43 protein-coding genes and 1 pseudogene (1 of these 44 running past the window's edge) are annotated in these 57,671 nt (G+C 67.1%); 31 read left to right on the top strand and 13 right to left on the bottom strand.

The features are described from left to right. From pqqB to U5771_RS27675, 5 genes are all read left to right on the top strand, one after another. Positions 1 to 795, top strand: the 3' portion of a protein-coding gene (gene pqqB, locus U5771_RS27695) for a pyrroloquinoline quinone biosynthesis protein PqqB (RefSeq protein ID WP_322026926.1). It extends 129 nt beyond the left edge of the window; the window shows 795 of its 924 coding nt (coding positions 130-924); the start codon falls outside the window, past its left edge; the stop codon is at positions 793 to 795. Positions 796 to 797: 2 nt separating this feature from the next. Beyond that, a complete protein-coding gene (gene pqqC, locus U5771_RS27690; protein ID WP_322026925.1) occupies positions 798 to 1,517 on the top strand; it encodes a pyrroloquinoline-quinone synthase PqqC in 720 nt (239 codons plus the stop codon). Continuing rightward, positions 1,514 to 1,795, top strand: a complete 282-nt coding sequence (gene pqqD / locus U5771_RS27685) for a pyrroloquinoline quinone biosynthesis peptide chaperone PqqD (RefSeq protein ID WP_012372245.1) — start codon at positions 1,514 to 1,516, stop codon at positions 1,793 to 1,795. The genes pqqC and pqqD overlap by 4 nt, the downstream gene beginning before the upstream one ends. A gap of 1 nt (position 1,796) precedes the next feature. Continuing rightward, a complete protein-coding gene (gene pqqE / locus U5771_RS27680) occupies positions 1,797 to 2,921 on the top strand; it encodes a pyrroloquinoline quinone biosynthesis protein PqqE (protein WP_322026924.1) in 1,125 nt (374 codons plus the stop codon). A 1,230-nt stretch (positions 2,922 to 4,151) separates the two neighbouring features. Continuing rightward, positions 4,152 to 5,096, top strand: a complete 945-nt coding sequence (locus tag U5771_RS27675; protein WP_322026923.1) for a helix-turn-helix domain-containing protein — start codon at positions 4,152 to 4,154, stop codon at positions 5,094 to 5,096. A gap of 310 nt (positions 5,097 to 5,406) precedes the next feature. Here U5771_RS27675 and U5771_RS27670 read toward each other — a convergent pair whose 3' ends face one another. Then, a complete protein-coding gene (locus U5771_RS27670) occupies positions 5,407 to 5,556 on the bottom strand; it encodes a hypothetical protein (protein WP_322026922.1) in 150 nt (49 codons plus the stop codon). Positions 5,557 to 5,941: 385 nt separating this feature from the next. On the opposite strand from U5771_RS27670, the gene U5771_RS27665 reads away from it, so the two are divergent. The 13 genes from U5771_RS27665 to U5771_RS27605 all read left to right on the top strand — a co-directional run bounded on the left by U5771_RS27665 (position 5,942) and on the right by U5771_RS27605 (position 19,516). Next, complete coding sequence (locus tag U5771_RS27665; protein ID WP_322026921.1) at positions 5,942 to 7,018, top strand: sugar transferase; 1,077 nt, start codon at positions 5,942 to 5,944, stop codon at positions 7,016 to 7,018. A 202-nt stretch (positions 7,019 to 7,220) separates the two neighbouring features. Continuing rightward, the gene (locus U5771_RS27660; RefSeq protein ID WP_322026920.1) at positions 7,221 to 8,396 is read left to right on the top strand and encodes a polysaccharide biosynthesis/export family protein; all 1,176 of its coding nucleotides are present in this window, start codon (positions 7,221 to 7,223) and stop codon (positions 8,394 to 8,396) included. After that, entirely contained in the window at positions 8,393 to 8,827 is a 435-nt protein-coding gene (locus tag U5771_RS27655) for a low molecular weight protein-tyrosine-phosphatase (RefSeq protein WP_322026919.1), read from the top strand. Before U5771_RS27660 ends, U5771_RS27655 begins: the two co-directional genes overlap by 4 nt. A 52-nt stretch (positions 8,828 to 8,879) precedes the next feature. Continuing rightward, entirely contained in the window at positions 8,880 to 11,117 is a 2,238-nt protein-coding gene (locus tag U5771_RS27650; RefSeq protein WP_322026918.1) for a polysaccharide biosynthesis tyrosine autokinase, read from the top strand. 66 nt (positions 11,118 to 11,183) lie between these two features. Next, entirely contained in the window at positions 11,184 to 12,416 is a 1,233-nt protein-coding gene (locus tag U5771_RS27645; protein ID WP_322026917.1) for a lipopolysaccharide biosynthesis protein, read from the top strand. A 28-nt stretch (positions 12,417 to 12,444) separates the two neighbouring features. Continuing rightward, on the top strand, positions 12,445 to 13,644 hold the full coding sequence (locus tag U5771_RS27640) for a capsular biosynthesis protein (RefSeq protein WP_322026916.1): 1,200 nt from the start codon (positions 12,445 to 12,447) through the stop codon (positions 13,642 to 13,644). Between the two features lies 1 nt (position 13,645). Next, the gene (locus U5771_RS27635) at positions 13,646 to 14,176 is read left to right on the top strand and encodes a serine acetyltransferase (RefSeq protein WP_322026915.1); all 531 of its coding nucleotides are present in this window, start codon (positions 13,646 to 13,648) and stop codon (positions 14,174 to 14,176) included. Continuing rightward, a complete protein-coding gene (locus U5771_RS27630) occupies positions 14,173 to 15,153 on the top strand; it encodes a glycosyltransferase (protein WP_322026914.1) in 981 nt (326 codons plus the stop codon). The genes U5771_RS27635 and U5771_RS27630 overlap by 4 nt, the downstream gene beginning before the upstream one ends. Before the next feature lie 54 nt (positions 15,154 to 15,207). After that, entirely contained in the window at positions 15,208 to 16,290 is a 1,083-nt protein-coding gene (locus tag U5771_RS27625; RefSeq protein WP_322026913.1) for a glycosyltransferase, read from the top strand. 102 nt (positions 16,291 to 16,392) lie between these two features. Continuing rightward, the gene (gene kdsA, locus U5771_RS27620) at positions 16,393 to 17,238 is read left to right on the top strand and encodes a 3-deoxy-8-phosphooctulonate synthase (RefSeq protein WP_322026912.1); all 846 of its coding nucleotides are present in this window, start codon (positions 16,393 to 16,395) and stop codon (positions 17,236 to 17,238) included. Next, positions 17,235 to 17,786: an HAD-IIIA family hydrolase gene (locus U5771_RS27615; RefSeq protein ID WP_322026911.1), complete on the top strand. Its 552-nt coding sequence runs from the start codon at positions 17,235 to 17,237 to the stop codon at positions 17,784 to 17,786. Before kdsA ends, U5771_RS27615 begins: the two co-directional genes overlap by 4 nt. Further along, the gene (gene kdsB, locus U5771_RS27610) at positions 17,770 to 18,603 is read left to right on the top strand and encodes a 3-deoxy-manno-octulosonate cytidylyltransferase (RefSeq protein ID WP_322026910.1); all 834 of its coding nucleotides are present in this window, start codon (positions 17,770 to 17,772) and stop codon (positions 18,601 to 18,603) included. Before U5771_RS27615 ends, kdsB begins: the two co-directional genes overlap by 17 nt. Further along, entirely contained in the window at positions 18,581 to 19,516 is a 936-nt protein-coding gene (locus U5771_RS27605; RefSeq protein ID WP_322026909.1) for a KpsF/GutQ family sugar-phosphate isomerase, read from the top strand. The genes kdsB and U5771_RS27605 overlap by 23 nt, the downstream gene beginning before the upstream one ends. A 61-nt stretch (positions 19,517 to 19,577) precedes the next feature. On the opposite strand, the gene U5771_RS27600 is transcribed toward U5771_RS27605, so the two are convergent. The 4 genes from U5771_RS27600 to galU form a co-directional block, all read right to left on the bottom strand. After that, positions 19,578 to 20,714: a sialidase family protein gene (locus U5771_RS27600; RefSeq protein WP_415859439.1), complete on the bottom strand. Its 1,137-nt coding sequence runs from the start codon at positions 20,712 to 20,714 to the stop codon at positions 19,578 to 19,580. A gap of 62 nt (positions 20,715 to 20,776) precedes the next feature. Further along, the gene (locus U5771_RS27595) at positions 20,777 to 21,970 is read right to left on the bottom strand and encodes a hypothetical protein (RefSeq protein ID WP_322026907.1); all 1,194 of its coding nucleotides are present in this window, start codon (positions 21,968 to 21,970) and stop codon (positions 20,777 to 20,779) included. Positions 21,971 to 22,308: 338 nt separating this feature from the next. Further along, positions 22,309 to 22,914 (bottom strand): phosphatase PAP2 family protein, encoded by a 606-nt coding sequence (locus tag U5771_RS27590; RefSeq protein WP_322026944.1) that lies wholly within the window; start codon positions 22,912 to 22,914, stop codon positions 22,309 to 22,311. 25 nt (positions 22,915 to 22,939) lie between these two features. Next, the gene (galU, locus tag U5771_RS27585; RefSeq protein ID WP_322026906.1) at positions 22,940 to 23,824 is read right to left on the bottom strand and encodes a UTP--glucose-1-phosphate uridylyltransferase GalU; all 885 of its coding nucleotides are present in this window, start codon (positions 23,822 to 23,824) and stop codon (positions 22,940 to 22,942) included. A 366-nt stretch (positions 23,825 to 24,190) separates the two neighbouring features. Between galU and U5771_RS27580 the strand changes: the two genes are divergently transcribed. Continuing rightward, positions 24,191 to 24,424 (top strand): flagellar transcriptional regulator FlhD, encoded by a 234-nt coding sequence (locus U5771_RS27580; RefSeq protein ID WP_322026905.1) that lies wholly within the window; start codon positions 24,191 to 24,193, stop codon positions 24,422 to 24,424. A 117-nt stretch (positions 24,425 to 24,541) separates the two neighbouring features. Further along, on the top strand, positions 24,542 to 24,850 hold the full coding sequence (locus U5771_RS27575; RefSeq protein ID WP_322026943.1) for an H-NS histone family protein: 309 nt from the start codon (positions 24,542 to 24,544) through the stop codon (positions 24,848 to 24,850). Positions 24,851 to 24,955: 105 nt separating this feature from the next. On the opposite strand, the pseudogene U5771_RS27570 reads toward U5771_RS27575, so the two are convergent. Then, positions 24,956 to 25,353 (bottom strand): annotated as a pseudogene (locus U5771_RS27570) (DNA topoisomerase IB); the annotation flags it as partial. 367 nt (positions 25,354 to 25,720) lie between these two features. On the opposite strand from U5771_RS27570, the gene U5771_RS27565 reads away from it, so the two are divergent. The 4 genes from U5771_RS27565 (at position 25,721) to yjfF (ending at position 30,499) form a co-directional block, all read left to right on the top strand. Continuing rightward, on the top strand, positions 25,721 to 26,683 hold the full coding sequence (locus U5771_RS27565) for an ABC transporter substrate-binding protein (RefSeq protein WP_322026904.1): 963 nt from the start codon (positions 25,721 to 25,723) through the stop codon (positions 26,681 to 26,683). 158 nt (positions 26,684 to 26,841) lie between these two features. Continuing rightward, complete coding sequence (locus U5771_RS27560; RefSeq protein WP_322026903.1) at positions 26,842 to 28,356, top strand: sugar ABC transporter ATP-binding protein; 1,515 nt, start codon at positions 26,842 to 26,844, stop codon at positions 28,354 to 28,356. Then, on the top strand, positions 28,353 to 29,393 hold the full coding sequence (locus U5771_RS27555) for an ABC transporter permease (protein ID WP_322026902.1): 1,041 nt from the start codon (positions 28,353 to 28,355) through the stop codon (positions 29,391 to 29,393). The genes U5771_RS27560 and U5771_RS27555 overlap by 4 nt, the downstream gene beginning before the upstream one ends. Further along, positions 29,390 to 30,499, top strand: a complete 1,110-nt coding sequence (gene yjfF / locus U5771_RS27550) for a galactofuranose ABC transporter, permease protein YjfF (RefSeq protein ID WP_322026901.1) — start codon at positions 29,390 to 29,392, stop codon at positions 30,497 to 30,499. Before U5771_RS27555 ends, yjfF begins: the two co-directional genes overlap by 4 nt. A 147-nt stretch (positions 30,500 to 30,646) precedes the next feature. Here the strand turns inward: yjfF and U5771_RS27545 are convergent, their stop codons facing one another. Together U5771_RS27545 and U5771_RS27540 are read right to left on the bottom strand one after the other, a co-directional pair. Continuing rightward, positions 30,647 to 32,989 (bottom strand): sensor histidine kinase, encoded by a 2,343-nt coding sequence (locus U5771_RS27545; protein WP_322026942.1) that lies wholly within the window; start codon positions 32,987 to 32,989, stop codon positions 30,647 to 30,649. After that, complete coding sequence (locus U5771_RS27540) at positions 32,982 to 33,815, bottom strand: response regulator (protein WP_322026941.1); 834 nt, start codon at positions 33,813 to 33,815, stop codon at positions 32,982 to 32,984. Before U5771_RS27540 ends, U5771_RS27545 begins: the two co-directional genes overlap by 8 nt. Before the next feature lie 1,476 nt (positions 33,816 to 35,291). Here U5771_RS27540 and U5771_RS27535 point away from each other — a divergent pair. The 5 genes from U5771_RS27535 (at position 35,292) to U5771_RS27505 (ending at position 45,367) form a co-directional block, all read left to right on the top strand. After that, a complete protein-coding gene (locus U5771_RS27535) occupies positions 35,292 to 40,436 on the top strand; it encodes a YadA-like family protein (RefSeq protein ID WP_415859438.1) in 5,145 nt (1,714 codons plus the stop codon). Between the two features lie 125 nt (positions 40,437 to 40,561). Continuing rightward, complete coding sequence (locus U5771_RS27520; protein ID WP_322026900.1) at positions 40,562 to 41,218, top strand: OmpA family protein; 657 nt, start codon at positions 40,562 to 40,564, stop codon at positions 41,216 to 41,218. 319 nt (positions 41,219 to 41,537) lie between these two features. After that, positions 41,538 to 42,452 (top strand): LysR substrate-binding domain-containing protein, encoded by a 915-nt coding sequence (locus U5771_RS27515; RefSeq protein ID WP_322026899.1) that lies wholly within the window; start codon positions 41,538 to 41,540, stop codon positions 42,450 to 42,452. A gap of 183 nt (positions 42,453 to 42,635) precedes the next feature. Further along, on the top strand, positions 42,636 to 43,910 hold the full coding sequence (locus U5771_RS27510) for a dicarboxylate/amino acid:cation symporter (RefSeq protein WP_322026898.1): 1,275 nt from the start codon (positions 42,636 to 42,638) through the stop codon (positions 43,908 to 43,910). Beyond that, positions 43,907 to 45,367 (top strand): amino acid racemase, encoded by a 1,461-nt coding sequence (locus tag U5771_RS27505; RefSeq protein ID WP_415859437.1) that lies wholly within the window; start codon positions 43,907 to 43,909, stop codon positions 45,365 to 45,367. The genes U5771_RS27510 and U5771_RS27505 overlap by 4 nt, the downstream gene beginning before the upstream one ends. Before the next feature lie 84 nt (positions 45,368 to 45,451). Here U5771_RS27505 and U5771_RS27500 read toward each other — a convergent pair whose 3' ends face one another. The 3 genes from U5771_RS27500 to U5771_RS27490 form a co-directional block, all read right to left on the bottom strand. Continuing rightward, complete coding sequence (locus U5771_RS27500) at positions 45,452 to 46,417, bottom strand: D-alanyl-D-alanine carboxypeptidase family protein (RefSeq protein ID WP_322026897.1); 966 nt, start codon at positions 46,415 to 46,417, stop codon at positions 45,452 to 45,454. 183 nt (positions 46,418 to 46,600) lie between these two features. After that, positions 46,601 to 47,344, bottom strand: coding sequence for an SDR family oxidoreductase (locus tag U5771_RS27495; RefSeq protein ID WP_322026896.1), 744 nt, complete (start codon positions 47,342 to 47,344; stop codon positions 46,601 to 46,603). Between the two features lie 11 nt (positions 47,345 to 47,355). After that, positions 47,356 to 47,901, bottom strand: coding sequence for a DoxX family protein (locus U5771_RS27490; RefSeq protein WP_322026895.1), 546 nt, complete (start codon positions 47,899 to 47,901; stop codon positions 47,356 to 47,358). On the opposite strand from U5771_RS27490, the gene U5771_RS27485 reads away from it, so the two are divergent. Together U5771_RS27485 and uvrA are read left to right on the top strand one after the other, a co-directional pair. After that, on the top strand, positions 47,860 to 48,255 hold the full coding sequence (locus U5771_RS27485) for a helix-turn-helix domain-containing protein (protein ID WP_322026894.1): 396 nt from the start codon (positions 47,860 to 47,862) through the stop codon (positions 48,253 to 48,255). The genes U5771_RS27490 and U5771_RS27485 overlap by 42 nt on opposite strands. 182 nt (positions 48,256 to 48,437) lie before the next feature. Next, positions 48,438 to 54,332: an excinuclease ABC subunit UvrA gene (gene uvrA, locus U5771_RS27480; RefSeq protein ID WP_322026893.1), complete on the top strand. Its 5,895-nt coding sequence runs from the start codon at positions 48,438 to 48,440 to the stop codon at positions 54,330 to 54,332. A gap of 238 nt (positions 54,333 to 54,570) precedes the next feature. Here the strand turns inward: uvrA and U5771_RS27475 are convergent, their stop codons facing one another. After that, a complete protein-coding gene (locus U5771_RS27475) occupies positions 54,571 to 55,512 on the bottom strand; it encodes an amino acid ABC transporter substrate-binding protein (RefSeq protein WP_322026892.1) in 942 nt (313 codons plus the stop codon). 13 nt (positions 55,513 to 55,525) lie between these two features. After that, complete coding sequence (locus tag U5771_RS27470; RefSeq protein WP_322026891.1) at positions 55,526 to 56,833, bottom strand: dicarboxylate/amino acid:cation symporter; 1,308 nt, start codon at positions 56,831 to 56,833, stop codon at positions 55,526 to 55,528. Positions 56,834 to 57,671 lie beyond the last annotated feature (838 nt).

Below are 57,671 nucleotides of genomic sequence, written 5' to 3'. Positions count from 1 at the left end.
GTCAGCGGCGACGGCATCGACTGGGTGCTGGTGAATGCGTCGCCGGACATCCTCGCGCAGCTGCGCGCCGCCCCTGACCTGCAGCCGGCCCGCGCGATCCGCGACAGCGCGATCGTCGCCGTCGTGCTGTGCGACGCGCAGATCGATCACGTGACGGGCCTGCTGATGCTGCGCGAACGCACGGCGCCGCTGCCGCTGTACGCGAGCGCGCCGGTGCTCGACGACCTGTCGACCGGGCTGCCGCTCGTGCCGCTGCTCGGCCACTACTGCGGTGTCGACGTCCACCCGATCGCGCCGGGCCAGCCGTTCGCGATAGCGGGCGCCGGCGGCCTGCGCTTCACCGCCGTGCCGGTCGACAGCAAGCCGCCGCCTTATTCGCCGCGCCGGGAGGCGAGCGTGCCGGGCGACAACATCGCACTCCTGATCGAAGATACGGAGACCGGCCGGCAGGCGTTCTACGCGCCGGGGCTCGCCGACGTCGACGACGGCGCGCGCGCCGCGATGCGCGACGCCGATCTCGTGCTGGTGGACGGCACCTTCTGGACCGGCACGGAGATGATCGACCTCGGCCTGTCGTCGAAGCATGCGGCCGAGATGGGGCATCTCGCGCAGTGCGGCGACGCGGCGCGGCCGGGGATGATCGACCGGCTTCGGCTGTTGCCGGCGCAGACGCGCAAGGTCCTCACGCACATCAACAACACGAATCCGATTCTCGACCCCGGTTCCGCGCAGTGCGCGCAGTTGCGCGAGCACGGCATCGAGGTCGCCCACGACGGCATGCAATTCGAGGTTTGACCATGAACGCACCGATTCCCGCCGCGGCGCTGCACGCGACGCCCTGGAGCGCGCAGGAGTTCGAGGCGCGCCTGCGCGCGCTCGAATCGCGCTATCACATCCATCATCCGTTCAACCGGCGCCTGAATGCCGGCGCGTGCTCGCCGGCACAGATCCGCGGCTGGGTCGCGAACCGCTTCTACTACCAGGTCAGCATTCCGCTGAAGGACGCGGCGATCCTGTCCAATTGCCCGGACCGCGACACGCGCCGGCTGTGGGTCGAGCGGATTCTCGACCACGACGGTCACGGCGGCCAGGAAGGCGGGATCGAGGCGTGGGCGCGGCTCGGCGAAGCGGTCGGGATCGAGCGCGCGGCGCTGTGGTCGCTCGCGCACGTGCTGCCCGGCGTGCGCTTCGCAGTCGACGCCTACGTCAATTTCGCGCGGCACGCGCCGTGGCAGGAAGCCGTGTGCTCGTCGCTGACCGAGATGTTCGCGCCGCAGATCCACCTCGACCGGCTCGCGGGCTGGCCGTCCCACTATCCGTGGATCGAGGCGGACGGGCTGCAGTATTTCCGCGGCCGCGTGCCGCTCGCGCAGCGCGACGTCGAGCACGGGCTCGCGGTGACGCTGAGCCATTTCACGACCCCGGACGCGCAACGGCGCGCGCTCGACATCCTGTCGTTCAAGCTGGATGTGCTGTGGTCGATTCTCGATGCGATTGAAAAGGCGTATCCGGCATGAACTCCAACGACGTCGTCAGCGGCGTGCCGCTGCGCCCCTCGCTGAGGGGCATGTACCGCCTGCAGTGGGAGGCGGCCCAGGATGCGTACGTGCTCCTGTATCCGGAAGGCATGGTCCGGCTCAACCCGAGCGCGGGCGAGATCCTCGCGCGCTGCGACGGCACGCGCGAGCTCGACGACATCATCGACGAACTCGAGCGGCTGTTCAGCACGTCGGATCTCGCATCGGACGTCTATCGCTTCCTCGATCATGCGCGACTGCGCGGCTGGCTCGACTGACATGGACCTGACACCGCCTCCGAACCGGCCGTCCGCGCCGCTGTGGCTGCTCGCCGAGCTCACCTATCGCTGCCCGCTGCACTGCGCGTTCTGCTACAACCCCGTCGACTTCGCGACGCACGGCGCGGAGCTCGATACCGACGCGTGGCGCACGGTGATCAGCGACGCGCGCGCGCTCGGCGCCGCGCAGATCGGCTTCTCCGGCGGCGAGCCGCTGCAGCGCGGCGATCTGGAGGTGCTGGTCGAGCATGCGCGGTCGCTGGGTTTCTATACCAACCTGATCACGTCGGGCGTGGGCCTGAATGCCGCGCGCATCGACCGCCTCAAGGCGGCCGGGCTCGATCATATCCAGCTGTCGCTGCAGGATTCGACGCGCGAGCTGAACGACTTCCTGACCAGCACGCGCACCTTCGATCTCAAGCGCGGCGTCGGGCGGCTGATCAAGTCGCACGGCTATCCGATGGTGCTGAACTGCGTGCTGCATCGCTACAACCTGCCGCACGTCGGCCAGATCATCGAGATGGCGCTCGACCTCGGCGCGGATTTCCTCGAGCTCGCGAATACCCAGTATTACGGCTGGGCGATGCTGAATCGCGACCAGCTGATGCCGACCGCCGAACAGCTGCGCGAAGCGGAGGAAACGGTCAACCGCTACCGGAAGCTCGTCGGCGAACGGTGCAAGATCCTGTTCGTCGTGCCCGACTACTTCGAGCAGCGGCCCAAGGCCTGCATGAACGGCTGGGGCTCGGTGTTTCTCGGCGTCGCACCGGACGGCACCGCGCTGCCGTGCCACGCCGCGCGCGGGTTGCCCGGCCTCGTATTGCCCAACGTGCGCGACCGGTCGCTGAAGGAGATCTGGTACGACAGCGCCGCGTTCAACGCGTTTCGCGGCGACGGCTGGATGCGCGACCCGTGCCGCACCTGCGACGAGCGCCATACGGATCATGGCGGGTGCCGCTGCCAGGCGTACCTGCTGGCCGGCGATCCGGCGCTGGCCGATCCGGTCTGCGCGAAGTCACCGCATCACGGCCGGGTCGAACAGGCCGTGCAGTTCGCGCGGCGGGCCGGGCGGCAGGACGAGCGTCCGCTGATCTTTCGCAGTGCTGCCAATTCGATTGCGCGCTGAGCCGCGCACGCAGACGCACGAACGCGTCAAATTCAAACGCGCGTTTGATGCATGCGCGGCGCATCGGCGCGCCGCGCATGTCAGCCCGCGACCGGTCTCCCCATCCGACCGAAACACCACGGTCATGAAAACGATTCGATCCGGATGTGCTCCCGCTCCCGCTCCCGCTCCCGCTCCCGCTTCCGCTTCCGCTTGAGCGCACGCCGGACGAGATCTCTTGTGACGCATGCCTGCCGACACGTTCGATATATGACAAGGGATTCGGCTCGCATGCGCGTCCCGAGTAATCTCGGGTAATTCTGATAATTCCATGTATTAATTCATGGATAGAAGCGTTTCGATGACAACGTTTGCGCGGCGCTATATCGGAAGATTCGACGATGACACCGGTATTTCATCATCGATACGAGACGACATATAGTCGTAATTTTCATTAATGTTGATGAAAATTTTCGCGTCGGACGTGTGCGCGAAATCGAAGCGTGTACGATGCAAACGCGGCATCACCGATTCGCGTTCGGCGATCTCCGGACCGACCTCGCTCAATTCCGTCGACTGACGCCCGCATCACGTTCAAGCCCGGTGCATCCGGCTTCGACGTAAATATTCCGCCGGAATGCACGATTGATCGGGGTGGGGCCCGGTTCCGGGCCCGGCGGCACGCCAGCGCGTGTTACCGCGCTCCGTATCCGACCGGCTTTACTCGAACCTGAGCGGCTCCGACCATGCACGATTGAAACGATTCCGGACAGTGTCCGCACATTGTCATCGCGATACTGTCCTTTCATCCGTTCCGGCAGTGCCAGCTGGAACCGATGACTCATTCAAACCGATTCCGGCTTTTCTTCATTCATCAGGAGAGAAGTCTGACCGAGCTATCCCGATTTAAATTTCGGCGCGTTGATGCACGTCAATTGTTCGCGAAATTGGATGAATGCATTCCCGCTGGATGCGAAGAATCTGAATAAATAGTGCCATACCACGGGCTTGATTGATTCCGACAACAACACGGCGAAAACAGACAGTGGCAAATCGGCGGGCGAGGGTCGCCCCTATGATGCGGCGCAGAAAACAACAAATGTAAGAAATTGTTAAAGGGCCGCAAAGATGCAAACAGTGTCGAATCATTCATCGACGGGGTTAAGCGTGAATCGTGGTAGAAGCGCCGGCGACGGGCATCAACGAGCAAGCGTAATCGTACTGTTGCTCGAGGGTTTCTCCATCATGCAGATGGGGAAGCTGGCTGCCGTTTTCGAACTCGCCAATCAGCTTGGACGCGGCGATGGCGCATTCGTCGACCGTTACGAATTGCGGCTGTATTCCATGCATGGCGGCCCGGTCCGTTCGTCGTCGGGTGTCGGCATCTGGACGGAGGCGGCTCGCACGCTCGAAGCCAGCACCGTGCACGCGATGTTCGTGTTGAGCGGTCAAGGCGGGATCGATGCGCTCGACGAGCAGTTGATCGCATGGCTCCAGCATGCGCATCAACGTGCGCGCGTCGTTCGCGGCAGCCAGGGCGGCCGCAAATTGCTGACGCAGATTCATCTCGCGCAGAAGGAAGTCGAGCAGGCCGCGCCGGCCGCGGACGGCGGCGGCGCGTCGTCCGTCGGACGCGATGACGGCGAGCCTGCCGGCGACGAGGACGATGGACCGTTCTCGGATGCGTTGTCGATCGTGCGGGTCGACATGGGCTACGAAATCGCGCAGGAAATCGTGATGTGCATGGTGTCCGGCGCGAACCGCAAGCTGACCGACGTGCTGTTCGGCGCACGGGTCGCACGCGCCAGCACGTTGATCAGGATGGCTGCGCATCATCTGCGCGTGAACAGCGAGAACCGGATTTCGATTGCCGACGCGGCGCAGGCCGCCGCGATGAGCGAGCGCAATTTCCTGCGGCGCTTCAAGAACGAAATCGGCGTCACGCCCACCGAGTTCGTGTTGAGAATCCGCCTCGAAAAGGCGTGCCGCATGCTGATCGAAACCGATCTTCCGGCGGACAAGGTCGCACGACGCACCGGCCTCGGCAGCGGCGACCGGATGGCGAAACTGTTTCGTCAGCACCTGCAGACTTCGCCGACCGAATATCGGGCGGCAGCACGACAAGGCGGCGACGCTTCGACGGACATGCTGTACGCATCGGATCTCGGCGACTGGATGAGCGGCGCGCCCTCTTAGCTCCGGCGATCGCAATTCGCCGTGCGCTGCCAATCGTCAAAATTGCATTCGTTAATTCAAATCAATATCCGGAAATGGATGTTTCGTCCGAATGACAGTGCCGTTATTCGTGCGCGAAAAATACCGGATATAAGCCAGTCTCCATGCGACGAAGGCGGATTCAGCCACAATCGTGGCGCGGTCCGACACGAGTCGATCAAAACGTATTTCCACTGATTAAGTTATCGATTGGCCTTTCGAGGAGGCGGCACCCCGGCACTCCTCGGAATTTTGCCTGCCGTGTTGCCGTGAGCACACTGCGCAGGCCTTTTTATTCATTGAGCGAGCATCCGGTCGATTCGATCCGGCCGATGCTCGCTTGCAGGTTGGGGCGGCGCCAGGCAATGCATGCGCTGCCCGATGCGCCGGTAATAGAGGGCGCGCCGAATTGCAAATCGACCTGAATCGACGTGTCGTCCATGTGATTGAAATTCGAGCATGAATCGTTGCGCGTGCACGTTATTCGCGCATGGAACATGCATCGCTCGATTCGTGAAATGGATCGAATAATTCGCTCGCGGAATCGGCCTTGATTTGTTCCGCCATCAACAAGGCGAATTCGGACGCAGGCGATAAAAGCGCGAGTCGCGACGAATATGATGCACTGCGGAAACGTTGAAACGACGGTTTTGCAACGAGCGCGCCGCGTGACACGCGCCTCGCATCCGGCCGGAGCGTGATGCGGCTGAGCCGCGGCACGCCGCCGCGGCGAGATCGGGCGCAGGCCCCGGACGACATGCGTGGCAGGCGTGATGTACCGCTGCACCGCGAACGGGTGTTGGATGATGAATTAGGAGTTCATATCAATGAATTCGTTGATCAATCGAGCGACCGATATCGGGCTGATCGTGCTGGGCGCGTTCATTCCCGCGTTGATCGGTGCCACCGGCGGTGCGCGCGGAACCCTGTTCGACGGTGCGCTCGTCGCCTTTGCCGCCGCGCTGGCGTTGTCGGTATTTCCTGCCTGCGGGATCTATGAGGCCGCGCGCACGCGCTCGGCGCTGCACGTGCTCGGCCGCACGGTGCTCGCATGGATCGTCGTGCAGGGCATGAGCACCGCGCTGTTGTACGTGCTGCATCGTGCGCACGTGCTGTCGAGCGAGTGGTTCGTGTACTGGACGCTCGCCAGCGGGATCGGGCTGATCGCGTTCCGTGCGCTGACACTGGCGATCTTCGGGATGATCGAGCGCGCAGGCGACCAGGTGCGTGCGGCGGCCATCGCACACGCGGACCTGCGCGGCCAGCTCGAGATCGGCCACCGGACGGTCGGGCGCATCAAGCGGATGGTCAAGCGCGGCTTCGACCTGGTGGGTGCGTCGCTGCTGCTCGTCATGCTGGCGCCGGTATTGCTGGGCATCGCATGGACCGTGCGGCGCGACGGCGGCCCGGCGATCTTCGGGCACGAGCGCGTCGGCCGCAACGGCCGGCGGTTCAAGTGCCTGAAATTCCGCTCGATGGTGACGAACGCCGACGCGGTGCTCAAGGCGCTGCTGGCGCGCGATGCCGACGCCCGCGCGGAATGGGATCGCGAATTCAAGCTGAAGAACGACGTGCGCATCACGCCGATCGGCCGCTTGCTCCGCAAGACGAGTCTCGACGAATTGCCGCAACTGCTGAACGTGCTGAAGGGCGACATGAGCCTGGTCGGACCGCGCCCGATCGTCGAGGCCGAGCTCGAACGCTACGGCGACGACGTGCGCTACTACCTGATGGCGAAACCCGGCATGACCGGCCTCTGGCAGGTCAGCGGCCGCAACGACACCGACTATTCGACGCGCGTGTCGCTCGACGTGTCCTACGTGCGCGAATGGTCGTTGCGCCGCGACATCGGCATCCTGTTCCGGACGATCAACGTGGTGGTGCGCGGTTCGGGCGCGTATTAGCCGCTGCCGCGCGCACCCGCGTCGCCAGGGATGCGCGGCGGCGGCGCGTGACGGCGGCAGGCGCGGCAGGGTTCAGCCGCAGTGGCAGGGTTCAGCAGCAGTGGCAGCAAGCATGTCCGGTCTCGACAGGGGTGCTGTACTCGCGGTCGACACGACGCGGGGCGACCGGAGCAATTTCAAATTAAAAAAGTGCGAGGTTGTAATGCAGAGGTTGCGTCAAATGGAGTCGGCGCGCGCGTGCGCGCCGCGCCGACCGTCGCGTGTCGGGCCGCTCGTGATGATCCTGCCGCTGTGCGCGTTGCTCGGTGCGTGCGGCATCGCGCCGGGCATGCGCATGCAGCAGCCGGCGTCGATTCCGCTGCAAACCGGCGCCACGCCGGCCGAAAGCGCCGCGCTGCCGGTGCCGGTCACGAACATCGACCTGTCGCTGATCCGGCGCATGCGCGACAGCGAACGCAGTACGCGCGGCGAACCCCGCGATATCGTCGCGTCGCCGGATGCGTACACCATCGGGCGCGGCGACGTGCTGCAGATCACCGTATGGGACCACCCCGAACTCGCGGCGGCGCTCGGCGCGCCGGCGCAGGCCGCGCCGCGCGCGGCGGATGCGCCGCCGGGTTTCGTCGTCGACCAGGACGGCACGCTGCAGTTTCCTTTCGCGGGTCGCCTGACGGTGGCCGGCCTGACGGCCGAGCAGGTGCAGACGCAGCTCACGCGCCGTCTCGACAAGACGTTCAGGAATCCGCAGATCACCGTGCGGATCGCGTCGTTCCGCGCGAAGCAGGTGTACATCGAGGGCGAGGTGCATACGCCGGGTTCACAGCCGGTGAACGACATCCCGATGACGCTGTATGACGCGATCGGGCGGGCCGGCGGCTTTTCGGCGGCGGCCGACCAGAGCCGCATCGTGCTGGTGCGCGACGGCGTCGAGCGCCGGATCGACCTGACCGAGATGGCCGAGCAGGGACGCAATCCGTCGAAGATCGTGCTGCGCAACGGCGATCTCGTGCGCGTGCTGCCGCGCGACGAGAGCGGCGTGTTCGTGATGGGCGAGGTCAACAAGCCGGTGACGGCGCTGCCGATGCGCAACGGCCGGCTGACGCTGAGCGAGGCGATCGCGCAGGCCGGCAGCCTGAACGCGAACACCGCCGACGCCGCGCAACTCTACGTGGTGCGCGGGATGCAGGACGAGCAGCCGCAGGTCTATCACCTCGACGCGCGCTCGCCGGTCGCGATGGTGCTGGCGAATCAGTTCCAGCTGAAGCCGAAGGACGTCGTGTACGTCGACGGCAACGGGCTCGTCCGCTTCAGCCGCGTGCTGAGCCTGTTGCTGCCGGCCATCAACGCCGGCCTGACCGCGGCGATCGCGACCAAATGATGGAATCCATCCTGATCGTCTGCGAGGGCAACATCTGCCGCAGCCCGATGGCCGAAGCGATGCTGCGTCAGGCCATGCCCGGGCGGCGCGTCGCGTCCGCCGGCCTGAATGCGCTGGTCGGCATGCCGGCCGCGCCGTACACGCAGGAGGTGATGCGGATGCGCGGCTTCGACGTGTCGACGCATCGCGCGCAGCAGATCGGCCGCTCGCTGTGTACCGACGCCGAGCTGATCCTCGTGATGGACCGTCGACAGCGCACGTCGCTCGAGAACCAGTTCCCGTTCGTGCGGGGACGCGTGTTCCGTCTCGGCGAGTACACGGATTTCGACGTGCACGACCCTTACCGCCAGCCCAGATTCGTGTTCGAGCGCTGCGCGCGACTGATCGAGCTCGGCGTGTCCGAGTGGTCGAAGCGCCTGCGTATCGTCTGAAGCGGCCGTTGGTCGATGCCCCACTGAAACCCATACGCCCCATACCGTTGCCATGACCCAACCCTCCGCCCCGCCGCAGCAACCCGCCGAAGACGGCAGCGAGACCGACTTCGTCGCGGTGCTCGACATCCTGCTGGAAAGCCGCTGGCTGATCGCGACCATCACGTGCGTGATGCTGTTCGCCGGCCTCGCGTACGCGATGCTCGGCAAGCCCGTGTTCGAAGCCAACATCATGGTCCAGGTCGAGGACAGCCCCGACACGTCGGCCGCCAAGTCGTTGCTGGGCGACGTATCGTCGCTGTTCGACGTCAAGTCGTCGGCCGCCGCCGAGCAGCAGATCCTCGCGTCGCGCCTCGTCGTCGAACGCGCGGTCGACACGCTCAACCTGTTCATCGACGCTCAGCCGAAGCGCTTTCCGTTGATCGGCGACTGGATCGCGCGCCACGGCGACGGCCTGTCCGACCCCGGCCTGGCGGGCTTCGGCGGCTACGCATGGGGCCGCGAGCGCATCGACGTGCCGCGGTTCGACGTGCCGCGCAAGAATGAAGGCGACGCGTTCACGCTGACGAGCCTCGGCGGCAAGCGCTATCGGCTCGAAGGCGACGATCTCGATGCACCCGTCGAGGGCACGGTCGGCACGCTCGAGCATTTCCGCTCGCCGCGCGGGCCGATCACGCTGCGGGTCGCGTCGCTCGCCGCGAAGCCCGGCGCCGCGTTCGTGCTGGTCCGCAATTCGCGGCTGAAGACGATCGAGGACATCCGCGACCGCCTCAACGTGCAGGAGCGCGTGAAGCAGTCGGACGTCGTCGTCGCCAGCCTGCAGGACACCGATCCGAAATGGGTCAGCGACACGATGAACGAGATCGGCCGCCAGTACGTGCGGCAGAACATCGAGCGGAAATCGGCGGAAGCCGCGCAGTCGCTCGAGTTCCTGACCGCGCAGTTGCCGCAGCTCAAGCAGCAGCTGACCGATTCCGAAGCGCGCCTGACGAAGCTGCGCAACGAACACGGCACGGTGGACCTCACCGAGGAAGCGAAGCTCGCGCTCGCGCAGACCGCCGACGCGAAGACGCGCCTGCTCGAACTGCAGCAGAAGCGGCAGGAGCTGATGTCCCGCTTCACCGAACGGCACCCGAGCGTGGCCGTGATCGACGAGCAGATCGCCGCGCTGAACGGCTACCGGAACACGGCGGAGCAGCAGATCCGGCGCTTGCCGGACCTGCAGCAGGAAGCCGTGCGGCTGATGCTCGACGTGAAGGTCAACACCGACCTCTACACGGCGTTGCTGAACAACATGCAGCAGCTGCAGCTCGTGCAGGCCGGCAAGACCGGCAACGTGCGACTCGTCGACACGGCGGCGGTGCCGGAAGTGGCGGTGCGGCCGAAGAAGGCGCTCGTCGCGCTGGCGTCGCTGCTGCTCGGGCTGCTCGCCGGCTGCGGCACCGCGATCGTCCGCTCGATGCTGTTCCATGGCATCTCCGATCACAACGAGATCGAGCGCCGTCTCGGCCTCGCGGTGTACGCGACGGTCCCGATCAGCGACCATCAGCGCGACCTGGCCGAGGAGGCCGCGCGCAAGAGCGGCCACAAGTCGATCCTGTCGATCGACTTCCCGAACGAGCCGGCCGTCGAGTGCCTGCGCAGCCTGCGCACCGCGCTGCAGTTCGCGATGCTCGAGGCGAAGAACAACATCGTGCTGATCGCCGGTCCGGCGCCGGGCGTCGGCAAGACCTTCCTGTCGTCGAATCTCGCGGTCGTGATGGCGAGCGCCGGCAAGCGCGTGCTGCTGATCGACGGCGACATTCGCAAGGGCCGGCTGCACGACTATCTCGGCTTCCCGCGCGGCCGCGGCTTCACCGAGCTGATCGCCGGCAGCGCGCGCGTCGCGGACGTGATTCACCGCGAGGTGGTCGACGGTCTGGACTTCATCTCGACCGGAACGATGCCGAAGAACCCCGCGGAGCTGCTGCTGAACCGCAATCTCGCGGCGCTGGTCGACGATCTGTCGTCGAGCTACGACATCGTCGTGATCGACTCGGCGCCGGTGCTCGCCGTGCCCGATACCGGCATTCTCGGCGCGGTCGCCGGCACCGCGCTGCTCGTCACGATGGCGGGCAAGACCAAGCTCGGCGAGATCGGCGAATCCGCGAAGCGCTTCGCGCAGAACGGCGTCCGCCTGAACGGCGTCATCTTCAACGGCGTCAATCCGCGGCTGGGGCAGTACGGGTACGGGTCGAAGTACGGCGGTTATCGCTATGTCGCCTACGAATACGGGGCGCAAGATGCGTGACGCGCACAGCGCCGCCGCCTGCGGCCCGGCCCGCGCCTCCGGTCGCGCACGGCGCACGGTGGCGAGATGATCAATCCGCGGGATTCGATCGTGTCGCTCGCCGGCGTCGTGGTTGGCCAGATCGCGCTGTTCGTCTGCATCTTCGTGATCGGTCGGCGCTTCGGGCCCGAGTCGCTCGGCCACTTCAACTATCTGCTCGCGCTGGCGACCTTCGTCGGCACGCTGCTCGCATTCCGCTACGAGCTCGCGTGCGTCGACGACGCGCCGGGCGAGTCGTTCAATGCGTTCGTCAACGTGACGGCGCTGAGCCTGGCCGTCATCGCGGTATTCGGCGTCCTGATCGCGATTGCAGGCCGCGGGGACCTCCATCTCGTCGCCGTCTACGCGCTGGCCACGTTCGTGCAGCTGGCCGCCGGGTCCTACCTGAACAGTCTCAGGCGCTACGGATGGATCGCGTTGTCGCGCGTCGTCGTCAACGGATCGTTCCTCGCCGGCCTGGTGCTGTCGCTCGCATGCCCCGCATGCGGGCAGGTCGACGTGTTCGCGCTGTACGCGTGGGTGACCGCGGCGGTCTCGATCGCGATGGCCGCGGCGATCCTGTTCTCCGGGTATCGAGCCGGGTATTCGTTCCGGCTGTCACGCGGGTTTTTCGTCAGGAACCGCCGTTTCGCGCTGTATATCCTGCCGTCGACGCTGTGCGCGTCGGTGCTGACCTACGCGCTGTCGATCGCGATTCCGCACTGGTTCGACGCGCAGAGCGCCGGCTACTTCGCCGCGGCTTACCGGCTCGGCTTCTTTCCGGTGTCGCTGATCGCGCAGAGCGTCGGCGGGGTGTTCCGCCGCGACGCGATCGGCGCGATGGCGCGTCCGGATGCCGACGCGACGGTGCCGCGCGTGTACCGGACCTACGCGCGCGCGCTCACGGCGCTCGCGGCCGTGTACCTGGCCGGCGGGCTGCTGCTGTTCGCGCCGCTCGTCAACCTGTTCTTCGGCGAAAGCTGGCGCGGGTCGGTCGGGTTCTATCACAGCCTGATGCCGCTGTTCGCGCTGCAGCTGATCTACGTGCCGCTGTCGCAGATCTTCCTCGCGACGCGCGCGCAGCGCGTCGACTTCCTGTTTCAGCTGACCTGCGGCGTATGTCTTGCCGGCGCGCTGGGCATCGCGCGGCTGATGAACCTGTCGGCCCCGACGAGCGTGCAGGTTTTTTCACTGACCGGCGCGGCGCTGATGGCGGCCGGCATCGCGCTGACGTACCGGGTTCTCGGCGCGAACCTGTCCCGATCCCGGGCGCTGGCGTGAGCGCGCCGATACGACGAACGAGCACACCATGATCCTGATAGTCATCGATTCCCTCGAGCGTTACTACTTCGCCACCCGCCTGGTGAACGCGGTCCGGCACGAGTACGCGTTCGCGTTCCTGACGAGCGAACCCGTCGCGCATCTCGGCCTGCTGCTGGGCGGTTACCGGTCGGTGTACCTGAACCGGCTGACGCCGGTCGACGCGCCCGACGGCCAGCCGGCCGACCGCACGCCGTATCAGCTGTCGATCGAGGTGCTGAACGGGCAGATGACCGAAGCGCGCGCGAAGCGCGAGTCGGCGGCGATCTTCCAGATCGCGTCGGAAGTCCTGCGCGGCCTGCGGGTCGAGCAGTGCGTGATGTGGAACGGGCAGCAGCTGGTGTGCCGCGCGGTGCGGCAGGCCTGTACGGTGTACGGCGTGGCGACCCGCTTCATCGAGATCTCGAACCTGCCGGACAAGCTGTTCGTCGATTCGCTGGGCGTCAACGCGCTGTCGACGATCAGCCGCAATCCCGAGGTCATCGACCGGCTGCCGCTGCCCGACGAGGACACGCATGCGCGCTGGCTGTCCGCCTATGAACGCTACAAGCAGATGCCGCTGCCGCAGGCGAGGACGTCGTTCGCGCGCAAGGCGATGTCCGCGACCAACTACCTGCTGAAGGCGGTCAGCGGCGGCGTGGCCCGCCGGCGGCTGGCGAGCGTGCGTGCGCGCAACGGAATGCCGGCGCCGCGCCAGGCCACCCGGATGTCGGCCGAGACGCTGGCGACCTGCCGCTATGTGTTCCTGCCGCTGCAGGTATCGGGCGACACGCAGATCAAGCTGCATTCGGACGTCGGCAATCTCGACGCGATCCGCCATGCGTTCGAGTTCGCGGTCAACGAGAGCGCCGACCTGTTCGTGAAGCTGCATCCGGCCGAGACCGATGCGGCCGAGATCGACGCGATCGTGCGCCTGCAGGAGACCTGTCACTTCGAGATCGTCACGTCGCCGACCACGGACCTGCTGCGGCACGCGCATGCGGTCGTCACGATCAATTCGACGGTCGGGCTCGAGGCGATGCTGTACGGCAAGCGCGTGGTGTCGCTCGGCCGTTGCTTCTACAAGGCGTTCGACCGCGAGCGGCTGCTGAAGTACATCCATTCGTTCCTGGTCGACGGCATCGACTATTTCGGCGCGGCGCGCATCCCCGCCGATGCGGCCCGGCGCGTGTTCGCGAGGCGGCACTGACATGGCTGTCACGTTGCGACAGACCGCCGAGGCGATCGCCGAAGACTGCCGCCGCAATGCGTTTTTGAAGACGCGCAGCGTGGTGATCTTCTATCGCGTCGTGCATTACCTCGCGTGCCGGAGCCGGTTCACGCTGCTGGCCGGCGCGCCGCTGATCCTGCTCTACATCGTGCTGTGCGACTGGCTGATGGGCATCGAGATTCCGGTGAAGACGAAGATCGGCAAGGGGCTCGCGCTTTATCACGGCACGGGCCTCGTGATCAACGGCTACGCGGTGATCGGCGATTACTGCACGCTGCGGCACGGCGTGACCATCGGCAACACCATCCTGAAGGACGGCACGATCGGCGGCGTGCCGACGATCGGCGACCACGTCGAGTTCGGCGTGCACAGCGTCGTGCTCGGCGCGGTGCGCGTCGGCGACCGGGCGCGGATCGGCGCCGGCGCCGTGGTGCTGCGCGACGTGCCCGACGGCCGCGTGGCCGTCGGCGTCCCGGCGCGCATTCTCGACAACGGACAGGAACTGAAATGAACGTGTTCATTCTGCATCCCGGCAAGGCGAACTATCCCGAGATCGCCGCCTACGGCCGGCGCCTGAGAACGCACGGGTTCGAGGTGTTCGACGGCGATCTCGAGGCGTACGCGCGCTTTCCCGATCGCGACGCCTGCATCCTGTGGTGCATCATGGGTTTCTATCGCGCGCTGCCGCCTGCGCGATTCGTGATTCACGACTATCGGTCGCTGTCGGTCGGCCGGCTCGCGACCGTCAAGGACAGCGTGAAGCGCGTGCTGAACGTGCGGCCCGACCTGCGGATCTTCCAGAACGAGCGGATGCGCGACGCGATGGCATTTCGCGACGGCGTGCGTTCGTTGCTGCTGCCGATGGGGGTGCCGGACTGGATCTTCGATCCGGCCGATGTGGATGCCGACGCCGATCGCGCGGCCGGGGGCAGCGCCGGCGCGGAGCAGACACCGTCCGGACGGTTCTGCTACATCGGCGAGATGAGCCGCGAACGCGGCTTTCACAAGGTGCTGGCCGCGTACCGCGACGCGCGGCGCGACGCATCGGACACGCTCGTGCTGGTCGGCAACCCGGAGCCCGAGATCCGCGCGGCGTTCGCCGACACGCCGGGCATCCGCTTCGTCGGCCGCGTGCCGCAGCCCGACGCGCTGCGGATCGTCCGCGACAGCGAATACGCGGTGTGCTTCTTCCCGTATCACCGGCCGCATTGCTTCCAGACGCCGACCAAGCTGCTCGAATACGCATCGCTCGGCAAGAAGATCGTGTGCAACGACGCGCCGTCGAACGTGCGCACCGCGCAGGAACTCGGCATCCAGTGCCACGTCACCGGCGCGACGATCTTCGACGAGCTGTTTCCGCTGACGCGAATTCGCGCGACGCGTCCGGACCCGGTGGCGATGCGGTCGCTGGAATGGGGGCGCGTGATCGAGCGCTCGGGCGTGCTCGCGTATATCGATGCGGCCGCGGGTTGCGGGTCGGGTGTCTGACGAAGTCATTCGCCGTCGGTGCACGACGGCTCATCACTCATGAAACGGATCCCGATGAAAATCGCTCACATAGTCGAATCCAGCGCGACGGGCACGTTGTCGATGGTGTGCCTGATCGCGAATCGTCTGGCTCGCGAAGGCCACGACGTGCATGTCATCTACTCGGTGCGGCCGGATACGCCCGCCGGCCTGGCCGCGATGTTCGACACGCGCGTATCGCTGCGCCACGTGCAGATGAAAGGCGCGGGCCTGTTGCGGACCGTCGGCCGGCTGCGCGCGACGCTCAACGAGATCGGCCCGGACGTCGTGCACCTGCATTCGTCGTTCGCCGGCTTTCTCGGGCGGCTGTCGACGCTGTTCGCGTTGCCGAAGGCAGCGTTCTTCTACAGCCCGCATTGCATCTCGTTCATGCGCCGCGACATCTCGGGCGTGAAGCGCCTGGCGTTCGTCGGCCTCGAATGGATCGCGTGCCTCCGGAAATGCCTGTACGTCGCGTGCTCCGAAAGCGAAGGCCGCGCGATCCGCGTATGGCTGCGTCAGCCGGTGGTGGTGGTCGAGAACGCGGTGAGCGCGACGTTGTCGTCCGCGCGGTCGGGCGACGCCGAGCGTGCGGTGGACGCTCCCCCATGCGTGGTGACCGTCGGCGGCATCCGTGCGCAAAAGAATCCCGAGCTGTTCGCGCAGATCGCGCACGGCATGCGCGCGCGCGGCACGCGCTTCGTCTGGATCGGCGACGGCGACGAAGCAGGGAAGGCGCGGCTGGCCGAGGCGGGCGTCGAGGTGACCGGATGGTTGCCGCACGACGAGGTCGCGCGGCGGCTCGAACGCGCGGACGTGTACCTGTCGACGTCGTCGTGGGAAGGCATGCCGGTGTCGGTCATCGAGGCGATGCTGGCCGGCCGGCCCGTCGTCGTGTCCGACTGCGCCGGCAACGTGGATGTCGTGCGCCATCTGCAAACCGGCGTGATCTACGCGACGGCGGCAGATGCGGTCGCGTGGCTTGAGCGCCTTGCCGGCGACGACGCGCTGCGCCGCGAACTGGCCCGGCGGGCGAGCCGCGAGGCGCGGCAGCGCTTCGGCGAGGAACGCCTGTTCGGCGAGCTCGCGCCGCTCTATGCTGCATGGGTGGCCCGCTGACGACAGCATCCGGCCGCGACCGACCGGCGCGATCGCGCGGCATCCGCCGCGGCGCAACGCGTACAACGCGCACAACGCCGCCCCAATTTCACGGAGAACAGCATGAATGTAACCATCACCCCGGACGTCACCGTCGGCAACGACCTGCCGTTCGTCCTCTTCGGCGGTCTCAACGTGCTCGAGAGTCTCGACTTCACGCTCGAGGTCTGCGGCACGTTCGTCGAGGTCACGCGCCGTCTCGGCATACCGCTGGTGTTCAAGGCGTCGTTCGACAAGGCGAACCGCTCGTCGATTCACTCGTATCGCGGCGTGGGAGTCGACGAGGGGCTCCGCATCTTCGACGAAGTCAAGCGCCGGTTCGGCGTGCCCGTGATCACCGACGTGCATGAAGTGTGGCAGGCCGAGCCGGTCTCGCAGGTCGTCGACGTGCTGCAGGTGCCGGCGTTCCTCGCACGCCAGACCGACCTCGTGGTCGCGATCGCGCAGACCGGCAACGCGGTCAACATCAAGAAGCCGCAGTTCATGAGCCCGACGCAGATCGAGCACGTCGTGTCGAAGTGCCGCGAGGCCGGCAACGATCGCGTGATCCTGTGCGAGCGCGGCGCGTCGTTCGGCTATGACAATCTCGTCGTCGACATGCTGGGTTTTCGCCAGATGCGCGACGCGACGGGCGATTGCCCGGTGATCTTCGACGTCACGCACAGCCTGCAGATGCGCGATCCGCACGGCGCGGCGTCGGGCGGCCGGCGGCGGCAGGTGCTCGACCTTGCCCGTGCCGGGATGGCGGTCGGGCTGGCCGGGCTGTTCCTCGAAGCGCATCCCGATCCCGACCGCGCGCGCTGCGACGGCCCGAGCGCGTTGCCGCTGGCGTTGCTCGATCCGTTCCTGCAGCAGGTGAAGGCGGTGGACGACCTGGTCAAGCGGCTGCCGCCGCTCGATATCCGGTGAGCGGCGCGACCTATCGCGGGCCCGTGCGCCTGGTGCTGTTCGACGTCGACGGCGTGCTGACCGACGGCCTGCTGCACGTGACGGCGGACGGCGAGTTCATGAAGAGCTTCCACGCGCACGACGGCGTGGCGGTCGCGCTGCTGCGCGCGCACGGGATCCGCACCGGCATCCTGTCGGGCAAGCACAGCGGCGCGCTGGCGTGGCGGGCGGCGCAGCTCGGCGTCGACGTGCTCGTGACCGGCTGCGACGACAAGGCCGCCGGCTATGCGGACATCAAGGCGCAACAGCGGCTCGACGATCACGAGATCGCGTATGTCGGCGACGACGTGAACGATCTCGCGGTCGTCGCACGCGTCGGCGTGTCGTATGCGCCGGCCGATGCGCATCAGCTCGTCCGCGCGCGCGTCGACCATGTCGCGTGCACGGCCGGCGGCCGCGGCGTCGCGCGCGAGGTGGCCGAGCATCTGCTGATCGATGCCGGATTGTCACTCGACGATGCGTACCGGCCGTTGCTCGAACAATGGAGCGGTCATGACGTCGTTCAATAACACGCGGACGGTGCGCGTCGTGATTCCGGCGCGGTACGGGTCGACGCGGCTGCCGGGCAAGCCGCTCGTCGATCTGGACGGCGAACCGATGATCGTGCGCGTGCATGCACGCGTGCGCCGCGCGCTGCCCGGCACCGACATCGTCGTCGCGATCGACGACGCGCGCATCGCCGATGTGCTCGACGCGCGCGGCATCCGCTTCGCGATGACCGATACCGGTCATGCGTCCGGCACCGACCGTGCGGCGGAAGTCGCGCGTGCGTTCGGCTGGCCCGACACCGATGCGGTGCTCAACGTGCAGGGCGACGAACCGCTCGTGCCGACGGCGCTGCTGCAGGCCTTCGCCGGCTTCTGCGGCGCGGCGTCGGACCTCGGCGTCGCGACGGTGGCCTGTCCGATCGGGGAAGTGGGGCTGCTCGACGAGCCGGCGATCGTCAAGCTCGCGGTCGACCGGCGTGGCCGCGCGTTGTATTTCTCGCGCGCGGCGATCCCGTTCTGCCGCGACGGCCGGCCGGCGGACCCGGTCGATTCGAATGGTTCGAATGGTTCGAATGGTGTGGCCCAACGCATGTTCCTGCGTCACATCGGCCTCTACGGCTACGCGAACGCGACCTTGCAGGCGCTGGCGAGCGCGGCGCCGTGCGAGCTGGAGCAGCTGGAAAAGCTCGAACAGTTGCGCGCGCTCTGGCTCGGCATGCCGATCGACGTGATGCGCTGGCCCGATGCGCCGCCCGCCGGCATCGATACGCCCGACGACGTCGCCCGCGTCGTCTCCCTTCTCAAACGGCAATCCCATGATGCGACAGAACCATATTGAATCCGCCCGGCAGGTCTTCGAGATCGAGTCGCGGGCATTGGCCGGCGTGGCCGCGCGGCTCGACGCGAATTTCGAGGAAGCGGTCGAGATCGTCCTCGCATCGAGCGGCCGCGTCGTCGTGTGCGGCATGGGCAAGTCCGGCATCGTCGGCAGGAAGATCGCCGCGACGCTGTCGAGCACCGGCACGCCCGCGTTCTTCATGCATCCGGGCGAGGCCTATCACGGCGATCTCGGCATGGTGACGCCGGACGACACGTTTCTCGCGATTTCGAATTCCGGCGAAACGGACGAGGTGATCAAGCTGATTCCGTTCCTGCGCAGCAACGGCAACGACCTGATCGCGCTGACCGGCAATCGTGCGTCGACGCTCGCGAGCGCCGCGCGGGTCCACCTCGACATCGGCGTCGAGCGCGAGGCGTGCCCGCTGCAGCTCGCGCCGACCGCGTCGACGACGGCGACGCTCGCGATGGGCGATGCGCTGGCGGTCACGCTGATGCGGGCGCGCGGCTTCCAGCCGGAACACTTCGCGCGCTTCCACCCGGGCGGCTCGCTCGGCCGCCGGCTGCTGTCCACGGTCGACGACGAAATGGCGCGCGGGAACCTGCCGTTCGTGACGGAGGCCACGTCGACACTCGACGTGCTGGACGCGATGACGCGCGGCCGGCTCGGGCTCGCGATCGTGAAGCGCAACGCGGGCTGGGGCATCGTGACCGACGGCGACATCCGCCGCGCGATCGAGCGGCATGGCGACGGCGTGTTGCGGCGGACGGCGGCCGACATGATGTCGATCGAGCCGTCGACGGTGCGGCCCGGCACGCGCGTCGAGGATGCGTTGCTGCTGATGCAGCAGCAGCGGATCGGCGCGTTGCTGGTGGTCGACGGCGGCGACGTCGTCGGCGTGTTCAAGAAATAAGGGGGCGGCGTCTCTCGCCGCGTCGCTCGACGGGCGAGAGGCACACCGCCACCGGCGCGGGCTATTGCAGGCTTCGCGTCAGCGCATTGGACGCGGCGTCCTGGCGGAACCGGCGCACGCGCAGGAACGTGACGAAATTCGAGTCGTGCTGGCTTGCGGCGCCGCCTTCCGGGTCGTCGAACGCGACGCGCAGCACTGCGACGAGGTCGCTGCCGTCGAACTGCCAGTCGACGTACTGGAAGCCGTGCCGTTTCGTGTCGGCGTGTTGCAACAGCACGCGCCGCGCGGTCCACTGCCGAAGATCGGGCGACGACAGCAGCACCAGCGTGTTGCGGACGCGTTCGAGGTTCATCCGCCCGACGCTTTTCGGCACGGCGTTCGTGATCGTCCAGTATTGCTTCGACTGCGGGTCGAAGCGAATCGTGAACTTCTTGCCGGCACCCGGCAGATCGACGAAATCGCGCGCGGGATCGAACGAAAGCGTGCGGCCATCGTCGCTCGTCGCCACCAGCGCGGCCTTCTCCGGACCGTTCCCGGTGTTCACGCGCAGCATGACGACCGGCGCGGCGCCTTGCCGGCCGACCACATTGCCTTCTTCCCACGACTGGAACTTGCCGTCGAGCCAGCGCTTGTCGGACGGAAGGTGCGTGGACACACGCCAGTTGCGCGCGTCGAGCAGGTCGCGATCGACCGGCGCGGACATCACCAGTGCGCGCAGGTCGCCGTCCTCGACGCTTTCATAAGCACGCCAAACGCGTCCGCGATCGATCAGGACCGGAACCGGCCCGGTGATGAAGCGCCCCGGATACGGCAGCAGCCCGGTGGATGCGTCGACCGGCGTGGTCCACGACGCGCCGCCGTCATCGGATCGGCGAATCGACGGCGTGCCCATCGAGCGGTTGGTGCCCATCAGGTACAGCGCGCCGTTCAGCACGAACAGCGACGACCAGTACTGGTCCGGCACGTCGCCGAGCCTGGACCAGGTCGCGCCCTTGTCGTGCGACGCGAACACGGACACCTGGTTCTGGGCCGACGCAGCGCCGAACGTGTCGAGGCTCGCTACATAGTCGCCGTTCGGCAACACCGCCAGCGAAGGCGAGCCGAGATACACGCGTGTGGCGGCCCGGCTGTGTGCGATCACCTCGCCGGGCGGCGCGGGGACGGCTTCCGCGTGTGCTGCCGTCGCCGCGCAGCCCATGCACAGCACCGCGATGAGCGATCGTTTCATCGCGCGTAACGTCGGCGTATGTCGGAGTGATGTCATGTCAGGTGCGCGAGCGGCTTGCCGCCGGACGCGTTCGGGATGGGACGGGCGATCGCGCGCCGGTGCGGCGCGTCCTGGTCGGCCAGCACGACGAACAGCAGGATGGTGAGCCAGAGCATGCCATAGAGCACGTGGTACTTGAACAGCAGGATCGGCAGCAGATAGAGCAGATACTTGCGCCGGCCCTTGCGGCGGAACAGCATGGCGAGCGTACCGAAGAACACGACGAAGCCGGCGACGCCCGCCGCGAACACGAGGTAGATGTAGAACGAGCTGTCCCGCACCTGATAGCCGCGCAGGTGCGTTTTCCCGACGTTGTTGCGTTCGTCCCAGAACAGGCCGCCGCCGAACACGCCTGCGACCACGTCGCGCTCGGACAGCTCGGTCAGCACGAGCGTGCGGCTGCCGACCGCATCGTAGTCGACCGACTGGTTCACCCGCTGGTCGTACACGCTATAGAGCCAGGGCACGCAGGCGAGCGCGACGACGACGACCGCGATCCGGGTCCGCAGCCGGCCGCGCCCGGTGAGCACGTGCAGCCCGCACAGTGCGGCGCAGACGGCCATCGACGCGATGGAGAAGCTGAGCAGCGCGGTGGCGAATCCGACGACGGGCGCGAGCGTGATGCGTCGCTGCGACAGCAGCAGGACCACCGCGCTCGGGACGACCGTCATCGCATAGAACGACGGTTCGGAATACAGGCCCAGCGCGCGGATCGAGATCAGGCTGTCGGTCAGCGCCTTGGTTGCGTAGAGCGCTTCGGAGTCGGCTTCGCGCACATAGCTGTCGAAGTCGATGAAGGTACCGGTGCCGAGGTAATAGACGAGCTGGAACGTGAAGAACGCGGCGTGGACGTAGATGAGCGTCTTGCACGCGGTATCGAGCGATTCCCGCGTGAGCACGCCGCCGGCGAACATCCAGTAGCTCAGCGCGACATACGTCTGGATCAGCACGAACTTGATGAAGAAGTTCACGTAGAAATCGCCGAACGCGGACAGGATGAACGCGAGGCAGGTGCTGATCAGCCAGTACGTGCAAACCGGAAACAGGTGCCGCTGTCGGTTCATCAGCGTCGGCGCGCGCAGAAAGGCGAGCGCGCAGAGCAGGAAATACGCGGCGAAGGTTGCCCGCACGCTGAACGCGTTGAGCGAGAAGAACAGTACGCTGGCTGAAAAGAGGAAGGTCGACATGCGTGCGCCCGATCGGAGACTCCGGATTCGCTGCGTGCCGGCCGTTCCGGCACTGCGCGGCGAGATGCCGTGCGACGCGGGGCAAGATGCCTGTCGGGCAGGGCTGGCTTGCGCGCCGGTTCGCACGCGGAACACGCGTCCGTCGTTCGGACGAAGCGATTCCGGCGATCAAGCATAGAGGGTTGGATGGCCGGGCGAATCCTGTTGTCCGATTCGTGCGGCATTCTGTCTTTTTCCGGCGGGGTCTGCGGGGCAGGTCATGCATCGTGCGGCCCGCCAGGCTCGGCCGCACGACACCGTACCGTGTCGCAACGTCCGACCGTGCGCGCCCGCGCTCGTCACGGCTGCAGCGCGAACCGCCCGCACAGAAACGGCGAATACATCTCGATCGCCGCCTGAATCGGCGCATGACGGCCATACGCGACCGCCGACACGGCCAGCAGCGAGCCGGCGACGAGCGCGCGATACCGTGCGTCGACGCGCGGCGCGCCATGCCGCCACACGAACGCCAGCGCGACCGCCGAGCCGACGAGCCAGCCGGCGACGACTTCCGACGGCGTGTGCGCGTCGTCGAACACGCGTGCGACGCCGATCAGCGCGCCGATCCCGAGCCCGAGCCCGAGCGACAACGACAGCGACAGCGACGTGCTCGCCCGCGGCTGCACGCCGCCGCCCAGCGCCAGCACGCACGTCATCGGCCAGACCGCCGACGCCAGCATCGTGTGGCCGCTGATCACGCGGAAATCGATCGCGCGGATCTGGATCCCGCAGCCCGCGTACAGCAGCTTGGTGGCGCCGACCAGCGCCATGCCGGCCGCGAGCATCAGCGCCCACGACGCCGCGTGATGCCGCCCGGCCGTCGAGCGCGTGAGCCACGCGATGCACGCGACGGCAAGCGGCAACGTCATCGCCGCGTCGCCGAGATCGCTGACGGCCGTCCACACCACCGGGTTCGTGACGGCCACCCGGTCAGGCGGCCAGCAGCGCCGACATGCGCGTGGCCAGATAGCTTTCGAAATCCGCGGCCACTTCCGGATGCCGCAGCGCGAACTCGACCGTCGCCTTCAGATAGCCGAGCTTGCTGCCGCAATCGAAGCGCGTGCCGTCGTAGCGATGGGCGAGCACCTGCTCGTCCGACAGCAACGACTGGATCGCGTCCGTCAGCTGCAGTTCGCCGCCGGCACCGGGCCGCAGCGCGCGCAGATGCTCGAACACCTTCGGCTTCAGCACGTAACGGCCCACCACGCCGAAATTCGACGGCGCCTTCGCCGGCTCCGGTTTCTCGACGATCCCGGACAGCTTGAACAGGTTGTCCTCCCAGCGCTTGCCGTCGATCACGCCGTACGACTTCGATGCCTCGGGCGCGATTTCCTCCACGCCGATCACCGACGCGTGATAGTGGTCGAACACGTCGATCATCTGGCGCAGCACGGGCGTCGGGCCATCGAGCAGGTCGTCGGCGAGGATCACCGCGAACGGCTGGTCGCCGACCAGCTTCTCCGCGCACAGCACCGCATGGCCGAGCCCCAGTGCTTCGGCCTGGCGCACGTAGAAGCAGTCGACGTGGCTCGGCTTGATGCTGCGTACCAGCGACAGCAGCTTTTCCTTGCCGCGCGCCTCGAGTTCGGCCTCGATCTCGTAGGACTTGTCGAAGTGGTCCTCGATCGCGCGCTTGCTGCGGCCGGTCACGAAAATCATTTCGGTGATGCCCGCGGCGATCGCTTCCTCGACCGCATATTGAATCAGCGGCTTGTCCACGACCGGCAGCATTTCTTTCGGGCTGGCTTTGGTCGCGGGCAGAAATCGCGTGCCGAGACCGGCGACCGGAAATACGGCTTTCGTCACTTTCAACATGATTGTCGGATTCCATCCGTTCAGGATCAGGCATCAACGATGCCGGGAAAAGGCGGCGATGCATGCATGAAATCATCGTTCGCCGGTGCCGTATCGCTCGCGCAATTGGCGTCGCACGCCGTTCGGAAATCGTAAGGGTGTTCCGGTTTCAGATGGTGACCGAATCTAGGCAGAATCCGACAGCGACGAATTGTGAAGAATGGCGAATCGCGAATTGCACGCGCCGATTTCATGAATGTCGGATGCCGTCTAGGAATTGGCGGCATGACGTCGATCGCATGACTTAGATTCAGGCATTCATTACAGGACGGCCGGGCACGGTGCCGCGCGCGGCGCGCACGGGCCGCCGTCGGCTCAGGAGCAGTCATGACCGGACAGGGCGATATTTTCGACGCGATCGCGGAATTCAACCGTGCCTATCTCGTGCTCGCGCAGCGCATGTTGCGTATCGACTATGAACAGGCCCGGCGGCAATTGGGCATTTCGGATGAAATTGCCGCGTCGATTGACGCGTTGACGCCGGATCAGATCGATGAACTGGCGGTCAGCGGCGAATTGGTGTGTGAATTTCGCGCCGAAAACGCGCCGGGCCGCGCGTGATTCGCTGGCCGGTTTTCCCGAATGGACGTTCGACTCACGGCCTTCAAGCGGATTGCATCGTGGCAATCCCGCGCCCATTCGGTCTTTTATCACGCCATGAAAATGTGGAGGAATCGCATGTCCGGTTATCGCGAATTGAAGGCGCAAGCCGATGAATTGATGAAGCGCGTCGAGGAAGCCCGACTCGCCGAACTCGAGGCCGTCATTCAGGAGATTCGCACCCGGGTCGCCGAATACGGCCTGACCGCCGGCCAGATCTTCGGCCGCCACGGCGGCACCGCAAGAACGACGCCGCGCAAGAGCGCATCGGCACCCCGGTATCGCGATCCGAAGACCGGCGCGACGTGGAGCGGCCGCGGTCGCGAGCCGCGCTGGATCAAAGGGGGCCGTCGCGAGCGGTTTCTGATCGAGCGTAATCCGGGTTGAGGTGAGCGGGTAGCGCTGCGGCGGGGCGCGATGAAAGGCGGGCGGCGCCGTTCGCGCGCCTGTCCGGTCGCGCAGGCGGTCGACGCGCCTGCGCCCGGCACCGGCTCATCGACTCGTGCATCGCCCGTCACGACGCGCCGCCTGCTTGAGCAACGCCGCGAACGCGGCTTCGTCCACGCGCAGCCCTCTCGGCGTGCGGCGCATCTCCAGTGCCGCGAGCATCCCGGCCTCGAACGCATCGAGCACCGCCGGATGGATGTCGCAGCGCCGGCACACGGCCGGCGTGTTGCGCAGTAGGTCGGCGAGGCCCGCACCGTTTCGACGATCTGCGTGCGCGCCTGCGCAATGCCCCGATGCGGAATGCGCCGCAGCAACGCCGGCGCCTGAACGCTGCCCGCCCATGTCCGGTGATCCTTCGCGCTGAACGCCGCGCCTGCTGCTTCGCGCCGATAGTCGTTCACGTCGGACGAGCCGATCGAATGACGTGCGCCGTCGTCGTCCACCTACTCTGCGCAACGCGCGTGCGGATACGCCGCCCCCATCCGCGTTGAACCGACGTCGAAACGGTTGGGGCAGACGAAGATGAAAACGCGCGTGACGCTGGTCGAGGCCGCACACGCCCGTTGGACGCGGGCGGGGCGCTAGGTGTTTATACGTATGCCGATACCGATATCGCTTCAATCCAATATTTCATTGGAAGGTTATCGGGCTTGTTCCTAGACTGTTCCGGGGCGCACCAACCGGGCCGGCCGCAAGCGCCGGCCGGCGCCGCCCCGAACCGCGCCCGCGCCGCGCAGAACCACAACAACGCAGCACGGCACCGCGCCAGGCCGGCGCCGCGGCATACAACGACACCATCGGAGACGGACCATGACATTCATCAGGAAGCTGGCGGCCGGCGCGATCGTCGCCGCGGCGACGGTGCTGGCCACCGGCGCGCACGCGCAGCAAAAGCCGATCACGCTCGGGTTCTCGCAGGTCGGCGCGGAAAGCGCGTGGCGCACCGCGAACACCGTGTCGGTGAAGGGCGCGGCGAAGGACGCCGGCATCACCCTGAAATTCTCGGACGCGCAGCAGAAGCAGGAGAACCAGATCCGCGCGATCCGTTCGTTCATCGCGCAGAAGGTCGACGTGATCGCGTTCTCGCCGGTTGTCGAGTCGGGCTGGGAGCCGGTGCTGACCGAAGCGAAGGCGGCCCATATCCCGGTGATCCTGACCGATCGCGGCGTCGACGTGAAGGATCCGTCGCTGTACGTGACGATGATCGGTTCCGACTTCCTCGAGGAAGGGCGGCGCGCCGGCCACTGGATGGAAGAGCACTACCGGAACGACGCGGGCCCGATCAACATCGTCGAGCTGCAGGGCACGGTCGGCTCGGCGCCGGCCAACGATCGCCGCGCGGGCCTGCTCGAAGTGATCAAGAACAATCCGAAGTTCAAGGTGATCGCGTCGCAAAGCGGCGACTTCACGCTCGCGGGCGGCAAGCAGGTGATGGAAGCGTTCGCGAAGACCTACGGCAAGCAGATCAACGTCGTCTACGCGCACAACGACGACATGGCGCTCGGCGCGATCCAGGCGATGGAGGAGGCCGGCATCAAGCCCGGCAAGGACGTGAGCGTCGTGTCGTTCGATGCGACCAAGGGCGGCTTCCAGGCGATGGTCGCCGGCAAGATCAACGTCGACGTCGAATGCAGCCCGCTGCTCGGCCCGCAACTGATGAGCGCGGTGAAGGACGTGGTCGCCGGCAAGCAGCTGCCGAAGCGCATCGTGACGAACGAGACGGTGTTCCCGATGAGCGTCGCGGCGCAGGTGCTGCCGACCCGCAAGTACTGAGCGCCCGCCAACCTGTCGCTTCGCGCCAGGCCACCCAAGGGGACTTCCTTCGGAGCGGAAAACTTGGGGCGGCCCGGCGTGTTCCTGAGCGTCCCGTTGGACGCGGCCGGCGGCGCGGCTGCCGCCGGCCGGCAACTGCTTCGAATCGAGGGCGAACCATGACGAATCCGCCGGTGGTCGAGATGATCGGCATCGACAAGGCGTTTCCGGGTGTCCACGCGCTGCAGCGCGTGGACTTCCGGCTGTTTCCGGGCGAGATCCATGCGCTGATGGGCCAGAACGGCGCGGGCAAGTCGACGCTGATCAACGTGCTGACCGGCGTGCATGCGCACGACGCGGGCGAGATTCGCGTCGGCGGCGCGCCGGTGCGCTTCGCCGCGCCGCGCGAGGCCGAGGCGGCCGGGATCCAGACGCTGTACCAGGAAGTGAACCTGTGCGCGAACCTGTCGGTCGCCGAGAACATCTTCGCCGGCCGGCAGCCGATGCGGCGCGGCGCGATCGACTGGAAAACGATCCATGCGCGTGCGCGCGACGCGCTCGCCGAGCTGGATCTGTCGCTCGACGTCACGCGCTCGCTCGACGCGTATCCGATCGCCGTGCAGCAGATGGTCGCGATCGCGCGGGCCGTGTCGGTCGACGCGCGCGTGCTGATCCTCGACGAACCGACGTCGAGCCTCGACGACGGCGAGATCGCGCGGCTCTTCGACGTGCTGCGCCGACTGAAGGCGTCGGGCATCGCGATCCTGTTCGTCACGCACTTTCTCGAACAGACCTATGCGGTGTCCGACCGGATCACCGTGATGCGCAACGGCGAGCGCGAGGGCGAGTATCTCGCGCGCGATCTCCCGGTCGATAGGCTGGTTGCGAAGATGACCGGCCGCGAACCGATGGCCGGCACGCTGCAGGCGGGCGCGGCGGCCGCGCAGCGCGATGCCGATGCTGCCGCGCCGTTCCTGTCGATGCGCCAGGTCGGCCGGCGCGGGATGATGAGCCCGCTCGACCTCGACGTGCGGCCCGGCGAAATCGTCGGGCTGGCCGGGCTGCTCGGCTCGGGGCGCACGGAAACCGCGCGGCTCGCGTTCGCGGCCGAGCGCACCGACACCGGCGCGATCGAGATCGACGGTGCGCGCAAGCGGCTCGCGTCGCCGCACGATGCGGTCCGCAGCGGGATCGCATATTGCCCGGAGGATCGCAAGAAGGAGGGGATCGTCGCCGCGCTGTCGATCCGCGAGAACATCGTCCTCGCGCTGCAGGCGCGGCGCGGCTGGTGGCGGCTGATCGGCCGTGCGCGCCAGCGCGAGCTGGCCGACACGTACATCGCGCGGCTCGGCATCAAGGCGCGCGACGCGGAGCAGCCGATCGGGCTGCTGTCGGGCGGCAACCAGCAGAAGGTGCTGCTCGCGCGCTGGCTCGCGACGGAGCCGAAGCTGCTGATTCTCGACGAGCCGACCCGCGGGATCGACGTCGCCGCGAAATTCGACATCATGGAGCGCGTGCTCGCGCTGTGCGCGCAGGGGCTCGCGATCCTGTTCATCTCGTCGGAGATCAGCGAAGTGGTGCGCGTGAGCCACCGGATCGCGGTGCTGCGCGACCGTCGCAAGGTCGCCGAACTGACCGGTGCCGACGCGTCGGAGGAGCAGGTGTATCAACTGATCGCGGGAGGCCGGTCATGATGCGGCTCCGTGCGTTGCTTCGTCATCCGCTCGTGTGGCCGGTGCTGACGCTCGCGCTGCTGTTTGCGCTCGACGTCGCGCATCGGCCGGGCTTCCTGTCGATCTCGCTGCTCGACGGCCATCTGTTCGGCGCGCCGGTCGACATCCTGAACCGCGCGGCGCCGCTCGTGATCGTGTCGCTCGGGATGACGCTCGTGATCGCGACGCGCGGGATCGACATCTCGGTCGGCGCGATCGTCGCGATCGCCGGCGCGGCCGCGGCGATCGTGCTCGACGGCGATCCGACGCGGGTCGGCACGGCGCTCGCCGCCGCGCTCGGCGTGGGGTTGCTCGCCGGCGCGTGGAACGGCGTGCTCGTCGCGTTCGTCGGGATGCAGCCGATCATCGCGACGCTGATCCTGATGGTCGCCGGACGCGGCATCGCGCAGTTGCTGACCGGCGGGCAGATCATCCCGATCGGCGCGCCCGGCTACCTGGCACTCGGCGGCGGCTATCTCGCGGCTGTGCCGTGCTCGGTCTGGATCGCGACCGCGACGATCGCGACGACCGCGCTGCTGGTGAATCGCACGGCGCTCGGGCTGTTCATCCGCGCGATCGGCGTGAACCCGGTCGCGACGCGGCTCGTGGGCTTGCGCGCGGGGGCGGTCGTGTTCGGTGTGTATCTGTTTTCCGGCGTGATGTCGGCGCTCGCCGGCATCCTCGCCAGCTCGAACGTGCGCAGCGCCGACGGCAACAACGCGGGGCTGCTGCTCGAGCTCGACGCGATCCTCGCGGTGACGCTCGGCGGCACGTCGCTGCTCGGCGGCCGCTTCAGCCTCGCCGGCTCGGTGCTCGGCGCGCTGATCATCCAGACGCTCACCTACACGACCTATTCGATCGGCGTGCCGCCGGAGGCGACGCTCGTCGTGAAGGCGATCGTCGTGATCGTCGTGACGCTGATCCAGTCGGACGCGGCGCGCGCGCGGGTCGTCCGGCACGCGTCGCGGCTGCTGTCTTCCGCGCGTTCGCGCACCACCACCGGAGCGACGCCGCGATGAACCGATTCCTCGCACGGCTCGCCGACCCGCGCACGCTGCCGATCGTCGTGACGATCGTGCTGTTCGCCGCGCTGTTCGGCTTTGGATCCGTGATGTACACGGGCTTCTTCTCGATGCAGGTGCTGACCGGGCTGCTCGTCGACAACGCATTCCTGCTGATCGTCGCGATCGGGATGACGTTCGTGATCGTGTCGGGCGGCATCGACCTGTCGGTCGGCTCGGTCGTTGCGCTGACAACCATCTTCTGCGCGGTCGGCGCCGAGCGGCTGCACTGGCCCGTCTGGGCGATCGTGCCGCTCGTGCTCGTGTTCGGCGCGCTGTACGGGGCGGCGATGGGCGCGCTGATCCACCTCTTCCGGCTGCAGCCGTTCATCGTCACGCTGGCCGGGATGTTTCTCGCACGCGGCGCGTGCTTCCTGATCACGACGCAGTCGATCACGATCAACGAGCGGACGTTCCATGCGCTCGCGGGCATCAGCGTGCCGGTCGGCGGCGGGATGCTGAGCGCGGGCGCGCTGATCGCGCTCGCGGCGCTGGCCGCGGCGATCTACGTCGCGCATTTCACGCGCTTCGGCCGCAACGTGTATGCGATCGGCGGCAACGAACGCTCGGCGCTGCTGATGGGGCTGCCGGTCGCGCGCACGAAGGTCGGCGTGTATGCGCTCAGCGGGTTCTGTTCGGCGCTCGGCGGCGTGGTGTTCACGCTGTACGTGCTGTCCGGCTACGGGCTGCAGGCACAGGGGATGGAACTCGACGCGATCGCCGCGACCGTGATCGGCGGCACGCTGCTCACGGGCGGGGTGGGGTACGTGATCGGCTCGGTGTTCGGCGTCGGCATCCTCGGCACGATCCAGGTGCTGATTACGTTCGACGGCACGCTGAGCTCGTGGTGGACCCGGATCGTGATCGGCGCGCTGCTGTGCGTGTTCTGCCTGCTGCAGCGGGTCATCGAGCGGCACGCGGCGCGGCGGCGTAGCGGCGGCGCCGGGCTCGATCCGAAACGGCGGAAGCGCGAGGCCGCGCAGGCGGCGCCTTCCGCACCGGGCGACGATGCGGCGCGGGTGTCGGCGATGCGGAGGCTGTTGCGTTTTCAGCGTTCGGCGTGATGCCGGCACGCTTTTGGCGGCTTTCAAAGACGGGCATCGTTTGCTTCATCGCCATCGCTGCCGAACAGCCGCGCGCCGGCGCGACAGCCCGTCGTGTTTGACCGGCCCGCGAATGCGCGTTGCACGGCAGCCGCGCGCCCGTTGCAATCACGCCGGCCCGGCGGCCAGGTCTGGTTCCGCATCGAACGACGCATCCGCGATGCCCGTCCGTTTCAGCGACTCGGCGAGTCGCTCGATCGCCTGCAGATCCAGCGCGTCGAGACGCTCGCGCATGGCGTGGACGAATGCGGCATGCCGTGGCGTGTGCGCATGCTGCCCGAGCCATTCCTCGATATCGGTGAGGCGGCCTTCGCTCGCGAGCACGGCCAGCTCGTCGAGGGCCGCGGCGGGCGGGCAACGCATCGCGTGCACGGCGCTCACGGGTTCGGCGCGTTCGACCGGATCGACCGGCCGCGCGAGCGCTGCCGCCGGGATCATCGCGCGGCCGATCGCCGGCGCGACGATCTGGAACGTGAACGACGTGCCGACGCCCGGCTGGCTCGACACGGCCAGCTCGCCTTGCATCGCGCGGACGATCCGCTGCGCGATGAACAGGCCGAGCCCGGTTCCGCCGTTTACGGCCTGCACCTGCTGGTACGCGCGGAAGATGTCGGTCGTCTTGCCGATATCGATGCCGATTCCCGTATCGGCGACTTCGAACACGATCCGCCATGCGTCGCCTTGCGGATACGCGCCGACCGATAACGTGACCGTGCCGTCGCGCGTGAACTTCGACGCGTTCGACAGCAGGTTGAGCAGCACCTGCTGCAGCCGGATGCCGTCGATCGACAGCCTGCGCGGCAACGGCGTCAGGGGCCGGTAGTCGAACCGGTTGTCCTGCTGCGAACACAGCGCGACCGCATAGTCGCCGATGTCGTTCAGCAGGCCGGGCAGGTCGGTCGCGTCCGGCGAGATGCCGAGCGGCTGCAGTTCGGCCCTCGTGTACTGGAGCAATTCGTCGATCAGCGCGAGCTGGTAGCGGATGCTGCGGTCGATCGAGCGGATCAGCCGCGCCTGGCCGCGCGTCGCGCCTTGCAGCAGCAGCTTCGCGTAGCCGTTGATCGTCGACAGCGGCGCGCGCAGGTCGTGGCTCACATAGCCGAGCGTCTCGATCTTCTGCTGCATGTGCGCGTTGACCTGGTGCAGCGCGTCGTTGAGCGCGACCGTGCGTTTCGCGACCTCGTCGCGCAGGCGATCCTGTTCGGTGAGCTGCCAGTGCGCGAGGCGCTTGCGCGCTTCGGTGCGCTGACGGCCGACGTGGTTGATCCACGCGGCCAGCACCAGCAGGTGCGTGGCGAGGCCGATGATCGCGATGACCGGGTTCGGGTAGATGTCGGATTTGAGCCAGATCAGCCAGGGCGGGAGCGCATCCTTGCCGTCGAGAATGCGGATCAGCATGTTGAAGCTCGCGAACGCGATCGCGATCAGCATCACGCGGCCCGTCGGCGTCCGGCGGATCGCGAGCGTCAGTGCGATGCTGATGTTGACGATCGCCAGCACGGCGTTCAGCCGCAGGCAGAACCATGTAAACGTCAGCAGGTCGCCGAATGCCCCTCCGACCATGCCCGCGCATTCGAGGCCCAGTATCGCCACGTAGACCGTACGCAGCGGCAGCCGGGCCTTTTCGCGGTGCGCGACCGTGAGGATGAACACGATGAACAGCGCGATCGAGAGGTACGCGCAGATCAGCTCGCCGCGCGCGGACCATTCCCGCGCGCCCGGCCACGGGATCAGCGTCGTATAGCCGCGATACGCGGCCTCGAACAGCATCGTGAACAGCGCGATGCCGGCCAGCATGTGAAATACGCGGCTGCGCGAGAAGAAGCCGATCAGCAAGGCGCACCACACGAGCGCCAGCAGCCCGCCGAGAAACCCGAAGTCCCACATGGCGGCGCGCATTTCCTCGGCGTCCCATGCGTCGCGCGTGAAGGCGGCGGGCGCGAGCCGCATTTCCTTGCGGGACGTGACGCGGATCAGGACGGGCACCTGCTCGCCCGGACGGAGCATCACGTCGAGCAGCGGGTATCGGGAATGCGCGCGGATCATGCCGTCCGTGCTGCCTGCGTCGGGCGGGAAGCGGCCGATGAGCGTCCACGTGCCGCCGCGCTCGGTGTAGAAGTCCGCATGATCGACGCGTGCGTCGCGAATCGCCAGCACCAGCGGACGCTCGACGCTGCCGCGGTTGACCAGCGTCGCGCCGACCCACCACGCCGAGCGGGAAAACGCGATGTTGAACGACGGTTGCGTGGCCGTCGCACCGGGGCGGTGCGGTTCCGCGAGCCGCGCGGCGATCTGGCCGGCGGACATCGTCGTGCCCGGATCCTCGACGATCGACGCCGCTTCGAGCCGCGCGGGATTTTCCGTCGCTTCGACGCGGTGCGTCGCGCAGGCGACCAGCGCCACCACGAGCAGCAGCAGGGCGTGCCAGCCCGATGCGCGGCGCCTAGGCATCGCGCTGGTGTTCATGCGACGGCGGCAGCGCATCGACCGCCGGCCGCTGGCGCCGCCAGTCGGACGGCGTGATGCCGAACCGTTCGCGAAACGCCGTCGCGAAATTGCCCGGCGTCGAGAAGCCGATTTCCTCGGCGATGTCGCCGATTCCCATCGACGTCTCGGCGAGAAAGTGCTTCGCGGCGCGCAGCCGCGTGTCGCGCAGGTATTCGAATACGGTCTGGCCGAGATGGTCGCGGAACACGCGCGACAGCCGCTTTTCGTGCGTGCCGACCTGCCGGGCGAGTTCGTCGAGCGCCGGCGGGTTGCGGAGTTCGCGCAGCAGGATGTCGCTTGCCGCGCGCACCAGCGCGGCGTCGGGGTGGTCGGACAACTCGGGTAGATGTGCGAACGGCTGGCTGCGCCGCGTCCGCTTCAGGTGATTGCGCAGCCGCGCGATCACCTCGACCGGCTCGAACGGTTTCACGATGTAGTCGAGCGCGCCGGTTTCGAGCCCCGCGAGGCGATCCTCGAGATCGCTCGCGGCCGTCAGGATGATGACGGGAATGTTCTGTGTCGACGGCGTCGAGGCCAGCAGCCGGCATGCGGCGAAACCGTCCATGCGCGGCATCCTGACATCCATCAGGATCAGGTCGGGTGCGATTGCCTGCGCGCGGTGATAGGCCTGCAGGCCGTCGAACGCGACGCTGATCCGGCACCGCGCGGCACGCAGGATCTCCGTCAGGAGCCGCAGGTCGTTCGGTCGGTCGTCTACGACAAGGATGTGTGCGCCAACGAGATCCGGCGTGGCGCGGAGCGACGCCGAACTGGACGAGCGGGATGCCATGGTTGCGAACGCGTAGGGAGGGTAGGCCGGGTCGGAATCGATGCATCTATGTGCACGATTGTTGCGAAAAATTATATGTCGACAACAGGGCGGATGGTGAGGATTCCGTGCGGTCCGTGTGGGCATGTTTGACACGGCGGCGTGGGTGCATGACCGCGCCGAGCGGCTCGAGGAAACAGGGGGCGGAAAAACTTTCTTGATTGCCGATTGAATGTCGGTCTTTATTGCCGTTTAATTCATTATCAAGACGACGCGCCAGGAATGATGAATTCGAACGAATGGTGTCGTGCCGGCGATCGGATCCGGTGCGGTTGGATTCCATCAATTCAATGTCTCCGTGACTAAAATTTTATCGATGACCGGTTAAATTTGCTTTCGCATTTAATTCCTTTTCCATGCGGGCATGTATGAATGTAAATGTCGTCCGCTCTGGAAAAGAATTTGTCCGCCCGGGAAAAGGTTCGATCTGGAGAACCCCGGCACACTAGGCCCAACGCGGCTCGAATCGGTTCCGGAACAGGAACGGAAACCACGTGAAAGTTTTTGTCGCCCGCGCCCTGGTGGGGGCGCAATATTCAATGTGACATTGAGTGCTGGCAATCTCATATTCCGGGATTGCAGCGGCGCGACGGAGACCGGCACGAGGGTCATGAAAACTTCATCATTCCTGGAATTCATTGATGCAAAAAGGTGCATCGTGGAATTCAGAAGTTGGTGCAAGTTTGACACATGGGACAAAAATAAATCGTCAAAGAAAGTCAGTCGATAAAGGCAATGCAGGGGTCATCCGGCCACTCGGCGGATTTTCCGGAAATCCGGAATGTCCGAAGGGGCCGGATGGACAGGGGTGAGTGGGTTCGCGTCGACCGACCGCCGGTCCGATCCTTCGGGCGGCGGTCGCGCGATGCGCGCTCTCGATCAGGCGGGCACGAGAAAACATGAATATCAAAGGCATGGCAGATCAAACCACCGGGTCGCCCGACCCGGTGTCGGCTGTCAGCGTTCGCGATCCGGCGGCGCATGCGGCAGCCCCGGGGGCCGCACGACGTCATCCTCCTCCCGAATGAACCGGGACGACCGGCCTGTCGATCAGGCCGGCAAGCGTCCATCCGGCGTCTGAACGACGCTTTCTCATGAGATTCGAAGTCGCTCCCGGTCGGCGCGACGGCGTCCGCGCGCGTTGGGTCCGTCGCGCACCGCGCGTCTTGCCGCCACCGGGCATCGCGATGCCGGCTTCCATGAATCGATAACCCGCGATCGTCGCGGCGCTGGTCCGACGGACACGCGCGGCGCGCGGTCGTGTGATCGCGACGGCGGTCGCACGAGTCGTGTAGGGCCGTTCGGCAGTTCAGTTAGTCATCCGAAGTGAAGTAACGGAGCGGCGCGAGGTGGCGAAGGCGCGGGTGAAAGCGTGCTTCGCGTGCCGTCGCGTTCGCTGTTGCGTGATTCAGCACACGAGAACCGAGGGAAAACAAGATGAACAAGTCGTTCAAGTCGATCTGGAACGAGGCACTGGGGGCGTGGGTCGCGGCGTCGGAGCTCGATCGCGCGCGCGGCAAGCGCGTCGCGTCGTCGAGCAGCGCGGCCGCGCATGCCGCGGACGAGGGGGCTGCCGCGGGCACGACGTCGTCGCCGCTGTCGCTCCGGCGGCTGACCGCATCGACGGCATTCGCGTATCTCGCGTTGTTCCAGGCAGGCGCGCATGCGCAGTACCAGCCGGATGGCGGTTCCGCGACGGGCGGCGTCACCTCGATATCGATCGGTGTCGGATCGAGTGCCGCGCAGCAGAACTCCACCGCGCTGGGCAACCTGTCGACGGCGGCGGGCGTGTCGGCAACCGCGCTGGGTCCGGGCGCGCACGCAATGGCCGACGGGTCGACGGCGGTCGGCATCAACGCGCAGGCGACTGGCGTCAACAGCGCGGCGATGGGCGTGCAGGCGATTGGATCCGGCAGCTATTCGGTCGCGATCGGCAACCTGTCGAGCTCGACCCAAAGCGGCTCGGTGGCGATCGGCAGCGGTGCGGCGGCGCTCGGCGTGTCCGCGATCGGGCTCGGCAACAATGCAACGGCCTCCGGTCAATATGCGGCCGCGCTCGGCCTCGGGGCGATCGCTTCCGGGACGCAAACTGTCGCGCTCGGCTTTTCGTCCAATGCCACGAATACGGGCGCCGTCGCGCTCGGCAACCAGTCGACGAGTTCGGGCGCGGCCGGCGTTGCCGTGGGCAGCGGCGCACTCGCTTCCGGAAATTCGGCCGTGGCAATGGGCGTGAACAGCGGGGCGAAGGGCACGTCGTCGATTGCCATCGGCTGGGGCGGCACGGCAGGCGTGCCCGGATCGGGTACGGAATCGCTCGGCACCAGTTCGATCGCGATGGGTTCGAACACGACGGCCGGCGCCGACAATGCGCTGGCGTTCGGCCTGAACGCGAATGCGTCGGGCACCAGCTCGATCGCGATGGGCGTGCAGTCGACCGCGACGCAGCAGTTCGGCGTCGCGCTCGGCAATCTCGCGCTCGCGACCGGCACGTCCGCTACCGCGTTGGGGGCCGGCGCGACGGCGTCGGCCCTGAATTCGACGGCGCTCGGTATCAATAGCGTGGCGGCGGCCGCATCCACCGTTGCGTTCGGCAACACCAGTTCCGTTGCCGCGGCGTCGGGTACCGGGTCGATTGCGGGCGGTCACAATTCGAAGGTTCTTGGCGGTACCGGCGCCGTCGCGCTCGGCGAAGGCCAGACCGTGAGCGGCGACGGCGCGGTCGCCATCGGCGATCCGAGCACCGCGATCGGTACCGGCGCGGTGACGATGGGTTCGAACAACACCGCGAACGGCAATGGCGCGGTGGCGATCGGCAATACGAACAATGCGCAGGGAACCGGCTCGCTCGCGTTCGGCAACACGTCGACGGCGGCAGCGGCGGGCGCGGTCGCGTTCGGTGCGTCGGCCGTGGCGAACAACGCCAACGATGTCGCGCTCGGTTCCGGTTCGGTGACGGCCGCGCCGAATCCGACCGCGACCGGGACGATCGGCGGTGTCACGTACAGCTTCAATGGCGTCAACCCGACCAGCGTCGTCAGCGTGGGTGCGGCGGGCAGCGAGCGACAGATCACAAATGTCGCGGCCGGGCGGATCAGTTCGTCGAGCACGGACGCGATCAACGGGTCGCAGCTCGATGCGACGAACCAGGCGGTGACGTCGCTGTCGACGTCGACGTTGTCGAGCATCACTTCGTTGTCGACGGGGTTGTCGTCGGCGAATAGTTCGATTACTTCGTTGTCTACGTCGACTTCGACCGGTATCAGCTCGCTGTCGACGGGCTTGTCGTCGGCGAACAGCGCGATTACGTCGCTGTCCACGTCGACTTCGACGGGTATCAGCTCGTTGTCGACGGGCCTGAGCTCGACGAACAGTTCGGTGACGTCGCTGTCGACATCCACGTCGACGGGTTTGTCTTCGGCGAACAGCGCGATCACGTCGTTGTCCACATCGACGTCGACGGGCATCAGCTCGTTGTCGACCGGCCTCAGCTCGACCAACAGTTCGGTGACGTCCTTGTCGACGTCCACGTCGACGGGTCTGTCTTCGGCGAACAGCGCGATCACGTCGTTGTCCACGTCGACCTCGACGGGCATCAGCTCGTTGTCGACGGGCCTCAGCTCGACCAACAGTTCGGTGACGTCCTTGTCGACGTCCACGTCGACGGGTCTGTCGTCGGCGAATAGCGCGATCACGTCGCTGTCCACGTCGACGTCGACTGGCATCAACTCGTTGTCGACGGGCCTTAGCTCGACCAACAGCTCGGTGACGTCCCTGTCGACCTCCACATCGACGGGGCTGTCATCGGCGAACAGCGCGATTACGTCGCTGTCCACGTCGACGTCGACCGGCATTAACTCGCTTTCCACGGGCCTTAGCTCGACCAACAGCTCGGTGACGTCCCTGTCGACCTCCACATCGACGGGGCTGTCGTCGGCGAACAGCGCGATTACGTCGCTGTCCACGTCGACTTCGACGGGTATCAGCTCGTTGTCGACGGGCCTGAGCTCGACGAACAGTTCGGTGACGTCGCTGTCGACGTCCACGTCGACGGGTTTGTCGTCGGCGAACAGTGCGATCACGTCGTTGTCCACGTCGACCTCGACGGGCATCAGCTCGTTGTCGACCGGCCTGAGCTCGACCAACAGTTCGGTGACGTCCTTGTCGACGTCCACGTCGACGGGTCTGTCGTCTGCGAATAGCGCGATCACGTCGCTGTCCACGTCGACGTCGACTGGCATCAACTCGTTGTCGACGGGCCTGAGCTCGACCAACAGCTCGGTGACGTCCCTGTCGACGTCCACATCGACGGGTCTGTCGTCGGCGAACAGCGCAATTACGTCGTTGTCCACATCGACGTCCACCGGCATCGGCTCGCTGTCTACCGGCCTGAGTTCGACGAACAGCGCGGTAACTTCCCTGTCGACCTCCACGTCGACGGGCTTGTCGTCGGCGAACAGCACGATCACGTCGCTGTCCACGTCTACTTCGACGGGCATCGGCTCCTTGTCGACCGGCCTGAGCTCGACCAACAGTTCGATCACGTCGCTGTCGACGTCGACCTCGACCGTCGTCGGTTCGCTGTCCACCGGCTTGAGCTCGACGAACAGCAACCTGACTTCGCTGTCGACCGCCACGTCGACGAGCATCGGCTCGTTGTCGACCGGCCTGAGCTCGACCACCAGCTCGATCACGTCGCTGTCGACCTCGACGTCGACCACCATCGGCTCACTGTCGACCGGCCTGTCGAGCACGAACAGCAACCTGACCTCACTGTCGACCGCCACGTCGACGGGTATCAGTTCGCTGTCGACGGGCCTGAGCTCGATCGCGAGCAACAACAACAACCTCGGCAACAGCACGGCCGGCGCGATCGGCGGCGGGGCCGCCTACGATCCGACGACCGGCACGATCTCGGCGCCGTCGTACGTGACGTACAACAGCGACGGTTCGACGACGATCAACAACAACGTTGGCTCGGCGATCGACAACATCAACGCGCAGGGCATCAAGTACTTCCACGCGAACTCGACCGCGCCGGACAGCCAGGCGCTCGGCGTCGACAGCGTGGCGATCGGGCCGAACGCCATATCGCGGGTGGACGGCAGCATCGCGCTCGGCTCGGGCTCGGTGGCCGACCGCGCGACGGTGCCGGCATCCGGGACCATCCGCAACGGCACCGCGTCGATCCCGTTCAACACGACGGACCAGACGCTGCTCGGCGCGGTGTCGGTCGGCGACACGACGAGCAGGACGTATCGCCAGATCACCAACGTCGCGGACGGCACGGGCCAGCAGGATGCGGTGACCGTGCGACAGCTGGCCGGCGCATTGCAGTCGTTCGCGGTCACGGGCCAGAAGTACTTCCACGCGAATTCTACGGCGACGGACTCGCTCGCCGTCGGCGCGGAATCGGTCGCGGTGGGGCCGACGACGGTGGTCAACGGCGACAACGGTGTCGGCATCGGCAACGGCGCGATCGTCGACGCGACCGCGCCGGGCGGGATCGCGATCGGGCAGGCCGCGAGTTCCGCGCAGGCCGATGCGATCGCACTCGGCAGCGGCGCGACGGCGACCGGCGCGCAATCCGTCGCACAGGGTGCCAATGCCGCGGCGGTCAGCGTCGGCAGCGTCGCGCTCGGCTCCGGTGCGCGCAGCGACGCGACCGATGCGCTCGCGCTCGGCGCCGGTGCGTCGGCGACGTTCGCGAACAGCGTCGCGCTGGGCGCCGGTTCGCTGACCACGGTCGGCGCGCTGACGAACTACGTCGCGTACGGCCTGAGCAGCCCGCAGTCGTCGGCCGGCGAAGTGAACGTCGGCAACCGGCAGATCACCGGCCTGGCCGCCGGCAAGAACGGCACGGACGCGGTGAACGTGTCGCAACTCGATTCGGTCGCGAACCAGTTGACGACGTTGATCGACCAGCGCACGACCAACCTCGGCGGTTCCTACACGTCGAACCCGTCCGGCGGCAACGTGCCGCCGGGACCGAGCGGTTCGAACTCGTCGGCCGGCGGCTCGGGGGCGGTGGCCTCCGGCTCGAACAGCACGGCGGTCGGCAACAGTTCGACGGCATCCGGCAGCGGCTCGACCGCGATCGGCGTCGGGGCGACCTCGTCGGGCAGCCATTCGGCGGCGATCGGCGCGGGCAGCAACGACGGCGGCCGGTCGAACGTGGTCGCGGTCGGCTCGGCGGATTCGGCGCGGCAGGTCGTCAACGTCGCGGCGGGCACGCAGGGCACCGACGCGGTGAACGTGAACCAGTTGAATGCGGTATCGAACCAGTTCACGCAGTCGCTGAACACGGTCAACAACCAGCTCACGCAGATGCAGCAGCAGATCCAGCAGACCGATTCGATGGCACGTGAGGGGATCGCGGCGACTGCCGCGATGGCGTCGATCCCGCACATGGACCGCGATTCGAACTTCGCGATGGGGGTCGGTACGGCTTCGTTCCAGGGACAGAAGGCCATGGCGGTCGGCATGCAGGCGCGCCTCACGGAGAACCTGAAGGCCACGCTGAACGGCGGTTTCGCCGGCAGCCAGCGCGTCGTCGGCGCGGGCATGTTGTATCAGTGGAAGTGATCCTGCGCAGCGGTTCGCACCGGCACGCGCTGCCGGAGCGGGCCGCGCCGAACGCAAATGCACGCGCATGCGGCCGCGCCATCGCGGCGCACGCGCTGCGCCCATCGCATTCTCGGAGTAATCAAGTGAAAAACATCCATCTTGCACTGCTGGCGTCCGTCGTTTCCCTCGCCGCCTGTTCGAGCGCGTCGGGGCCGACGTACAACGCGTACGAACTGCAGTCGCGCAACGGCATCCGGACCTTCCAGGTCGACTGTCACGGCATCCTGTCGAGTGCGAAGACCTGCATGAAGGTCGCGACGCGCATGTGCGGCAACGAAGCCGTGCGCGTGGTCGATTCCACCACGCCGTACCGCGACGGCGCCGATCCGCACTCGATCGCGTTCCAGTGCGGCGCGGCACCCGCGCCGGGCGCCGCTGCGCCGGCGCCCGCTCCGGTCGAGAAAGTGAGCCTGACCGGCGATGCGTATTTCGCGACCGACTCCGCCGTGCTGACGCCGGCAGCCAGCGCCGCGCTCGACACGTTGCTGAACCAGCAAGGCGACCGGCATTTCTCGCGCGTGGAAGTGGACGGCTATACCGACGCGACCGGCCCGGATGCGCACAACCAGGCGCTGTCGAGGCGCCGGGCCGATGCGGTCGCGGGGTATCTGCGCGAGCACGGGCTGAAGGCCGATGCGTTTGCCGCGACCGGGCATGGCGAAGCCAATCCGGCTGCGTCGAACGATACCGTCGAGGGGCGGGCGCGGAATCGTCGCGTGGAAATCTCGCTGCAGAAGTAGGCCATCGCGACCGGGTTGCCGCACGCGCGGCCGTCGAAGCCGGGCGGTTCGCTTGCGGCAATGGCGCCAACCGCGCACGTGCGCCGAGGCGAAAGGAAACCCGCGGCGCAGCGGGGGGCGGCGTCGCCGGTTGCCGTCCCGTCGACGACGGTGCAGCACGGCGACATGCGGCGACATGCGGCGCGGCCATGAGCGGTGGCGCGAACGTCGACGCGATGCGCGGATTCGAGCACCTACAATGGAGGCGTCCGTCGGCCCGCGCTTCGCCATCACGTTGGCGACGAGCAGGCCGACTCACCCGCGACCCTCCAAGGCCAACATGGAAATCAAATGGATCGAGGATTTCCTCGCGCTCGCGCAATATCAGAGCTTTTCCCGCGCGGCTGAATTTCGCAACGTCACGCAGTCGGGCTTCAGCCGCCGTATCCAGTCGCTCGAGCAGTGGATCGGCGCCGAACTGATCGACCGCAGCAGCTTTCCGCCGGTGCTGACGCCGGCGGGGCGCCTGTTTCGCGAGACGGCCGAAGACGTGCTCAGCCGCCTGTTCGACACGCGGGCCATCATCCGCACCGAGCAGCGGATCGCCGGCAAGAGCCTGCAGATCGCCGCGGGCCACACGATCGCGCTGAGCTTCCTGCCGGCCTGGCTCAAGGCGCTCGCCCCGCATTTCGGCGAAGTGCGGGCGCGCGTCATTCCGACCAATGTCCACGACTCGATCCTGATGCTCGTCAACGGCAACTGCGAGCTGATGTTTGCGTATCACCATCCCGAGCTGCCGCTCCATCTCGACCCCGCGAAGTACGAACACCTGACGGTGGGCCTCGACACGCTGATGCCGGCGTGCCGGCCGAACCGGCGATCGGGGCCCGCGTTCCGCCTGCCCGGAACGAAGCAGAATCCGCTGCCGCTGATTACCTATACGGAAACCAGCTACTTCGGCCGCTGTCTCGCGCTGCTGCTCGGCCGCGCACCGGATGCACCGGCCTTGCAGCTGCATTACGAGTCCGACATGGCCGAAGTGCTCAAGAAGCTCGTGATGGAAGGCGAGGGCGTCGCGTGGCTACCCCGGAGCGCGATCGCCGAGGAACTGGCGGCCGGCGAACTCGTACCGGCCGGGCCGGCGGCGTGGAACCTGGAAGTCGAGCTGCGCGTGTATCGCGACGTGTCCAATCGCAGCGAATTCCTGGACACGCTCTGGCAGCATCTGCGCGCGGCGCCTTCCCGGCTCGGCTGAGTCAGGGTTTTCCCGCCTTATGCGGGACTCGCATACCGCCATGTTGCACCGGCATCACGGTTTTTTCGACCGTCCCTACCATTCGTTCCAACGGCAAATGCGACGCGTGACCGGCGTCGCACCGCCTTCTTCGCAGCGCTCGCCGCCGTCCGGCGGCCGGGCGCCACCCAAGGACGAATGGATATGAAAAATCGCCTTACCCTGAGCATTGCAGTCGGCATGATCCTCGGTGTCGTCGCCGGTTATGCGTGCCACGCCAACATCACGGACCCGGCCACGCTCAAGACGATCGCCGGCTACTTCTCGATCGTCACCGACATCTTCCTGCGCCTGATCAAGATGATCATCGCGCCGCTGGTGTTCGTGACGCTCGTGTCCGGCCTGGCCGGCATGGACAGCGGCGAGGACGTCGGCCGCATCGGCCTGCGCTCGATCGGCTGGTTCATCTGCGCGTCGCTGATTTCGCTGAGTCTCGGCCTCGTGATGGCCAATGCGCTGCAGCCGGGCGCCGGCCTGAACCTCACGGAGAGCGCCGGCGAGGTCAACACCGGACTGAATACCGCCGCGCTGAACGCCCGGGACGTGATCACGCATGCGTTTCCGACCAGCCTGCTCGATGCGATGGCGCGCAACGACATCCTGCAGATCCTGGTGTTCTCGATCTTTCTCGGCATCGCGCTGAGTGCGTTGAAGCGCGACAAGCGGGTCGGCGTCGTGATCCAGTCGATCGACGGGATGGTGCCGGTGATGCTGCGCCTGACGAACTACGTGATGCGCGCGGCGCCGCTCGGCGTATTCGGCGCGATCGCTTCGTCGGTCACGCTGCGCGGGCTCGACGTGATCTACACGTATGGAAAGCTGATCGGTGCGTTCTATCTCGGCTTGCTGGTCCTCTGGGCGATCCTGATCGGCGTCGGCTACGTGTTCCTCGGGCGGCGCGTCGGGAGCCTGCTGAAGGCCGTGCGCGAGCCCGCGCTGATCGCGTTCTCGACCGCCAGCAGCGAGGCCGCCTATCCGCGCCTGACCGAGCAGCTCGAGCGGTTCGGCGTCGACAAGAAGGTGGTGGGCTTCACGCTGCCGCTGGGTTACGCGTTCAACCTCGACGGCTCGATGATGTATCAGGCGTTCGCGGCGATCTTCATCGCGCAGGCGTTCGGCGTGCACATGCCGCTGTCGGAGCAGGTGTTCATGCTGCTGGTGCTGATGTTGAGCAGCAAGGGCATGGCGAGCGTGCCGCGCGGCTCGGTGGTCGTGGTCGCGGCGGTCGCGCCGATGTTCCATCTGCCGGTGGCCGGCGTCGCGATGGTCCTGGCGATCGACCAGCTCCTCGACATGGGCCGCACGATGACGAACGTGATCGGCAACAGCGTGGCGACGGCGGTGATCGCGAAGTGGGAGAGCCGGCGCGCCGCGACGTCGGAAGGCGCGGCACTCGACCAGCCGGAGCTGAACGCATGATGCGCACGGATAGCGTGAATGCCCGGCGAAAGTTCGGCGTGGTCGGCGGCCTGGGGCCGCTCGGCAGTGCCGACGTGTTCTTCAAGATGGTGAAGGCGACGCCTGCGTCGTCCGACGAGGAACACGTCGAGATGATCTTCGAGCAATACCCGTTCAAGGGCTCGGGGTCGGGCAGCGCGGCGACGATCGAACGCAAGCTGTATGTGTTCGACATGATCCGGGCGTTCGAGACGCGCGGTGTGACGACGGTCGTGCTGCCCTGTTTCCTGAGTCACACGTTCATCGACGAGCTGAAGGCGAATACGCGCCTGCCGATCGTCGATATCGTCGAAGCCGTTCGTTACCACGTGCGGCGCAAGTACCCGGATGCGACGCGCATCGGCGTGCTGGCTTCCGACTATGTGCGGGACAAACGACTCTTCGATGCGTATTTCCCGTCACCGCAATTCGAAGTCGTTCATCCGCGGACGCACGACGGGATCGACCTCGTCACGGAGGCCATCTACGGTGCCGACGGCATCAAGCGCGGCAATCTGCGGGGCCGGCCGGTCGAACTGTTGCGCCGCGCATGCGAGGATCTGGCCGATCAGGGCGTGCAGGTCATCGTTCCCGCGCTAACCGAGATCGCGCTGGTCGCGAACGAAATCGGCCCGCAGCGCGTGCCGCTCGTGGATTCGAACCTGGCGTATGCGCAGTACGCGATGACCGGGCAGCCGGGTGCGCATGCGGCGCCGTTCAAGATCGGCGTGGTCGGCGGCGTCGGGCCGGCCGCGACGGTCGATTTCCTGGACAAGATCGTGCGCAACACGCCGGCGTCGCGCGATCAGGAACACATCAAGCTGCTGGTCGAACAGAATCCGCAGATTCCCGATCGAACCGAGAACCTGGTGGGCACCGGCGCGGACCCGACGATCTCGTTGTACGCGACCTGCAAGAAGCTCGAGGACGGCGATGCCGACGTCATCGCGATTCCGTGCAACACCGCGCATGCGTTCGTCGAGCGGATTCAGCCGTACCTCGGCATTCCGATCGTCAACATGCTGACCGTCACGGTCGCCTACCTGCGCGACACCTATCCGGCGCTGCGGGAGGTCGGGGTGCTCGCGACGTCCGGCACGATCGAAAGCGGTGTCTATGAAAGGGCGCTGGCGTCGCAAGGGCTTCGGCAAGTGGCGCCGACGCCGGCGTTGCAGGCGCGCGTGATGGACGCGATCTACGGGAAGCAGGGCGTCAAGGCCGGCTTCAGGACCGGGCAGTGCGAGGCGGATATCGGTGCCGCCATCGACGCATTGATCGCCGACGGCGTGAGCGTGATCGTGCTCGGCTGTACGGAACTGCCGATCCTGCTTCCGGGCGGTGAATATGTCGCGCGGAACGGGGCGCGGGCGACGCTCGTCGACCCGACCGACGTGCTCGCCCGCACGTGCATCGCGTATGCGACGGCGGGCGGCGGCTGAGCCGGATTCTGTTTTGGGGCGGGCGGCGATGATCCGGTTGACGCGGTCGGGTTCGGCGCGCGGTTCAGGCGTCTCGGCGTGGCATCAGGTTCTGCCGGTGTCGCCGGCGCCCGGCCCGGTCGCGCGCGTGACGAAATGGCGTCCGGATGCGGGTGCCGCTGCGTAATCCTTGTACGAGGAAAAGGCATGGTTCAGCAACCGCGCCGCGCCCGAGATTCTTGCGGCGGCGGTCGGCGCGCCCAGGACCACCGCGAACACGCGGCGCTTCATCGCCGGCGCTTCCTGCGGCCGGCTCGCGGTCGCGACGATGCAATATCCGGCGGCCGCGGTGTGTCCCGTCTTGAGGCCGTCCACGGACGGATCCATGCCCAGCAGCCAGTTCTTGTTCCGCTTCTCGAACTTTCCGTAGGAGAAGTGCTGCTCGGACGAGTACCCGTAGTATTCCGGGAAGTCCCGGGTAAGGCGGAGTGCCAGCATCGACAGATCGCGAGCGGTCGAATGGTTGCCCGGCGTCGTGATGCCCGACGGCGTCGTGAAACGGGTGTGCTGCATGCCGATCTGCCGCGCGGTGTCGTTCATCAACTGCTCGAAGCCGGAGAGCGAGCCGCCGACCCGTTCGGCCAGAACCAGCGCCGCATCGTTCGCCGACGCGACGATCAGTCCCTGGACCAGGTTTCGGACCGCGACGCGCTGTCCGGGGACCAGATACATCCGGGCTTCGTCGTTGCCGATTTCCGCGACGGAGGACGTGCCGACCGTCACCTGCTCGTCGCGGTTCAGCGTGCCGCTGCGCAAGGCGCGGAGGACGACGTACGCGGTCATGAGCTTGGTGAGCGAGGCGGGTTGACGTTCCGCGTCCGCGTTGTGCTCGGTCAGGATCTGTCCGGATTCGCCGTCGACGACGAGCCATGATGCGGCCTGAATGGTCGGGGGGGCGGGTGCGGGCGCGGCTTCGGCTGCCGCTGCCAGACCGGCGGTAACGCCGGCCAGCAGGAGGGGGAGGCGGAGAAGGGAATGGAATCGTCGGGGCGTATGCCGCATAAGCTGCATGGGGATGTGAGTCGTGACGGGAGGCGTCTGGCGCGACGTCGCGCGACAGGATGCGCGGCCGCCGATCATAAGCGACGCCGCGACCCGCGTGATGCCGCGTCGGCATGGCGTGATGCGTGCGCGGCATACAGGCTCGAACGCGCGGGCCGCACGACGTCGCGACGCGTACCCGCCGAGTGTCGTTCAGCGTGCGCTGTCGATGATCGCGCCGCCGTCCGGCGTAAGGCTGTAGCCCGTCAGGAACTGGGCGTCCTGGCTGGCGAGGAACAGGACGACCGGCGCGATGTCGTCGTCGGGCGTGCCGAAACGACCCAGCGGATTGGTCGGCGGCGGCACGTTGGCGTTTTCGTCCCACGTTTGCGCCAACGGCAGCACGTTGTTGACCGTGATCCGGTCGGCGGCCCATTCGCGCGCGGCGGTCCTCGTCAGCGCACGCACCGCTTCCTTCGCCATGTTGTACGGCCCGTAGCCCGCGAGACCCATGACACCGGCCATCGAGCCGAAATTGATCACGCGGCCCGCGCCGCTCGCTTTCAGGTGCGGGTAGGCCGCCTGCATCATCCTCAGGTATGCGATGGGCCCCAGATCGAAGTTGCGTTGCAGCTTGTCCACCGACAACTCGGCGATCGACGAGAACGGCGCGGACGGATCGAACGCATTGTTCACGAGTATGTCGATGCCGCCGCACGTCGTGGCGATCGTGTCGACGGCCGCGGTGATCTGGTCGACGCTGCCGAGATCGCAAGGGACGCCGAGCGCATGGCCGCCGGCGGCCTCGATGTCGGCGACGACCGCATCGACATTGGCCGGCGTGAGCGACACGACCGCTACCGTTGCGCCTTCGGCGGCGAACCGTTTCGCGGTGGCGCGTCCGATTCCCCGGCCGGCGCCCGTGACGACGGCAATTTTCCCGCTGAGTCGGGCCATGATGTTCTCCTTCAGCTGACGGTTGCGTGACGGATCGCCGCGACGATGCCGTACGGCGACGGGATGTCGCGCGCCGCGTTTTGCGTGGCGAATGAAACGACGAGACAGACGAGGGCGACCGCTGCCGGCAGTGCGCCGCGCGGCTGGCGAACACTGATGTGCGCCAGTGCGGATAGCAGCAGGTGATAGAAGATGCCCGCGTACGCGAGATCGCTGGGCGCGACGCCGACACGTGTCAGGATGGCCGCGACGGCGGCGATCTTCGCGACGGTCAGGAGCGGCACGAGATAAGCGGGATAGCCTAATCCGACGAGGATTCTGCGCACCCCTTCCCGCTTGACGATGTAGAGCGTCGCGGACGCGAGATAGAGCAGCGACAGCAATGCGGTGCTGAGCCAGTATGCGAAATTTTCGGTCATTTGTTGCGGGTTCCTGAGTTTCTTCGTGATCGACTTGGTGCAAGGATGTCGTCTAAGATGAACGCCCGCAAGTAGGATGATTTTCTGTCTGTTGGTATGGAAAAGATGACTAATGACGCCGACGAAGTGAACATGCATGACGAAATGCGGCGCGCATTCGCGCTGCTTTCCGGCAAGTGGAAGCTGGAGATCATGTGGCTGCTCGATCAGCGCGTCTATCGGTTCGGAGAGCTACGCAAAGCGATTCCCGGCATCACGCAGCACATGCTGACGGCGCAGTTGCGCGAGCTGGAAGCGGACGGCCTGATTACCCGCACGGTGTTCGCGGAAGTGCCGCCGCGGGTCGAATACGCAATCACCGCCAAGGCGCGTGGCCTCGGGCCGACCATGGCGGCGTTGACGGCGTGGTGGAACGAGTATGGGCGAACCGTGCCGGCGAAGCCGCCGGGGCGCGGGCGCAAAGCCGATCCCGCCAAGGCGAAGCCGGAGTGATCGGTTGCGTATTCCCGCATTCGCGCCCGTTCATGGAAAACTGTATGAATATACAGTATAGTATCCGTCGAACTCGAGCTGCGCGGGCATGACCCGTGCGGCACGTGCGCCGCGCCTGCGGGCATCCGCCGCAGCGTTCCGGCACCGTGATTCCGGCTAACTCATTCAGACGGGCAGGCAAATTGTCATCCAGCAATCTGATCCGCATTCGCGGAGCACGTCAGCACAACCTCAAGAACCTCGATCTCGACCTGCGCACCGGCGAAATGACGGTCGTCACCGGCCCGTCGGGCTCCGGCAAGTCGAGCCTCGTGTTCGACACGCTGTACGCGGAAGGCCAGCGGCGCTACGTCGAAACCTTCAGCGCGTATGCGCGGCAGTTCCTCGACCGGATGGACCGCCCGCAGGTCGAGCGCGTCGACGGCGTGCCGCCCGCGATCGCGATCGACCAGACCAACCCGGTCCGCAGTTCGCGTTCGACGGTCGGCACGATGACCGAGCTCAACGATCACCTGAAGCTGCTGTATGCGCGCGCGGCCGAGCTGTTCGACCGCCAGACCGCGCGGCAGGTGCGGCATGACACGCCCGAGACGATCTACGCGGAACTCGTCGAGCGCACGCGCGCCGGCGATCCGCGCGTCGTCGTCACGTTCCCGGTCGAGCTGCCGGAAAGCGCATCCGAGGACGAAGTCGCGCAGTGGCTGTCCGCGAGCGGCTACACGCGCGTGCAGGCGCAGCGCGAAGTCGCGTCGCCCACCGGCCCGCGCAAGCTGCTCGACGTGGTGGCCGACCGCTTCCGCGTGCAGCAGGCCGACAAGGTGCGCGTGGTCGAGGCGATCGAGGCGTCGCTGAAGCGCGGCGGCGGCCGCGTGAACGTCTACGTGCTGGCGGCGGAAGCGGAGAACGCGCTGGCCGAGCCGCAGGTGTGGCGCTTCTCCACCGGGCTGCACGATCCGGACAGCGACCTGCGCTACGCGGAGCCGCAAGCGGCGATGTTCTCGTTCAACTCGGCCTACGGTGCGTGCGAAACCTGCCGCGGCTTCGGCCGCGTGATCGGTGTCGATCTCGGCCTCGTGATCCCCGACGCGCGCAAGACGCTGCGCGGCGGCGCGATCAAGCCGATGCAGACGCCCGCGTGGAAGGAATGCCAGGACGACCTGATGCGCTACGCGGCGAAGGCCGACATCCGGCGCGACACGCCGTGGTCCGACCTGACCGACGCCGAGCGCGACTGGGTGATCAACGGCTCGCCGGACTGGAACGGCAAGTGGCAGAGCCAGTGGTACGGCGTGAAACGCTTCTTCGGCTATCTCGAATCGAAGGCGTACAAGATGCATATCCGCGTGCTGCTGTCGAAGTACCGCAGCTACACGCCGTGCGAGGTCTGCGGCGGTGCGCGCCTGAAGACGGAATCACTGCAGTGGCGGCTCGGCTCGAAGGCGAACGCCGATACGGTGCTCGCGCCCGCCGATCGCTTCATGCCGCGCGGCGTCGACTGGACGCGCGCGCAGCTCGAGGCGCTGCCGGGCCTGACGGTGCACGACCTGATGCTGCTGCCGATCGAGCGTATCCGCCGTTTCTTCGACGCAGTGAGCCTGCCGAGCGCGCTGCTCGACGATGCGCTGAAGCTGCTGCTCGCCGAGGTGCGCACGCGCCTGAAATACCTGTGCGACGTGGGGCTCGGCTACCTGACGCTCGACCGGCAGAGCCGCACGCTGTCGGGCGGCGAGGTGCAGCGGATCAACCTGACCACCGCGCTCGGCACGTCGCTCACGAAAACGCTGTTCGTGCTCGACGAGCCGAGCATCGGTCTGCATCCGCGCGACCTCACGCGGATCGTCGAGGCGATGAAGCGGCTGCGCGACGCGGGCAATACGCTGGTGGTCGTCGAGCACGATCCATCGGTGATGCTCGCGGCCGACCGGCTGATCGACATGGGCCCCGGCCCCGGCGAGCGCGGCGGCACGATCGTCTACGACGGCACGCCGGGCGACATCCGCTCCGCGCGCACGCTGACGGGCGAATATCTCGGCGGCCGCAAGCACGTCGCGCATGCGTCGAACTGGGCGCGCCGCCCGGTGGACGCGAACACGCCGCGGATCGTGCTCGAAGGCGCGACCGAGCACAACCTGCGCGACGTGACGGTCGAGATTCCGCTGCAGCGGCTCGTCTGCGTGACCGGCGTGTCGGGTTCCGGCAAGTCGACGCTGCTGCAGGACGTGCTCTATCCGGCGATGGCGCGCCACCACGGCAAGGCGACCGAGTCGCCGGGCGCGTTCCGCACGCTCGCGGGTGCCGACCAGGTCGGCGACGTCGTGTTCGTCGACCAGTCGCCGATCGGCAAGACCACGCGCTCGAACCCGGCCAGCTACGTTGGCGCGTTCGACGAGATCCGCAAGCTGTTCGCGAAGGCGCCGCTCGCGCTGCAACGCGGCTACGGCGCCGGCACGTTCAGCTTCAACTCGGGCGACGGCCGTTGCCCGACCTGCGGCGGCTCGGGCTTCGAGCATATCGAGATGCAGTTCCTGAGCGACGTCTACCTGCGTTGCCCGGATTGCGACGGCAGCCGCTATCGCGCGGAGATTCTCGAAGTGCGGATCGAGCGCGACGGCCGCGCGCTGAACATCGCCGACGTGCTCGACCTGACCGTCAGCGAGGCGGCCGCGTTCTTCGCGACCGACGCGGAGGTGCTGCGCGTGCTGCAGCCGATCGTCGACGTCGGCCTTGAATACGTGAAGCTCGGCCAGCCGGTGCCGACACTGTCGGGCGGCGAGGCGCAGCGGCTGAAGCTGGCCGGCTTCCTGGCCGAATCGGCGGCGGCCGCCGGCGGGCGCCGGGTCGTCAGCGAAGAGGCGCGCATCGCGCGCGCGAAGCTGTTCATGTTCGACGAGCCCACCACCGGGCTGCACTTCGACGACATCGCGAAGCTGATGCAGGCGTTCGGCAAGCTGCTCGCGGCCGGCCATTCGCTGATCGTGATCGAGCACAACCTCGACGTGATCCGCGCGGCCGACTGGCTGATCGATCTCGGCCCGGAAGGCGGCGACGGCGGCGGCCTCGTGCTGTGCGCGGGCACGCCCGACGACGTGAAGGCCTGCGCGGCATCGCATACCGGCGTCGCGCTGCTGCAGTACGACCGCGCGATGGACGGCGAAGCCGCGCTCGCGGACGAAGGCGTGCCGCTGCAGGCGGTGCTGAACGCCGCCCGCGAGCGGCGCGCGATCGAGGGCGAGGACGTCGTGCGGATCGTCAACGCACGCGAGCACAACCTGAAGGCGCTCGATGTCGACATCCCGCACGGCAAGTTCAACGTGATCACCGGCGTGTCGGGTTCCGGCAAGTCGACGCTCGCGTTCGACATCCTGTTCCACGAAGGCCAGCGCCGCTACCTCGAATCGCTGAACGCGTATGCGCGCTCGATCGTGCAGCCGGCCGGGCGGCCGGAAGTCGATGCGGTGTACGGCATTCCGCCGACGGTGGCGATCGAGCAGCGGCTGTCGCGCGGCGGCCGCAAGAGCACGGTCGCGACCACGTCCGAAGTCTGGCACTTCCTGCGGCTGCTGTATGTGAAGCTCGGCCTGCAGCATTGCATCCACGACGGCACGCCCGTCACGTCGCAAACCGTCGAATCGATCGCCGCGCAGCTGCTGCGCGATCATCGCGGCGAGCACGTCGGGCTGCTCGCGCCGCTCGTCGTCAACCGCAAGGGCGTCTATACCGACCTCGCGAAGTGGGCGAAGGCGCGCGGCAGCACGCATCTGCGCGTCGACGGCGAGTTCGTCACGGTCGATCCGTGGCCGAAGCTCGATCGCTTCCGCGAGCACACGATCGAGTTGCCGGTGGCCGATCTCGTCGTGTCGCCGGACAACGAGGCCGAGTTGCGGCGGCTGCTCGACGAGACGCTCGAGCTCGGCAAGGGCGTGATGCACCTGCTCGCGCCGCTCGACGGGCTGCACCACGCGATGCAGAACGACCATTCGACCGCGCGCGTCGGCGAGGTCAAGGTGCTGTCGGTCAAGCGCGCGTGCCCGGTGTGCGGCACGAGCTACCCGGAACTCGATCCGCGGATGTTCTCGTACAACAGCAAGCACGGCTGGTGCACGACCTGCGTCGGCACCGGCGTCACGCTCACGCGCGAACAGCGCGCGGCGTATGACGACACCGTGCTCGCCGGTGACGATCGCGGCCGCGAGCAGACTTTGCCGTCGGACGAGCAGGAGCCGGAAGGCGTCGGCAACGAGCCGTGCCCGGATTGCGGCGGCACGCGCCTGAACCCGTCCGCGCGCGCGGTCACGTTCGACGCGCATCCGATCGTCGAGGTCGCGCAGTGGACGGTGTCCGATACGCGCCGCTGGATCGACGCACTGGAACTGACCGGGCGCGATGCGCAGATCGCGCGCGACATCGTCAGCGAGATCGGCAGCCGCCTCGCGTTTCTCGAGGAAGTCGGGCTCGGCTACCTGAGCCTCGATCGCGCGGCGCCGAGCCTGTCGGGCGGCGAAGCGCAGCGCATCCGGCTCGCGGCGCAGCTCGGCAGCAACCTGCAGGGCGTGTGCTACGTGCTCGACGAGCCGACGATCGGCCTGCATCCGCGCGACAACCAGATCCTGCTGGACGCACTGCGCAAGCTCGGCGACAAGGGCAACACGCTCGTCGTCGTCGAGCATGATGAAGACACGATTCGCCGTGCCGACCACATCATCGACGTCGGCCCGGGCGCCGGCAAGCGCGGCGGCACGCTGGTCGCCGAAGGCGCGGTCGCGGATCTGGCCGCGCAGCCGGATTCGGTCACGGGCCGCCTGCTCGCGCAGCCGATGACGCACCCGCTGCAGCCGCGCCGTGCGGTGAGCCTGCCGGGCAGGAAGGGCGCACCGGCCGTGCCGGAGGGCTGGCTGGCCGTGCATGGCGCGACGCTGCACAACCTGCGTGACGTCACCGTCGGCATTCCGCTCGCACGGCTCGTCGCGGTGACGGGCGTCAGCGGCTCGGGCAAGTCGACGCTCGCGCGCGACGTGCTGATGACGAACCTGCTCGACGCGGTCGGCCGCTCGGTGCTGTCGTCGCCGGCCACGCGGCGCGCGCGCAAGGCCGCGCAGCAGGACGCACCGGCCACCAACCGCCGTTCGAGCGTGCTCGCGCGCAGCGCGCCGCGGCCGTCGCTGAACGTCACGCATGCGTGGCAGGGTTGCGCATCGCTGAGCGGCTGGGAGCAGATCGACCGCGTGCTCGAAGTCGACCAGACGCCGATCGGCAAGACGCCGCGCTCGTGTCCGGCCACCTACATCGGCGTGTGGGACACGATCCGCAAGCTGTTCGCCGATACGCTGGAAGCGCGTGCGCGCGGCTACACGGCGTCGCGTTTCTCGTTCAACACCGGCGACGGGCGTTGCCCGGCCTGTGAAGGGCAAGGCGTGCGCACGATCGGGATGAGTTTCCTGCCCGACGTGAAGGTGCCGTGCGACGTGTGCCACGGGCAGCGCTTCAACCCGGAGACGCTCGCGGTCACGTGGCGCGGCCGGAACATCGGCGACGTGCTGACGATGGAAATCGACGAAGCGGTGGAATTTTTCGCGCCGATTTCGAACATCGCGCATCCGCTGCAGTTGATGAAGGACGTCGGCCTCGGCTACCTGACGCTCGGCCAGCCGTCGCCGACGCTGTCCGGCGGCGAGGCGCAGCGGATCAAGCTCGTCACCGAGCTCACGAAGGTGCGCGACGACATCACGCGGCGCGGCCAGAAGGCGCCGCACACGCTCTACGTGCTCGACGAGCCGACGGTCGGCCTGCACATGGCCGACGTCGCGAAGCTGATCCGCGTGCTGCACCGGCTGGTCGACGGCGGGCATAGCGTCGTGGTGATCGAGCACGACCTCGACGTGATCGCGGAAGCCGACTGGATCATCGATCTCGGTCCGGAAGGCGGCGTGGGCGGCGGCACGATCGTCGCGGCGGCGCCGCCGGAAGGGCTCGTGCAGGTGAAGGCGAGCCATACCGGGCAGGCGTTGAAGCCCGTGCTGGCGCGAACGGCGACGGAAGACGGTGAAGCCGATCGGCAGGGGGAAGCGCGGGTCGGTTGAACGCGGTGCTGCCGGTGAGCGGCCCCGGTGCCTGAGCAGGCACCGGGGCCGCTTTTACATTCGTCCGTGCGATCGGCTGGTACGACGTCCCGTCAACCGGGCAAACAGCGTGAACGCATGGCTGCGTCGAATATCGTGGCGGGACGAGTCGCGGCTGCCCGGCAACGGCGGTGACGCCGGCGAATCACGAACGACAGGAACGGCTTCTCCTGATCGAGCGGAAGACGGCTGCGCAATCTCATTCGCCCTTGACGCCGATCGTCTCGATGATGGTCTCCAGTTGCGGGCTCATCGGCAGGTTGAGGCTCATGCCCGACGGAAGCGGACGCAGGAACCAGCGCTTGTACTGGCGCGTGATCTCGCCGTCGACGGCCAGCTCCACGAACGTGCTCTTCACGACCTGCGCGAGCTGCGGATCGTCCTTGCGGAACATGATTCCGTACGGGTCGTACGACAGGAAATCGCCGACCACGTCGTATGTGCCGCCCTTGCCCGCGTTCTCGGCAATCAGGCCGTACAGCAGCACGTCGTCCGTCGCGAACGCATCGGCCCGGCCGCTCGCGACGAGCGCGAAGCCCTGCGCATGGTCCGGCACCACCTGCAGCTGGATCCCGAGCCTGAACCGCTCGTCCAGGTCGCGCAGCGCCTTCTCGTTGGTCGTACCGGCCGTCACCGCGACTTTCTTGCCCGCGAGATCGCGGAACGAGCGGATCGGCGAGCCTCGTTTCACCATCACCTTCGTGCCGGCGACGAAGATGATCGGCGAGAACGCCACGCGCTTCTGGCGCTCCAGGTTGCTCGTCGTGGAGCCGCATTCCAGGTCGACCGTGCCGCCGACCACCGCGTCGATGCGGTTGTCGGGCGTGACCGGCACCCAGCGGATCGTCAGGCTCTTGTTGACCGCATCCTCGATCGACGCCACGAGCGCCTTGCAGAGCTCGATCGAATACCCGATCGGCTGGTTGCGCGCATTCAGGTACGAGAACGGTATCGACGCGTCGCGATAGCCGAGCGCGATCGTGCCGCTGCTGCGCACCTTCGCGAGCGTACCGGTCAGCCGGGCCGGCGCGAACGGCTCGACGCGCGTCGGCGTGGACGGTGCATCTTCCGCGTGCGCGGTTGCGCCCGCGGCAAGCAGGCCCGCTAGCGCGAGCGCACGCCAGAATCGCTGCATCTTCATCGCCGGGCCCCCGTCAGACGTCCGCCGGATGTGCGATCGTCGCGTCCTGTTCCGCTTCGATGCGCGCCAGGTTGGCCTCGGCTTCCGCCTCCGACATGAGCTGGCCTTCCCACTTCGCGACCACCGCGCTCGCAATCGAATTGCCCACCGCGTTGGTGGCCGAGCGGCCCATGTCGAGGAACGTGTCGACGCCGAGGATCAGCAGCAGCCCGGCCTCCGGAAGCCCGAACTGGTGCAGCGTGGCGGCGATCACGACGAGCGATGCGCGCGGCACGCCGGCCATTCCCTTCGACGTGAGCATCAGGACCAGCAGCATCGTGATCTGCGTGCCGATCGACAGGTGGATGTTGTACGCCTGCGCGATGAACAGCGCCGCGAACGTGCAGTACATCATCGAACCGTCGAGGTTGAACGAATAGCCCATCGGCATCACGAAGCTCGAAATCCTGCGTTGCACGCCGAACCGGTCGAGCGCATCGAGGATCTTCGGATAAGCGGCTTCGGAGCTGGCCGTCGCGAACGACAGCATGAACGCTTCCTTGATCAGCGCCAGCAGCTTGAACACGCGTCGCCCGAGGAACGCCAGCCCGGCACAGACGAGCAAGGCCCAGAGCAGGAACAGGCTGACGTAGAAGTCGCCCATGAACACCGCGAACTTCAGCAGTACCGACAGCCCGTTGACCGCGACGGTCGCGGCCATCGCGGCCATCACCGCGAGCGGCGCGAGCTTCATCACGTAGCCGGTGATCTTGAGCATCACGTGCGACAGCTGGTCGATCGCGGCGACGAGGATCTTGCCGCGCTCGCCGAGCGCCGACAGCGCGACGCCGAAGAACATCGAGAACACGACGATCTGCAGGATTTCGTTATTGCTCATCGCCTCGGCGAACGACCTCGGCACCATGTGGCCGACGAAATCCTTGAGCGTGAACTTGGACGTCGCGAGGTTCGCCGATGCGCCGATATCCGGCAGCGGCAAGCCGAGATTGTCGCCGGGCCGCAGCAGGTTCGCCATGAACAGCCCGAGCAGCAGCGAGACCAGCGACGCGGTGATGAACCAGCCGATCGATTTCGCGAACACGCGTCCGACCGATGCCGCGTCGCCCATGTGCGCGATGCCGACGACCAGCGTGGAGAAGACGAGCGGCCCGATCACCATCTTGATCAGGCGCAGGAACACGTCGGAGACGAGCGAGATGTAACCGGCGATTTCGGTGGTGGCCTTTTTGTCGGGAAAGCTCGTGAAGATCATGTAGCCGATCACGATGCCGGCCACCATCGCGATCAGGATCCAGACGGCTGCCGCATTCTTTTTTCGCATCGTGAGCCTCCCATGCACCGGTTCTGCAATCGGCGATGCAACGACGATACAGGACCAGAATGGCGGTGAACAGTGCAACCGGGTCCGGGTTTGCGCTAGCGCCGCGTCGCGACCGGTTTTCCGGTAACGATTGCGCCGGTGGCGCCCCTCGGGGCCAGAGACGGTGCAACCCGAAATTCGACTATTCGAATGGTGCGGAGCAGCACATGGCCGGTGATGGGGCCACGGGGGCCCTTCCAATCGCGGGGTGTCGTGGCAGGCATGCGAACCGGGACCCAGCAGGCTCGTGCCGAAATCGCACGGCTGCGCCGCCAGCCGGACGATTTCGTCGGTCAGCGAAGGGACGCGTTCCGCACGCTGCGGCGCGACGCGACGCAGCGCACGGGCGGCCGCGCCGAACGCGTCCGCACGATCTCCAGCGCCCCGCACGCGACCCGGTGCGAGACGCAGGCCGTCAGCGGAGCGCTGACGCTCGGCTCCGACAGCGTCAGGCGCGATCAGGTTGTTGCTCGTCGGCACGCACTGCATCGCAACACGATGTTCGTGCAGAAGGCGCGTGTACGGATGCCTCGCACAAGCGGTACGGGAAGACGAGAAACACGGCTTGATCGTCCGCGAACGTGTTGCCTCGAGCCTGTATTCGGGGCGGATGCTGAGACCGTTCGTCGTTCGCATCCGGCGCCGGAATACGCGTGGCGCAATAGGTTCGGGCTATGACCGGCAGAGTCAATCGATAGTTGTCGGCGTAAGGGTTTCCGCGTGTAATGGCCTGCGAAACCGGATGATGCCAACGACTCGATGGAGGAGCAGCGCGTGAAGATCGTGGTAGCAGTGAAAC

It is taken from the genome of Burkholderia sp. BCC1977 (genome assembly GCF_905339595.1).
Taxonomy (GTDB): Bacteria; Pseudomonadota; Gammaproteobacteria; order Burkholderiales; family Burkholderiaceae; genus Burkholderia.
The sequence above is the reverse complement of the archived record's forward strand: the minus strand, read 5'-3'. Positions and strand labels throughout refer to the sequence as shown.

Coding starts and splice junctions, on each gene's coding strand:
- pqqC (WP_322026925.1), top strand. CDS start 798: ATGAACGCACCGATTCCCGCCGCGGCGCTGCACGCGACGCCCTGGAGC.
- pqqD (WP_012372245.1), top strand. CDS start 1,514: ATGAACTCCAACGACGTCGTCAGCGGCGTGCCGCTGCGCCCCTCGCTG.
- pqqE (WP_322026924.1), top strand. CDS start 1,797: ATGGACCTGACACCGCCTCCGAACCGGCCGTCCGCGCCGCTGTGGCTG.
- U5771_RS27675 (WP_322026923.1), top strand. CDS start 4,152: ATGGGGAAGCTGGCTGCCGTTTTCGAACTCGCCAATCAGCTTGGACGC.
- U5771_RS27670 (WP_322026922.1), bottom strand. CDS start 5,556: ATGGACGACACGTCGATTCAGGTCGATTTGCAATTCGGCGCGCCCTCT.
- U5771_RS27665 (WP_322026921.1), top strand. CDS start 5,942: ATGAATTCGTTGATCAATCGAGCGACCGATATCGGGCTGATCGTGCTG.
- U5771_RS27660 (WP_322026920.1), top strand. CDS start 7,221: ATGCAGAGGTTGCGTCAAATGGAGTCGGCGCGCGCGTGCGCGCCGCGC.
- U5771_RS27655 (WP_322026919.1), top strand. CDS start 8,393: ATGATGGAATCCATCCTGATCGTCTGCGAGGGCAACATCTGCCGCAGC.
- U5771_RS27650 (WP_322026918.1), top strand. CDS start 8,880: ATGACCCAACCCTCCGCCCCGCCGCAGCAACCCGCCGAAGACGGCAGC.
- U5771_RS27645 (WP_322026917.1), top strand. CDS start 11,184: ATGATCAATCCGCGGGATTCGATCGTGTCGCTCGCCGGCGTCGTGGTT.
- U5771_RS27640 (WP_322026916.1), top strand. CDS start 12,445: ATGATCCTGATAGTCATCGATTCCCTCGAGCGTTACTACTTCGCCACC.
- U5771_RS27635 (WP_322026915.1), top strand. CDS start 13,646: ATGGCTGTCACGTTGCGACAGACCGCCGAGGCGATCGCCGAAGACTGC.
- U5771_RS27630 (WP_322026914.1), top strand. CDS start 14,173: ATGAACGTGTTCATTCTGCATCCCGGCAAGGCGAACTATCCCGAGATC.
- U5771_RS27625 (WP_322026913.1), top strand. CDS start 15,208: ATGAAAATCGCTCACATAGTCGAATCCAGCGCGACGGGCACGTTGTCG.
- kdsA (WP_322026912.1), top strand. CDS start 16,393: ATGAATGTAACCATCACCCCGGACGTCACCGTCGGCAACGACCTGCCG.
- kdsB (WP_322026910.1), top strand. CDS start 17,770: ATGACGTCGTTCAATAACACGCGGACGGTGCGCGTCGTGATTCCGGCG.
- U5771_RS27605 (WP_322026909.1), top strand. CDS start 18,581: ATGATGCGACAGAACCATATTGAATCCGCCCGGCAGGTCTTCGAGATC.
- U5771_RS27600 (WP_415859439.1), bottom strand. CDS start 20,714: ATGGGCTGCGCGGCGACGGCAGCACACGCGGAAGCCGTCCCCGCGCCG.
- U5771_RS27595 (WP_322026907.1), bottom strand. CDS start 21,970: ATGTCGACCTTCCTCTTTTCAGCCAGCGTACTGTTCTTCTCGCTCAAC.
- galU (WP_322026906.1), bottom strand. CDS start 23,824: ATGTTGAAAGTGACGAAAGCCGTATTTCCGGTCGCCGGTCTCGGCACG.
- U5771_RS27580 (WP_322026905.1), top strand. CDS start 24,191: ATGACCGGACAGGGCGATATTTTCGACGCGATCGCGGAATTCAACCGT.
- U5771_RS27575 (WP_322026943.1), top strand. CDS start 24,542: ATGTCCGGTTATCGCGAATTGAAGGCGCAAGCCGATGAATTGATGAAG.
- U5771_RS27565 (WP_322026904.1), top strand. CDS start 25,721: ATGACATTCATCAGGAAGCTGGCGGCCGGCGCGATCGTCGCCGCGGCG.
- U5771_RS27560 (WP_322026903.1), top strand. CDS start 26,842: ATGACGAATCCGCCGGTGGTCGAGATGATCGGCATCGACAAGGCGTTT.
- U5771_RS27555 (WP_322026902.1), top strand. CDS start 28,353: ATGATGCGGCTCCGTGCGTTGCTTCGTCATCCGCTCGTGTGGCCGGTG.
- yjfF (WP_322026901.1), top strand. CDS start 29,390: ATGAACCGATTCCTCGCACGGCTCGCCGACCCGCGCACGCTGCCGATC.
- U5771_RS27545 (WP_322026942.1), bottom strand. CDS start 32,989: ATGCCTAGGCGCCGCGCATCGGGCTGGCACGCCCTGCTGCTGCTCGTG.
- U5771_RS27540 (WP_322026941.1), bottom strand. CDS start 33,815: ATGGCATCCCGCTCGTCCAGTTCGGCGTCGCTCCGCGCCACGCCGGAT.
- U5771_RS27535 (WP_415859438.1), top strand. CDS start 35,292: ATGAACAAGTCGTTCAAGTCGATCTGGAACGAGGCACTGGGGGCGTGG.
- U5771_RS27515 (WP_322026899.1), top strand. CDS start 41,538: ATGGAAATCAAATGGATCGAGGATTTCCTCGCGCTCGCGCAATATCAG.
- U5771_RS27510 (WP_322026898.1), top strand. CDS start 42,636: ATGAAAAATCGCCTTACCCTGAGCATTGCAGTCGGCATGATCCTCGGT.
- U5771_RS27505 (WP_415859437.1), top strand. CDS start 43,907: ATGATGCGCACGGATAGCGTGAATGCCCGGCGAAAGTTCGGCGTGGTC.
- U5771_RS27500 (WP_322026897.1), bottom strand. CDS start 46,417: ATGCAGCTTATGCGGCATACGCCCCGACGATTCCATTCCCTTCTCCGC.
- U5771_RS27495 (WP_322026896.1), bottom strand. CDS start 47,344: ATGGCCCGACTCAGCGGGAAAATTGCCGTCGTCACGGGCGCCGGCCGG.
- U5771_RS27485 (WP_322026894.1), top strand. CDS start 47,860: ATGGAAAAGATGACTAATGACGCCGACGAAGTGAACATGCATGACGAA.
- U5771_RS27490 (WP_322026895.1), bottom strand. CDS start 47,901: ATGCATGTTCACTTCGTCGGCGTCATTAGTCATCTTTTCCATACCAAC.
- U5771_RS27475 (WP_322026892.1), bottom strand. CDS start 55,512: ATGAAGATGCAGCGATTCTGGCGTGCGCTCGCGCTAGCGGGCCTGCTT.
- U5771_RS27470 (WP_322026891.1), bottom strand. CDS start 56,833: ATGCGAAAAAAGAATGCGGCAGCCGTCTGGATCCTGATCGCGATGGTG.